The sequence below is a fragment of the Nitrospira sp. SG-bin1 genome, from assembly GCA_002083365.1.
Classification (GTDB): Bacteria; Nitrospirota; Nitrospiria; order Nitrospirales; family Nitrospiraceae; genus Nitrospira_D.
The window spans coordinates 1-48,524 of record LVWS01000021.1; the positions used below are offsets into that span (position 1 = coordinate 1).

41 protein-coding genes, 3 tRNA genes and 2 pseudogenes are annotated in these 48,524 nt (G+C 57.7%); 24 read left to right on the forward strand and 22 right to left on the reverse strand.

Translation table 11 applies throughout. From position 1 onward, the window contains the following. Positions 1–159 precede the first annotated feature (159 nt). The 6 genes from A4E19_16960 to A4E19_16985 form a co-directional block, all read right to left on the reverse strand. Positions 160–235, reverse strand: a tRNA-Thr gene (locus A4E19_16960). Between the two features lie 103 nt (positions 236–338). Further along, positions 339–413: transfer RNA gene (locus A4E19_16965), tRNA-Gly, on the reverse strand. Between the two features lie 98 nt (positions 414–511). Then, positions 512–597, reverse strand: a tRNA-Tyr gene (locus A4E19_16970). A 251-nt stretch (positions 598–848) separates the two neighbouring features. Next, positions 849–1,604: a hypothetical protein gene (locus A4E19_16975; protein ID OQW34901.1), complete on the reverse strand. Its 756-nt coding sequence runs from the start codon at positions 1,602–1,604 to the stop codon at positions 849–851. 196 nt (positions 1,605–1,800) lie between these two features. Then, positions 1,801–3,828, reverse strand: a complete 2,028-nt coding sequence (locus A4E19_16980; protein OQW34902.1) for an ATP-dependent DNA helicase — start codon at positions 3,826–3,828, stop codon at positions 1,801–1,803. 77 nt (positions 3,829–3,905) lie between these two features. Then, positions 3,906–4,445 carry a hypothetical protein gene (locus A4E19_16985; protein OQW34903.1) on the reverse strand — a complete coding sequence of 180 codons (540 nt, stop codon included), beginning with the start codon at positions 4,443–4,445 and terminating at the stop codon, positions 3,906–3,908. Between the two features lie 428 nt (positions 4,446–4,873). Between A4E19_16985 and A4E19_16990 the strand changes: the two genes are divergently transcribed. The 4 genes from A4E19_16990 (at position 4,874) to A4E19_17005 (ending at position 9,799) form a co-directional block, all read left to right on the forward strand. Beyond that, a complete protein-coding gene (locus A4E19_16990; protein ID OQW34904.1) occupies positions 4,874–5,710 on the forward strand; it encodes a hypothetical protein in 837 nt (278 codons plus the stop codon). A 64-nt stretch (positions 5,711–5,774) separates the two neighbouring features. Further along, positions 5,775–7,925, forward strand: a complete 2,151-nt coding sequence (locus tag A4E19_16995; GenBank protein OQW34939.1) for an alpha-glucan phosphorylase — start codon at positions 5,775–5,777, stop codon at positions 7,923–7,925. Beyond that, entirely contained in the window at positions 7,919–9,331 is a 1,413-nt protein-coding gene (locus A4E19_17000) for a hypothetical protein (GenBank protein OQW34905.1), read from the forward strand. The genes A4E19_16995 and A4E19_17000 overlap by 7 nt, the downstream gene beginning before the upstream one ends. Positions 9,332–9,343: 12 nt before the next feature. Continuing rightward, the gene (locus tag A4E19_17005; protein ID OQW34906.1) at positions 9,344–9,799 is read left to right on the forward strand and encodes a hypothetical protein; all 456 of its coding nucleotides are present in this window, start codon (positions 9,344–9,346) and stop codon (positions 9,797–9,799) included. Position 9,800: 1 nt separating this feature from the next. On the opposite strand, the gene A4E19_17010 is transcribed toward A4E19_17005, so the two are convergent. The 3 genes and pseudogenes from A4E19_17010 to A4E19_17020 form a co-directional block, all read right to left on the reverse strand. Then, a complete protein-coding gene (locus A4E19_17010; GenBank protein OQW34907.1) occupies positions 9,801–10,631 on the reverse strand; it encodes a hypothetical protein in 831 nt (276 codons plus the stop codon). A 35-nt stretch (positions 10,632–10,666) separates the two neighbouring features. After that, complete coding sequence (locus tag A4E19_17015; protein ID OQW34908.1) at positions 10,667–10,879, reverse strand: hypothetical protein; 213 nt, start codon at positions 10,877–10,879, stop codon at positions 10,667–10,669. Between the two features lie 434 nt (positions 10,880–11,313). Further along, positions 11,314–11,718: pseudogene (locus A4E19_17020) on the reverse strand (hypothetical protein). Between the two features lie 379 nt (positions 11,719–12,097). On the opposite strand from A4E19_17020, the gene A4E19_17025 reads away from it, so the two are divergent. From A4E19_17025 to A4E19_17065, 9 genes are all read left to right on the forward strand, one after another. Next, positions 12,098–13,084 carry an MFS transporter gene (locus A4E19_17025; protein OQW34909.1) on the forward strand — a complete coding sequence of 329 codons (987 nt, stop codon included), beginning with the start codon at positions 12,098–12,100 and terminating at the stop codon, positions 13,082–13,084. Between the two features lie 8 nt (positions 13,085–13,092). After that, entirely contained in the window at positions 13,093–13,863 is a 771-nt protein-coding gene (locus A4E19_17030) for a hypothetical protein (GenBank protein OQW34910.1), read from the forward strand. Further along, positions 13,860–15,383: a hypothetical protein gene (locus A4E19_17035; protein ID OQW34911.1), complete on the forward strand. Its 1,524-nt coding sequence runs from the start codon at positions 13,860–13,862 to the stop codon at positions 15,381–15,383. The genes A4E19_17030 and A4E19_17035 overlap by 4 nt, the downstream gene beginning before the upstream one ends. A 94-nt stretch (positions 15,384–15,477) precedes the next feature. Then, entirely contained in the window at positions 15,478–16,857 is a 1,380-nt protein-coding gene (locus A4E19_17040; GenBank protein OQW34912.1) for a hypothetical protein, read from the forward strand. A 142-nt stretch (positions 16,858–16,999) separates the two neighbouring features. Beyond that, a complete protein-coding gene (locus A4E19_17045) occupies positions 17,000–19,012 on the forward strand; it encodes a hypothetical protein (GenBank protein OQW34913.1) in 2,013 nt (670 codons plus the stop codon). Between the two features lie 290 nt (positions 19,013–19,302). Continuing rightward, complete coding sequence (locus A4E19_17050; protein OQW34914.1) at positions 19,303–20,649, forward strand: hypothetical protein; 1,347 nt, start codon at positions 19,303–19,305, stop codon at positions 20,647–20,649. A 293-nt stretch (positions 20,650–20,942) separates the two neighbouring features. Further along, a complete protein-coding gene (locus A4E19_17055; protein OQW34915.1) occupies positions 20,943–22,994 on the forward strand; it encodes a hypothetical protein in 2,052 nt (683 codons plus the stop codon). A gap of 382 nt (positions 22,995–23,376) precedes the next feature. Continuing rightward, positions 23,377–24,975, forward strand: coding sequence for a hypothetical protein (locus A4E19_17060; protein OQW34916.1), 1,599 nt, complete (start codon positions 23,377–23,379; stop codon positions 24,973–24,975). A gap of 186 nt (positions 24,976–25,161) precedes the next feature. Next, on the forward strand, positions 25,162–26,169 hold the full coding sequence (locus A4E19_17065) for a hypothetical protein (GenBank protein OQW34917.1): 1,008 nt from the start codon (positions 25,162–25,164) through the stop codon (positions 26,167–26,169). A 147-nt stretch (positions 26,170–26,316) separates the two neighbouring features. Here A4E19_17065 and A4E19_17070 read toward each other — a convergent pair whose 3' ends face one another. The 7 genes from A4E19_17070 to tdh form a co-directional block, all read right to left on the reverse strand. Next, entirely contained in the window at positions 26,317–26,988 is a 672-nt protein-coding gene (locus A4E19_17070; protein OQW34918.1) for a DNA-binding response regulator, read from the reverse strand. Continuing rightward, the gene (locus A4E19_17075; protein ID OQW34919.1) at positions 26,975–28,081 is read right to left on the reverse strand and encodes a hypothetical protein; all 1,107 of its coding nucleotides are present in this window, start codon (positions 28,079–28,081) and stop codon (positions 26,975–26,977) included. Before A4E19_17075 ends, A4E19_17070 begins: the two co-directional genes overlap by 14 nt. 113 nt (positions 28,082–28,194) lie before the next feature. Next, a complete protein-coding gene (locus A4E19_17080; protein ID OQW34920.1) occupies positions 28,195–28,659 on the reverse strand; it encodes an NrdR family transcriptional regulator in 465 nt (154 codons plus the stop codon). 33 nt (positions 28,660–28,692) lie between these two features. Further along, complete coding sequence (locus A4E19_17085) at positions 28,693–29,958, reverse strand: serine hydroxymethyltransferase (GenBank protein OQW34940.1); 1,266 nt, start codon at positions 29,956–29,958, stop codon at positions 28,693–28,695. A gap of 19 nt (positions 29,959–29,977) precedes the next feature. Next, the gene (locus tag A4E19_17090) at positions 29,978–30,445 is read right to left on the reverse strand and encodes a 50S ribosomal protein L9 (GenBank protein OQW34921.1); all 468 of its coding nucleotides are present in this window, start codon (positions 30,443–30,445) and stop codon (positions 29,978–29,980) included. A 513-nt stretch (positions 30,446–30,958) separates the two neighbouring features. Next, complete coding sequence (locus A4E19_17095; protein ID OQW34922.1) at positions 30,959–32,149, reverse strand: glycine C-acetyltransferase; 1,191 nt, start codon at positions 32,147–32,149, stop codon at positions 30,959–30,961. Positions 32,150–32,221: 72 nt separating this feature from the next. Beyond that, positions 32,222–33,256, reverse strand: coding sequence for an L-threonine 3-dehydrogenase (tdh, locus tag A4E19_17100; GenBank protein ID OQW34923.1), 1,035 nt, complete (start codon positions 33,254–33,256; stop codon positions 32,222–32,224). Positions 33,257–33,437: 181 nt separating this feature from the next. Between tdh and A4E19_17105 the strand changes: the two genes are divergently transcribed. Together A4E19_17105 and A4E19_17110 are read left to right on the forward strand one after the other, a co-directional pair. After that, positions 33,438–34,025 carry a hypothetical protein gene (locus tag A4E19_17105; GenBank protein ID OQW34941.1) on the forward strand — a complete coding sequence of 196 codons (588 nt, stop codon included), beginning with the start codon at positions 33,438–33,440 and terminating at the stop codon, positions 34,023–34,025. 114 nt (positions 34,026–34,139) lie between these two features. After that, the gene (locus tag A4E19_17110; GenBank protein ID OQW34924.1) at positions 34,140–35,138 is read left to right on the forward strand and encodes an alcohol dehydrogenase; all 999 of its coding nucleotides are present in this window, start codon (positions 34,140–34,142) and stop codon (positions 35,136–35,138) included. A 59-nt stretch (positions 35,139–35,197) separates the two neighbouring features. Here A4E19_17110 and A4E19_17115 read toward each other — a convergent pair whose 3' ends face one another. Continuing rightward, on the reverse strand, positions 35,198–36,025 hold the full coding sequence (locus A4E19_17115) for a hypothetical protein (GenBank protein OQW34925.1): 828 nt from the start codon (positions 36,023–36,025) through the stop codon (positions 35,198–35,200). Positions 36,026–36,145: 120 nt separating this feature from the next. Between A4E19_17115 and A4E19_17120 the strand changes: the two genes are divergently transcribed. The 3 genes from A4E19_17120 to A4E19_17130 are packed head-to-tail and all read left to right on the forward strand — an operon-like array spanning position 36,146 to position 39,257. Continuing rightward, entirely contained in the window at positions 36,146–36,583 is a 438-nt protein-coding gene (locus A4E19_17120; protein OQW34926.1) for a hypothetical protein, read from the forward strand. Continuing rightward, positions 36,580–38,211, forward strand: a complete 1,632-nt coding sequence (locus tag A4E19_17125) for a hypothetical protein (protein ID OQW34927.1) — start codon at positions 36,580–36,582, stop codon at positions 38,209–38,211. Before A4E19_17120 ends, A4E19_17125 begins: the two co-directional genes overlap by 4 nt. A gap of 23 nt (positions 38,212–38,234) precedes the next feature. Continuing rightward, entirely contained in the window at positions 38,235–39,257 is a 1,023-nt protein-coding gene (locus tag A4E19_17130; protein ID OQW34928.1) for a capsular biosynthesis protein CpsI, read from the forward strand. Positions 39,258–39,323: 66 nt separating this feature from the next. Here A4E19_17130 and A4E19_17135 read toward each other — a convergent pair whose 3' ends face one another. Continuing rightward, entirely contained in the window at positions 39,324–39,881 is a 558-nt protein-coding gene (locus A4E19_17135; GenBank protein OQW34929.1) for a hypothetical protein, read from the reverse strand. Between the two features lie 425 nt (positions 39,882–40,306). Here A4E19_17135 and A4E19_17140 point away from each other — a divergent pair, with 425 nt between their 5' ends. Further along, positions 40,307–42,316 carry a sodium:proton exchanger gene (locus A4E19_17140; protein OQW34930.1) on the forward strand — a complete coding sequence of 670 codons (2,010 nt, stop codon included), beginning with the start codon at positions 40,307–40,309 and terminating at the stop codon, positions 42,314–42,316. Here A4E19_17140 and A4E19_17145 read toward each other — a convergent pair. After that, positions 42,313–42,972 (reverse strand): hypothetical protein, encoded by a 660-nt coding sequence (locus A4E19_17145; GenBank protein ID OQW34931.1) that lies wholly within the window; start codon positions 42,970–42,972, stop codon positions 42,313–42,315. The genes A4E19_17140 and A4E19_17145 overlap by 4 nt on opposite strands. Then, positions 42,960–44,042, reverse strand: a complete 1,083-nt coding sequence (locus A4E19_17150) for a (2Fe-2S)-binding protein (GenBank protein ID OQW34932.1) — start codon at positions 44,040–44,042, stop codon at positions 42,960–42,962. The genes A4E19_17145 and A4E19_17150 overlap by 13 nt, the downstream gene beginning before the upstream one ends. Positions 44,043–44,240: 198 nt before the next feature. Between A4E19_17150 and A4E19_17155 the strand changes: the two genes are divergently transcribed. The 5 genes and pseudogenes from A4E19_17155 to A4E19_17175 all read left to right on the forward strand — a co-directional run bounded on the left by A4E19_17155 (position 44,241) and on the right by A4E19_17175 (position 47,587). Beyond that, the gene (locus tag A4E19_17155; GenBank protein ID OQW34933.1) at positions 44,241–44,771 is read left to right on the forward strand and encodes a hypothetical protein; all 531 of its coding nucleotides are present in this window, start codon (positions 44,241–44,243) and stop codon (positions 44,769–44,771) included. A gap of 27 nt (positions 44,772–44,798) precedes the next feature. Continuing rightward, entirely contained in the window at positions 44,799–45,044 is a 246-nt protein-coding gene (locus A4E19_17160) for a SirA family protein (GenBank protein ID OQW34934.1), read from the forward strand. A 91-nt stretch (positions 45,045–45,135) separates the two neighbouring features. Continuing rightward, positions 45,136–46,032, forward strand: a pseudogene (locus tag A4E19_17165) (hypothetical protein). 640 nt (positions 46,033–46,672) lie between these two features. After that, the gene (locus A4E19_17170; GenBank protein OQW34935.1) at positions 46,673–46,867 is read left to right on the forward strand and encodes a 30S ribosomal protein S21; all 195 of its coding nucleotides are present in this window, start codon (positions 46,673–46,675) and stop codon (positions 46,865–46,867) included. Positions 46,868–46,927: 60 nt separating this feature from the next. Then, the gene (locus tag A4E19_17175) at positions 46,928–47,587 is read left to right on the forward strand and encodes an endonuclease III (GenBank protein OQW34936.1); all 660 of its coding nucleotides are present in this window, start codon (positions 46,928–46,930) and stop codon (positions 47,585–47,587) included. Between the two features lie 60 nt (positions 47,588–47,647). On the opposite strand, the gene A4E19_17180 is transcribed toward A4E19_17175, so the two are convergent. Together A4E19_17180 and A4E19_17185 are read right to left on the reverse strand one after the other, a co-directional pair. Further along, complete coding sequence (locus A4E19_17180; GenBank protein OQW34937.1) at positions 47,648–48,067, reverse strand: hypothetical protein; 420 nt, start codon at positions 48,065–48,067, stop codon at positions 47,648–47,650. Positions 48,068–48,069: 2 nt separating this feature from the next. Continuing rightward, positions 48,070–48,429: a hypothetical protein gene (locus tag A4E19_17185; GenBank protein ID OQW34938.1), complete on the reverse strand. Its 360-nt coding sequence runs from the start codon at positions 48,427–48,429 to the stop codon at positions 48,070–48,072. Between the last annotated feature and the right edge of the window lie 95 nt (positions 48,430–48,524).

Genomic DNA, 48,524 nt, shown 5'->3' on the forward strand with positions numbered 1-48,524 from the left:
CCGCTCATACTTCGCCTTCGCCATACCCTACTCCTTTGTCTAAAACACAGAAGGTATTATCCCGTCACGCCCATCCATTGGCGTTTAGGATGGGCGAGCCTTTCCCCTCACTGAGGGGACCCATATCGATCGAATGGCTCGACCCAAGCCCTGCTTGACTGGAGCCCACGACGCGGATCGAACGCGTGACCTCGTCCTTACCAAGGACGTGCTCTGCCAACTGAGCTACGTGGGCATTCGACACGCCAAGAGCTGCTCGCGAAATTAGGCCGTCTCTTCCAAAATCGTTGTCCACCATGACACTCCATTCACTCTTACCGCCCTCGCGCCGTCTTTTTTGGAGCGGGCGATGGGATTTGAACCCACGACAGCCAGCTTGGAAGGCTGGAACTCTACCACTGAGCTACGCCCGCCCACTTGATCCGGGACTGAGTAATGAATGTGAGGACCGAGATAAATTCAGCCAGTTCCTCCACTCAGTCCTAAACCCATACTCCTTGCCTTTCCGATTTGGTGGGCAGGCAAGGATTCGAACCTTGGAAGACATAAGCCAGCAGATTTACAGTCTGCCCCCTTTGGCCACTTGGGTACCTGCCCGCGATGTTTCATTGTTCTATACAAACCAAATTGACAAACCAAATTGCAGTACAAGCAGAGGACGTTCTCACCAAACAACCGTCAACGTTCAACAAAGACAAGTAGGCCTCCCCGCGCACAGCTTTCTTCCTCAATCCTCACGAAGATTGATTCGCTGAAGTGCTCGGACAGGCTAGATCACGAAATGCTGGATTCTATTGATGAACTTCTTTTCTGTCAAGAGGAGAATTCGGCTCCAGGTCTTTTTTAATTTATCCCAGGCTAGCCGAACAGGCTGACGTGCTGGGCACCTTGAAGAGAGCTTGGAACCGCTCAATAAAATCTTGTTGAAATCCAAGGACTTGTTTCATCAAAACCACGGCTTCCTTCAACGTCAACTGCGAAGGCTTAGCCAAATATTTCTTTTGAGCGAGACGGCGTTCGTCGGGATTTTCCGGGACGTAATACCCGCGGAGATCGCCTTTCTCGAAGGCGATCATGAGTCGCCGCATCCATTCATGCGCCTGTCGCCGCCCTTGAAACATGGATTTCCCGGTTTTGTGTTGGACTTCAAGCTGATTCCATACGGCCCACCCGACAAAGACCGCCCAGGTTTCATTCAGTGCTTCCCACGACTCTGTGGGCGTCAAGTAATGCGATTCCGTTCCAGTCTGTCGCTGAACAATCGGAGCAATTTCCACCTCGCCATACCGACAGGCTTGCTGTTCTCTAGCGAAGTGCAGCAGCTCTTCTGAACGGTGTCCAGCGTCGTCGGAGTGCCCCTCAACGACTTGCAGGTAATCCATGTAGGCATGGAACAGCTCATGATAGAGCACTTCCAATTCCTTGTGCGTCATCTTGCCAAGCGGCTTGAGAGTCCTTCCCGCAGCGTTAAAGGACAACGAACGGTTCAGGACCATCCGATGTTCGTCGGAATGGTACTCGGCGGCATAGGTCCGAAGGTCATCGAACTCAAATTGAATAAAGTCCGGTGGAAGCACCTTCAGAAACGTCGTCGGCAGTTGCAAACGTTCCGCCTCTTTAAGAACGCCCCGCCATGTATGGCCTGCACTGCTCTCCTCATATTGGGATGTGGCAGCAGCCTCTACGAAAACAGCCGGCACCGACCAGCAGCACCACACCAGGAACAATCGAGTCGCGAGGTGGTTCATATACACAGGAAGGAAGGCCGATCGGCGGTTCTGCAGCGACAGAGAATTGTGATCAGTAATAGGGATCCCGTGCCATCCCCCAGTCCTCACGTCCACCTTCCTCCACTAAGGCAAGTGTTTCGAGAAGATCCGGAGACACATGGTCCAAAAACCTCGAGGGCTTCGACAACAACATCCCGCTGGTCTTATCGTACACGTTGATGGGGTAGGTCAAAAATAAATGCCGCTTCGCTCGCGTGACGGCCACGTAAAAGAGACGCCGCTCTTCTTCCAATTCGTCATCGGTGAGAAAGGAATAGGCGGACGGGAACCGTCCGTCGACCACCCAGATCACGAAGACACATTGCCACTCCAATCCCTTCGCGGAATGAATCGTCGAGAGCACCAGCCGTTCGTCATCGCGATCAGGCGCCTCCACATCCACGGCACTCCCGTCCGGCGGTTCCAGCGCCAAGTCGGCCAGAAATTCGTCGATGCCATGATAGCCCTCGGCGATCGTGTGGAGGTGATCCAAGTCTCTCGTGCGTTTCGGATAATCGTCGTATTGTTCCTTGAGGATCGGAAGGTAATACTCATAGATATGGTTGACCTGCTCCGCGGGCTGCCGATCTTCGGATCCGGCCAGACTCTCCAGCGTATTCGCTAGATTCTTGAGTCCCTGTCCGGAACGACCGCTCACTCCCCGCAGCACATCAAATGGCCGTTCGGTTTTCACGATCGCGGCGAGGAGATCCTGCGCTTTCTTCGGCCCCACTCCTTCCACCAACATCAACACGCGATGCCAGCTGACCGTATCAAGAGGATTCGCGACCACTCGGACATGGGCCAGCAAATCTTTGACATGAGCGGTCTCGATGAACTTCACGCCCCCACGCTTGATAAAGGGCAACCCCTTGCGGGAGAGCTCGATTTCCAGATCGAAGGAATGGAAACTCGAGCGAAACAGCACCGCGACTTCGCTGAGCGGCACCCCTTCTTCGCGAAGCTCCAGAATCTTCTGCGCGATGAATCGTGATTGCGCATTTTCCCCCGCCGCTTCCGCCAATGTCGGCAGCGGCCCGTCGATCTTTCTGGTAAAGAGGCGCTTTGTGTATTTCTCGGCCGCTTCCTCGATGATGCAGTTGGCGAGATTCAAAATCGGCTGGGTGCTGCGATAGTTTTCTTCAAGCTTATAGACGGTCGTGCCGGGAAACAGGACGGGAAATTCCATGATGTTTTTAAATGTGGCCCCCCGGAAGGCATAGATCGACTGCGAGTCATCGCCGACCACCATCACATTCTGATGGGTCGTCGCCAGCTGGCGAATGACTTCGGCCTGCAATCGGTTCGTGTCTTGATACTCATCCACGAGGACATGGCGGAATTGACGGGAAATATTCGCACGAGCCGTTTCGTCCAACACCAGCAGCTGCCGCAGCATGACCAGCAGATCATCGTAGTCCAGGAGTTGCTTCTGGCGTTTCGCCGCTTGATAGGCTTTTTGCAGACGCGCGAGATCCTCCGAGTGATCCGCAAAATGGCTGAACTCTTCCAGGATGATCTCGTCAAGACTTCGCAGGGTATTCTCGCTCTTGCTGATCATCTCCATGATCGTCCCCTTGCGGGGAAAGCGCTTGTCTTTCTCGTTCAGCCCAAGCTGTGACCGCACCAGGGCGATGAGGTCCTCGGCGTCGCCGCGGTCCAGGATCGTAAATCCCGGCTCGATGCCGATCGATCGGCCATAGCGTCGCAACAACAGATTGGCCACCGAATGAAATGTGCCTCCGCAGACTCGGTGGCTGCTCGTCCCGATCAGGTCGCCGGCCCGCTCCAACATTTCCTGCGCAGACTTGCGCGTGAACGTGAGCAGAAGAATATTCGACGGATCCACGCCGGAGTCGATGAGATAGGCCACGCGGTAGACCAACGTGCGTGTCTTGCCGCTTCCAGCACCCGCTATGACCAACGAAGGACCGTCACCCGCCGTCACCGCCGCCAGTTGCTGGGGATTCAATGCCGCCGCATAGTTGATGGACAACGTGCGCGGCACGGCCTCCTCAGTGGGCCGCTTCAACACGTAAGTTTTGACTTCTCGTTCCATGGAGATCAGCGAAGGAGGTAACTGCTAATTGCGTTACTTAGGAAGGTTCGTTGTATATCACACTCGACTTCCGTTTCCTATCCACCCGCTACCATCGTCCAGAGCTTGTAGACCACCCACACGATGAAGCTAATCGTGAGCAACAAAAGCGCCACCGTGCCGCCAAGGATTCCGACGACGTAGAACCAGTCGGCAGCCGTCTCTCGCTCCGGTTCCATTGCTGCCTTACGAAGCAATGCGGCATTTCTCGTATGACTTCGAAACCAGACCGAGAAGAGATCCCCCACAACCGGGACCGCGCCCACCGTCCCGTTGATCAACAGATTGAGACTCATGCGGGCCAGCACGATTCGCGGTATCTGAAGACGTGTCGCGATGCCAAGAATGACGGTGCCGATCAAATTGGCAATGACGTCGCCGATCCCTGGAATGAGCCCCAGCAGCGGATCCAATCCGATCGACCACGATGTCCCAGGAATTCTGATCGACGTATCCAGCACCTTGGCCAGCATATCCGCAATCGCAAGCAGATGCTCCCTCGCCTCATCTCGCCGCAACACCTCAATCGGCGACCTCTTCTCGCTTTCGCGAACTGTAAATGTTGAATCAGAATCCATCGCTGTTCCGTAGCGGTCAATGTATAGGAAGGACTAGAGAACGGCAACCAGTGTGGGATGATCAAGGGGTGGAACATTGGAATGAATAATATGTTAGTCCGCCCACGCAAGTACTTCGGAAAGCGGAAGAGTCCCAGACTAGAGCATCGGCCATGGCTTCCGCTTCTGTATCGAAGATGACCACCCTCCTCGGATCTCCAGCCTTTCAAGAAACCTTTCAGGTTTTTGTATGTTTGTATATTTTGTATATATGGACAGAAGCAAGCGCGATTAATTCTTGCTCGGTTTTCGGCGTCGTTTTTACCATTGAGTTAACTCTTCGTCAGAATCGTACTCGCACCGTCAAGCACGGACAACGAATTGCAGAATCACCTCTTTGCTCCCCTCTCCAGTCTCCGTTATAATCTCCGCTGCTCTTGAGCGCACCTATGGCCACTGCCAATACGGAATACAGGGAACAGCTTCGCCAGCTGGCTGAACTGATGCTCGCCGTGTCGGGCGAGTCGGTCACGATGATGAAGCGCAACGCCCCGGATCAGGCGTTGAAGCTCACGCGCCAGGGTGAGTGGGGCATCTACCTTGAATTCCTCAAGATCATGTTCAACCTCACGGACCGCCTGGTCGCTCTCCACATCCCGATGAAGGATCAAATGGAGTTCATGAACGGGCTCGAGGACGCCGTGGCGCAGCAGCTGAAACGCGTGCTGGAGCCGGCCTTCGGAAACAACGCGGATCAGATGGAGATCGTGCTGACGATCGGCACGACGGTGGCGGAGAGTCGCCGGACCTATGAGACGTACAAGTTCCTGATCTCCGAGGACTCCAAAACGAAAAGTGAAATGTTCCGTGACTTCGGGGAGAAAGTGGCCGAGGCGCTCGGTGCGCCGAGCAATGCCCAGCTCAGCTCCGCCGCATCGCTCTGTGCCAGCGCGGCCGTGCCGGCCCTCAGCGCAGTCCTCCAAGGACAGGCACCCTCCTCTCAGGAAGCGCCGCTGATTGTAGCTCCCACGGTCGCGGCTTTGACGGAAGAGAACAAGTCGACGGGCCAGGAGATCAAGCTCGTCAGCTTGATGTCGAGCGTGTCGGGCGAAGAAGTGGAAACCCGTTGGGGTCTCCATCCACGGTTCCGTGAGGACCTCACACCGTCCGAACTTCAACAACTCACCAAACTCTTGAACCGCGTCGCGAAAATTGTTGGCGAACGTTATGCCGTCGTGGCATTCTCCAAGGACTGGGCCTCGTGGCATAAGGCGGGGCATGCCTGAACCCGACCGGCCCTTCCCGTTCTTGCGCAATGCCGATCGCGCAATCTTGAGCAAAGGAGTGTTTGTGAATTCTCCGAATGTGGTGAATAATTCGCTTCCGCACAATCTGCGTCGCCTGCCCGAGCTGGCGCAGAATCTTTGGTGGAGTTGGACGTGGGAAGCGCGCCAGCTGTTCGAGGCGATTGATCCGACGCTGTGGTTTCTCACCAACCATAATCCGGTGAAGCTCTTGAGCGACGTCAGACCGGACCGGTTGACGCGCTTGGCCGAAGACCCGTCGTTTCTCCGCCAGTACTCCGCGGTGTTCCGTCTGTTCGACGAATATCTGGCCAACAAGAAAAGTTGGACCGGAACGCACCATGCCGATTTGACGAAAACCACGATTGCGTACTTCTCCGCCGAATTCGGACTCCATGCCTCGGTCCCGATTTATAGCGGAGGCCTCGGCATTTTGGCCGGGGACCATTGCAAAGAAGCGAGCGACCTCGGGTTGCCGCTTGTCGGCGTCGGGTTCATGTATCCGCAAGGCTATTTCCGCCAGCGGATCACACCGGAAGGATGGCAAGAGGCGGCGTACGCCCCGTTCAATCGTGATGAGTCTCCGGTTCACTTGGCTCAGACTTCGGCGGGAGAACCTTGCCGGTTTGCCGTCGACATGGGCGGGCGCCGTGTCACCGCCGCCGTCTGGAAAGTACTGGTCGGCCGTGTACCGTTGTTTCTGATCGATACCGATGTGCCGGAGAACAGTCCGGAGGATCGCGCGCTCTCCGCCCGTCTCTACGGCGGCGATCAAGAGATGCGCCTCTGTCAGGAAATCTTATTGGGGATCGGCGGCGTGCGCATGTTACGCTCGCTCGGCATCTCGCCCTCGGTCTGGCATGCCAACGAAGGGCACTCCGCCTTTCTCACCTTGGAGCGCGTCCGGGAGTTTGTTCAAAAGGGTTCATCTCACGCGGAAGCCAGCGAACTGGTCCGTCAGAGCACCGTGTTCACGACCCACACGCCCGTGCCGGCGGGGCACGACGTCTTCCCGCACCATTTGATGGATCGATACTTCGCCGGCTATTGGGAACAATTGGGCCTTTCACGCGACGAGTTTCTCCATCTCGGCGAAACTCCCGAATCCAGCGGGAACGGTTTCAACATGACGGCGCTGGTCATGCGTCTGTCGGCCCATGTCAACGGCGTCAGTCGTGAACATGGGCGCGTCAGCCGCGAGATGTGGCAGCACTTCTGGCCGGGATTATCGGCGGACCAGATTCCCATTCGCAGCGTGACCAACGGCATTCATGCGCCGACCTGGATTTCGCCCGAACTGCACCATCTGTATAGTAAATCGCTCAGCCCGACCTGGGCCCATACCTGCGATGATCCGGCCATGTGGCAGCGGGTGATGGATGTACCCGACCATGAACTTTGGGCGGTTCGACAGGCAATGAAGCGAAAATTGATGGGCTTTATCCGCGAGCGAGCCAGGGCCGGCTGGATGCACGGCCATCTGCAGCCGTCTCAGGTCCTCACACGCGGCACGCTCCTAGACCCCGAGGCATTGACCATCGGGTTCGCGCGTCGATTTGCGACGTACAAGCGTGCGACGCTGCTCTTCCGGGACCTGGAACGGCTGAAGACGCTCCTGCAGGACCGATGGCGCCCGGTCCAACTAATCTTCGCCGGCAAGGCCCATCCGGCCGATGAGCCGGGTCGGTACTTTATTCACGAAGTACTGAACTTCTGCCATGATCACAAGCTGGGCGGCCGCATCGCGTTCTTGGAAGACTACGAGATGCATATGGCGAAGTATCTCGTCCAAGGCGTCGACATTTGGTTGAACACCCCTCGCTTTCCGATGGAAGCCAGCGGTACCAGCGGCATGAAAGCCGCCCTGAACGGCGTGTTGAACCTCAGTGTCCTCGACGGCTGGTGGGTCGAGGGGTACAACGGAGCCAACGGGTGGGGCATCCAACCGTTGAGTGAACAGGCCGACGCGCAAGCCCAAGACCATCATGATGTGGAACAGCTCTATCGCGTGCTGGAACAGGAAGTCGTGCCGCTGTTCTATCAACGCGATCGCGACGGGATTCCCCGCGGCTGGCTTCAAATGGTCAAGGAATGTATCCGTACCATCGCGCCCCAGTTCTGCACCACGCGCATGCTGAAGGACTATGTCAGTCTCATGTACCGCGCCGCCACGGTGCGCCAGCCGACGACATGGTAGCTCGGTTCGACGCAGCGGCTCGCCACCTGATACGTGACCTGGTCTCCAATCCGGCTCAACACGCGTGCCTCATCGGCGCGCTCATTCTGACTCTTCTCACAACACCTCTCTTCACGGCATCGGCAGGAACCGCTTCCACCGTTGAATCGAAAGCCGCGGCCCTCTTCAAGGCGGGCGACTATCCCGAAGTGATCACTCTCTATCGAGATCTTCCGCCGGACACGATTCCCTCAAACGCATTCCTTCGTCTCTGCTTGCTCAGCTATGTCCGTCTGGGACGGACAGACGAGGCCCTGGCCATCTATGAAAAAACGAGCCGGCCGGGGCAGCCTCCTGATCCGTCCCTTCTCCGCCCCTTGGCGCTGAGCATAATCACCAGCCAGGTTCGGGATCGCAAGGAACATGTGCGCATCGCGGCCTACTCAGCCCTCGCGGAGTTGGGCCTGCCGGAAACCGCCGCGATTTTGGAAGATGGCTTGCTGGACCCGTCGGTGGTCGTACGCGCGCGCGCCGCCGAGGCGATCGGAAAAGCCGGACTTGCGTCGAAGTCCGGTGCCTTGCGCCGTGCGTTGCGAGACGACATGCCGACCGTCCGTATCGCGGCGATGACCGCGCTCGGTGAGGCTCACGCGACCGACGTTCAGCAACGGCTTCTGGATGTCGCGCGTACTGAAGACGGGCCGGAGGCCATCTTCGCCTACGCCGCCTTGGTTCGAATGGGCCGCTCCGAAAAGCTGGACGACATTACCAACGCGGCGACCCTGCCGGATGCTGAATCCAGGATGGCCGCGCTGGGTGCGTTGGGTCGCCTCAAACGTCCGACCAGCCTGGCGGTCCTGGCGCAAGCCGTGTATGATCCCGATCCATCGGTGCGCGCATTTGCCGCCGGAGCGCTGGGAGATTTTGGATCTCCCGGCGGGGTGGCCCCGCTCACGCATGCAATCGGAGACGAGATGGCGATGGTTCGCGGCGTCGCTGCCGCAAGTCTGGGAAGGCTGGGGATCAAAGAAAATCGACCGCTGCTGATGGCGCTTACCCGCGATCCCGATCCGCGCGTCCGAGCCCATGCGGCAGAAGGCTTGCTTCGTCTCGGCGATTCTTCAGCCATGATGCTGGCGACCGAGCTGGCTCGGCATGCCGACCCATCCATTCGTGCCGCCGCGGCGCAGGCGTTGAGTGCCTCGTCGGACAAACAGGCGCTGCCGCTGTTGCACACCCTGTTACAGGACCAACAGCCGCTTCCTCGCCTCATGGCCGCCAAGGCGTTGCGGAGGAGCGGCGAGAGCGCCATCCCCCTCCTCGTGAAGGGCCTTCACGATTCCGATGAAGCGGTGCGCATTGCCGCAGCCAACAGTGTACTGCACCGACTGATCAGAGAGACCTCGTCACCATCTCGACCTCGTTGAGCAAGGACCCGTATGGCTAAATTCGTCACCGTTCTGTTGCTGATCATCGGGGCGTTCGGCGCCGGCTACTATATCGGACAGCGGCCCGTCGGGTCGCTGCAGCGGACGGTGGCGGAACTTCAACAGTCGTTGAAGGACGTGTCCCGAAACGTGATGGACACGACACTCGAGATCGAGCGCGATCTTCGCCGGCGTCAGGGACTCGTGGAAGCCAAAGCTCGATTGATTCAGGCGAAGACGCACCTCGCCGATCGTGATTACGAGAAGGCCGCGAAAGAATTGACGGAGGCCATCACTTCTATGGATGGCACAACGAAGGGAGCCAATCCCGATCCCACCACGACTCCTCTACGGGAGATGGCCGGATCACTGCGCGAGGTGAAGGCTGACATCGCAGCGGGGAACTTCGTGCCGATGAAAAGGTTGGACGAACTCCAGCAGAGACTGGATCAATTGCTGAACAAATAACTCATGCGTTGGCCGGTTGGGAAATCGACGTCTTCTTCCACTTGGCCAGGATTCGCTCCACCCGCATCTTGACCACCATATCGGGGTCCTTGAGCAGCGGCGTGATTGCTTCGCGGCCCCGCTCATCGCCGATCGACTCCAAGGCGGCGGCGGCCGTCAGTCGCGTAAACCAGTCCTTATCGCCAAGCATCTGAATAAGAGGATCGATCGCCTCATCGCTCTTGATCCGCCCCAAGGCAAGGACCGCGCATTTGCGGACGTTTTCATCCTTATCACGAAGGGCGCCGATCAGCCGCTCGACGGACGGCTCACCCAGTGCGACCAAGGCGTCGACGGCATCGTCCTTGAATTCATCATTCCGAAGCTGAAGCATCAAGGGATCGAGCACCCGTTCGTCGCGGATCTTTCCAAGCGCGGCGATGGCGTATTTGCGAACTTCCCAATCGCGGAGCAGTTTGAGGAGCGTCTCGACGGCGGGAGACCCCACTTGCCCCATCGCTTCGATCGCGACCTCTCGAACCTGCCAGTCACCGTCGCGCAAGGCGCGGGCCAGCGGTTCGACACAGCGCTCATCACCCATTTCCCCCAGCGTAATGACCGCTTCGCGGCGCACCACCCAGTCGGGATCGTTCAGCAGATCGATTTGAATATCGATCTCATCCTTCACCCGTTCTTCTTCGAGCGCGACCGGATCTGGGCCGACCGCCGACATGTCGGCGGCGGGCGACTCTGTCTGCGCCTGATCCCCCGTACCGCCGGCGGTTAGTTGATCACCGGCTTCCTGGCTGAGAGGGTTCCCTCCCGGAGCGGTCGGTGTCGGTTCTTGTTCCATGGAATCAGTCCGTGACACGAGTGGGGCCATTCACACTACGCTGACGGAGAGGCCGCCGCACCTTGTTTTCCGGCCGCCCGCTTCTTTCGCAACGCCAGCGCTCTTCTCCTACGTTGTTCCCTCTTTAGACGTTTCCTCAAGGACCGGAGCGCCGCATCTCCCTCTGGATTGCTGTGGTTGGTCAACTTAACGGCGATCTTCTTTTTCAGCTTCACTTCATCCGGTTCCGCTGCTCGCTTTTTGGCCATCGATCCACGCCTCCCCTTCGATACACTCATGCATTTGTCCGCTGCTGACACGATCGGTGCAGTCTAGTGGAGAGCTTTACACACTGTCAACCTGGAGAGGAGTCACGAGGATGCGGTGCAGCGCGAACGAGGAAGGCCGCTGATGTCGACATAACAAAGCGGGCCAGGAAGACCCGCTCAATAGTCACCGCGCAAGATCGAACTCAGTTGAGGACCAGCGACGCAACTGGAGCGTCGGTCGGGTGAGCCACCGCGAGCATGGCAAGGGCCCAGCGATTCCGCCTCGCAATCCACAGGTCCCCGAGGAAATTTCGAGCCGGAGAGGCCATTCCCGCCGAGGTCCGATGGACGTGCTGGGGCGCATCAACCAGAAGCGCGGCACCCCGATCAGCAAATTTTTCCGACAACAACATCAGTTCCGGGCGGCGTTCGCCGACGATTTCGACCTGGACAAGCGCCAACCCCTTCTGCTCCATCCCCAACTGGACCGCCGCTCCATGGGACAAGTCGAGAATTCGCCCTTTTTCATAGGGTCCCCGGTCGGTAATTCGGACGTAGAGATGTTTGCCGTTGGTCAGATTGACGACGCGCACGACACTTCCCAGCGGCATGGTTCGATGGGCCGCCGTCAGGGCTTCCATATCGAACAACTCGCCGTTCGCGGCTTGCCTCCCATGAAACTGCCCGCCGTACCAGGAAGCGACTCCCCGATCCTTGATCCCTACATCGAGTTGCGCATCTCCTTTGGGAACCCACGAGCAGGCCCCCAACGACAGGGACAGGAGGATCGCGAAGGCTGTGGACGATACGGGTCGACCGTGCTGAAGCTCAGTATGCATGCTGGGCATCGCCTCCCTCTGTGGTCAATAATGGGATCTCTGGTCGATTCAGCGTATGAGAGGTATGCGAGTTCGACAATACCGACTGGAGTACCGGTTCCCCCACCTCCGTATGGAGAGTTCCGTTCCGGGATCAAGAGGGGGGCTACATGGGTTATACATAAGTACAGCTGCCTCGCGACCTTTATATAAATGAGATGGAAACTAAATTCAACACCCGCGGGTCGCGGGTGGCTTGTGTCGATCCCTCACGATACCGGTTATCGATATATTGACTGCCTCGGACGGAGTGAGTAAGATCCCGATCGAGTGAACAGGGTGTAGTGTCGAGAGCGGTACCGCTCCATTCTCCGCGGTTGTTCGCACCGATATCACTTTCGTGATCGACGTTCACAACATTACCAAGCGGTACGGCCATCATACGGCCATCGATCGCGTCACCTTCTCGGTGGCCAAGGGGGAGGTGTTGGCATTCCTTGGTCCCAACGGGGCCGGCAAAACGACCACGATGCGAATCCTCACCTGTTTCATGCCGGCGACGGAAGGTACCGCGCGAGTGGCCGGTTTTGATTGCACTGAGCAGCCGCTGGAAGTGAAACGGCAGATCGGATACCTGCCGGAAACGCCGCCGGTCTACCAAGAACTGACCGTCACGGAATATCTCACCTTCGTCGGCCGGCTTCGTGGAACTACCGGACCGAAACTCTCGTCGGCCCTCGATCAATCCATTGAACGACTTGAGCTGGGTTCGGTGCGGCACCGACTGATCGGCAACCTCTCCCGCGGCTACCGTCAGCGCGTGGGCCTGGCGCAAGCGCTGTTGCACGATCCCCCGGTTCTGATCCTCGATGAACCGACGGTCGGCCTTGATCCCAAGCAAATCATTGAAATCCGTGAGCTCATCAAGAGCCTGGCCGGCTCGCATTCCGTGATTCTCAGCACCCATATCCTTCCGGAAGCGACCGCCGTCTGCCAACGGGTCGTCATCATCAATAAAGGCCGCATCGTCGCGGAAGATACCCCTGAACAGTTGTCGACCCGATTGCGTCAATCGGAGAAAGTTTCGATCACCCTCAAGACATGTCCGGCCGACTGCGAGACGAAGCTTCGCGCGATTCCCGGCATTCTGAACGTGCTTCCCGGGCAGGCTGGAGGAAGTTTTTTAATCGAAAGCGAGCTCGGCCGCGATCTGCGCGACGAGATCGCCCGCGTGGCCGTGTCGAACCAGTGGGGATTGCTTGAACTCCGCACCGTGTCGATGACGTTGGAAGACGTCTTCCTCCAGCTCACGCGCCACGAGGACCAGACTCCGGATACGACGGAGGCCACCGTGAGCCTGGCCTCCGCAGAAAAGGTGGACACGTAGGAGCTGATATGACGCCGGTGCAAGCCGTTATTAGTAAAGAACTGCGAGTCTATTTCGTTTCCCCCATTGTGTACGTGGTCGGCGCGGTCTTTTTGTTGATCTTTGGGCTGCTCTCTTACCTCTACGTCGGGTTCGCCGGTGCGCAAGCCATCCAACTGATGCAGATGCAGGGAGGGATGGCTCAGATCAACTTGAACGATCTGGTCTTTCGGAATCTGTTCGCGAGCATGCGGATCGTGCTCGTGATTATTCTGCCCATCCTGACCATGCGCTTGTTCGCGGAGGAGCGGAAGCTCCGGACGTTTGAGTTCTTGATGACCTCGCCGATCCGGATCAATGAGATCGTCGTCGGCAAATTCGTCAGCGTGTTCACGATCTATCTCGGCCTCGTGGGGTTGACCGTACTGGTCCCGACGATGCTGATGCTCTTCAGCGACTTCGATTGGAATCCCATCTGGACCGGCTATTTGGGAATGGTGTTGCTGGGGGCGTTGTTTATCTCCGTCGGCCTGTTTGCGTCGGCGCTGACGGAAAACCAAATCGTGGCCGCCTTCGTCAGCTTCGGCATGCTGCTGACCATCTGGTTGATCGCCGGATTGGGAAGCCTGTTCGGGGACACCACCGCGGGCCGCGTCATCTCGTACGTTTCATACATGGAACACTATGAGCGCCTCGTACGGGGCCTGGTCGACACAAGCGACCTCGTCTACTTCGGAAGCGGACTGGCTCTCATGTTATTCCTCACACATCGCGTCGTGGAATCGACCAGCTGGAAATGAGTCTGAAATCCCTCCCCCTCGGCATTCTCGGAATGTTGCTCGGCATCGGCGGCATGGTCGCCTACAGCCTTCGACCAGACTGGCTCTGGGCCGTCACGGTCACGGAAGGCTTGGCGCTGGCCTGCTTAGCGGCGTTCTTCGTGTTGCACTTCGAGACCGTCAAAGCCTTCTCCAGCCGACGGTCGACCAGAATGGGACTCAATAGCCTGCTGATGGTCCTGCTCTTTACCGGCATTTTAGTCATCGTGAATTTCTTGGCCTCCCGTCATTCGATCCGTTGGGATCTCTCCGAGAATCAGAACTTCACCCTCGCGCCGCAAACCTATCGGGTTCTCAGAACCTTGCCGCACGACGTCAAGATCACCGTCTTCACCAGGGAAAAGGATCCCGGCTATCAAGCTTTCAAGGAGCGCCTGGAAAGCTATCGGCAAGCCTCGACCAAACTGAGCGTGGAATTCGTCGATCCGGAGAAACAGCCGAAGATGGCTCAAACCTACGGGATCTTCCGAACGGACACCGCGATTTTCGAGAGCAACGGCCAGACGATCCGCGTGATGTCCCCCTCGGAAGTCGAACTGACGGGCGCCTTACTTCGAATCTCCAAGGACGCGAAAAAGCGTGTCGTCTTTCTCGAAGGCCATGGCGAATTGAATGTCGAGGAGAAGGACCGCAACGGGCTCTCCATCGCGAAAGAGGCCCTGATCCGCCAAGGGTATGACGTCGGCACGGTCTCGCTCCTCAAGGAATCCGCCGTGCCGGACAATACGTCCGTCCTCGTCATCGCGGGCCCACGCCGTTCCGTCATTAAAGAAGAGCAGGATCGTATTCGCACCTATGTCGAGAAGGGTGGTCACCTGCTGGTGCTGGCCGATCCTGATACACAGACAGGGTTGGAATCCTTGCTCGCCCATTGGGGACTCGGCCTGGGGCCCGGGGTGTTGGTCGATTTGCAAGATCGGTTGGCACAGGGAGACCTCACGGCGCTGTTGGTCCGGACCTTCACCGAGCATGAGATCACGCAGGACCTGACCTCCGCCGTGCTGCTGCCCCTCTCGCGTCACGTCACCTTCGACGAACAGGTCGGTAAGGACTGGGACTTCGTGCCGCTGGCTCGTACCTCGCCGAACAGTTGGGCGGAGACGAACATGCAAGGTCGTGTGGTCAGCCTGAGCGAAAAGGAAGACGTGAAGGGGCCGCTGCCCATGGCGGCGGCGCTGGCTCCGAAAAAGGCCCCCGAAGAAGGCAAGCCGCGCCCGGCCATCGTGGTGATCGGCAACTCCACCTTTGTCTCCAATGCCTTTTTCAATTTTCCCGGCAACAGCGACTTTTTTCTCCATACGACCGGGTGGTTGGCCGAGGAACGGGACTTGATTTCCATCGCACCGAAAGAACCGGCATTGCGGCCGTTCACACCCAATCCCACCCAGGAACGGGCTCTGATTTACATACAAGTTGTTTTCCTCCCGCTCGTGACGTTGCTCACCGGCATCCTCGTGTGGAGAAAACGCCGACGCCTGTAACGGACATGAAAGAAGCGAGAAGGCTGAGGCTGAGGTTTAGGATTCAACCATTCGCATTCAACCTTCGTCTTAACCTTAACCTTTAAAAGACGTGATGCGTTACTGGCCCACACTCCTGTTGTTCGTCGTTCTCGCTGGTCTGGGGAGCTATCTCTACCTCGTGGAGTTTCCCGCCAAACAGCGGGAAGAGAAACAAGAAACGGAGCAGAAGCAACTCCTCCCTTTTCCGGAAACCGCCATTACCGGACTCTCGGTCACCACCGCTCAGGGCCCCATCGAGTTGAAACTGGCGGAGCCAGGCAAATGGTCTATCGTGGCTCCGCTTCAAACGGATGCCGATCATCGAGAGGTGCAGGCGCTTATCCGAGCGCTCGTGACGGGCCCCGTCACCAGAACCGTCGAGGAACAGCCGTCCCAGCTGGCGCCATACGGGCTTGAACAGCCGGTGACCACCCTCACCATCACTGCCGGAACACAACAGGAGACGATCTCCATCGGCGACAGCGGTCCCCTGTCCAACACCCTCTATGTGTTTCGCAAGTCGGATCGTCGCGTGTTGCTGACCAACTTGGCGCCGAAGGATTTCGTCAACAAGTCGTTGATGACCTTCCGTCGGAAGGAGCTCTTGCGTTTCGTCCAAAATGACATCGAACGGGTCCGCCTCACCTACCCGACGACGGAAATCGTGATCTACAACATGTCGAAGGACAAGCCCAGACCTTCTTGGAAAATCCGCTATCCGATCGAAGCAGAGGCGGACCAGAACGAAGTCCGCTCGTTGATGTTTCGGTTGGAGGATCTGAAGGCGCTCGGGGTCGTTGATCCTGGTCCTGAGCGAGACGCCGTCGCCAAAACCCTGACCGCGCCGAAAGTGAAAGTCACGCTGCATACCGTCGCGGGCGACCAAACAGTCCGGCTCTATCAGCCGAATCCTCAGAGCGGGGAGGCCATTGCGGAAACGACGGCCGATGGGCCGCTGTATTACATCAACCCCGCATTGATCAAAGACCTCACGAAAGAACTCTTCACGCTCCAGGACAAACGGCTGCTCGGCCTTGACTACACCGACATCGCGATGTTGTCGGTGAAGACGAGAGAGCACCAGTATGTCTTGATCAACCAGACCGGCGAGTGGGTGCTCGAAGACCAACCCACCGAGAAAGTCAGCCAGGAGGCGGCGTACCTCTTCGTCAGCCGCGTCGCCAACCTCCCCGCCGAGGAACGCGTCATGAAACAATCCGCGCCCCTGGCTCCCTATGGTCTATTGGCTCCCGCCGCGGAATTCGTGGCCACCGGCAAAGACGGCAAGACCACGGGAAAACTGACTCTCGGCAACCAATCCGGCAATCTGTTGTATGCAACCGGCCAACGTCTGCAAGGTGTCTTTCAAGTGCGCCCGGATCTGCTCAAGCAGATTCCCTCCAAGGCTGAACTGCTCGCCAATCCAAAAGACAAAGCCGCCACCAACCGCTGACGTCGGCCTTGCTCCGAAATACCCGTTCTGATCGGCACTCCCCTCTCTCTCACGGCTCGGGATCTCCCTAATTCCTACAGACCGCGGTTTTCATATGAAATGCTTTTCAGCCTGCTGATCGCTCTCGCGAAGAAAGGTGGCCATGCCGATCGGTCGAAACCGGGTACACGTGCCGCGACCCCTCGCCGTCGCTGAACAATACCTGCCCGCCGTTTTGATAATGGTGATGAGCGTGTGCCTCTTCGGCTGCGGCGACTCGGCGACCGTGAACCCCGTGGTGGAACTGGCCAGCCTGTCGGTTGACCCGGGAACGCTTCAGCCGGCCTTCAGCGGGGGGACCACTCAGTACAACGTCGATCTATCCAGCGATATCACGAGCGTGACGATCTCCGCTCAACCCGCGGTGGCCGGCGATACGGTCACGATCAATGGTCAGGCGACCACGAGCAGCGCGATCCCGCTGGGCGCCGCCGGTACGACGACGCCTGTCAGCATCGTCGTGTCCGAATCGGGCACCAACTCTCGAACCTACACCGTCCTTTTAGTTCGGGCCGGCCTCACCGGGAACAACTCGTTACAGAGCCTGACCCTGTCGCCCGGGACCCTGGTGCCTTCCTTCGATCCGAACGTGCAGGCCTATACCGTCGATGTGGCCAACAATGTCGGCAGGATCACCGTGATCCCCGCGTTGTCCGACCAGGCCGCGACGATGACGGTAAACGGGCAACCCACGAACTCCGGACAGGGTCAGACCATCACCCTCGGTCCCGCGGGCCAACCCACGGTCATCCCGATTGTCGTGATCGCTCAGAACGGAAGCCCAAAATCTTACCAGCTGACGGTGAGTCGCGGAGTTTCCAGTAACAACAACTTGCAGGGCCTGACTGTATCGCCGGGAACCCTGAACCCCGGCTTTAACGCGAACAGGACGAATTATACGGTGAATGTGGCGGGCGGCGTGACGACCGTCATAGTCACGCCCAGGCTGCAAGACTCCGCCGCGAGCATCACGCTGAACGGGCAGGCCACGACCTCCGGTCAGGGTCGGACCGTTCAATTAGGCGCACCAGGGTCGAGCATACCGGTCTTCATTGTCGTGACGGCGCAGAACGGCACTCAGAAAACCTACACGATGGGTGTCAACCGTGCCGCGCTTGGCGGGAATAATAATCTGTCGGGGTTGAGCCTGTCGCCGGGCACCCTCGATCCCACGTTTAGCCCGAATAGGACCAACTATACGGTGGGCGTGGCCAACAGCGTGACGAGCGTCACGGTCACGCCCAGGCTGCAAGACACCGCGGCGAGCATGACGGTGAACGGGCAGGCCACTGATTCCGGACAAGCGCGAACCGTGACGCTGAATGGAGCCGGGTCGAATACCCTGATTACAATCGTTGTGACCGGTCCCAATGGCAGTCAGAAGACCTACACCACCACCGTCGAACGAGCGGCAGAAGCCGGCAACAACAACTTGTCAGCCTTGACCATATCGCCCGGTGCCCTGTCTCCTTCATTCAACCGGAATAGACTCACCTATACGGTCGAAGTCGCCGAGGACGTCACCAGCGTGATAGTCTCCGCCACCAAATCCGACCCGAATGCCGTGATGTCCGGGTCGGTGAATGCCGGAGCAGGCACGGCGACCGGGCAAGCGACCATTTCGCTCGGCGGGCCTGGGACACGTGAGGTCGTCTCGATCACCGTCACCGCCCCGAACCAAAATTCCAAGACCTACGCCGTCACCGTCGAACGAAGGGCACAAGCAGGCGACAACAACCTGTCGGCCTTGACCATATCCCCCGGCGACTTGATCCCCTCATTCACCCCGGGCACAACGAGTTATAGGGTGAACGTCGGCGCCGACGTGACGAGCGTCAGCGTCACCGCGACGCTGCAAGACCCGAATGCCGGCCTGACGATCGATGGACAGGGAACCGGCTCAGGTCAGCCGCGTGAAATTGCCCTTGGCGCCGAGGGATCGAACACGAACATTTCGATCCGCGTCAACCCGCCGAATGGAAATGCCAAGACTTACCGCGTTACAATCAGGCGAGCGTCCAACGGAAACGACGGCGATGGAGGAAATAGAAACAACCGTGGCAACAGAAATAATAGGGGGGATGGCGATGACGAAGACGACGGAGATGATGATTAACCTCGGTACTTCGGCCCATCACTGATTCCGCCGCATCGCGAAGAACGGTCTTTCACTTCACATTTTTCTCCCGCACGTATCGATGTCATCAGCATACCGGTTCACCCCGCCGCAGATCCTAATCAAACCCCGCCCTGAGCATGGGGACACCGTCCCAAACCTCGATAGGCCCTTACACAAGTAGGGATAGACCGATCGGGACCCCTCTCGTAGTATCGGCATCCATGGTTCGTGTTCACAACCATGAGCGATCTCCTTACTTCTAACAACCAACGAAAGTGACTGGTTGTATGAGTCAGAATCTTATCCTCGCCAAACAATGGTGTATCGCCGCCCTTCTCCTGGCCATCGGCCTGAGTTCCCATGGCTGCACGGATTCGGCATCGGTTTCAGCGGACGTCGCGGTACCCCTCTCCAGCTTGACCGTTACCCCCGGGACCCTCCAGCCGGGGTTTTTCGCCAACACCACCAGCTATGCGGTCAATGCGCCGACATCCGCTGCCAGCGTCACCGTGACAGCCGTCCCCAAGGACATCACGACAATTGTCACGATCAACGGGACCGTCACCACGCAACGGTCCGTGAGCCTCGGCGCACCGGGATCGATCACCACAATTACCATCTTCTTGGAATCACAGACCGGAGGCGAAACGACCTATACCGTCAATGTCACCAGACTCTTATCCAGCGACAATAATCTGTCGGCCTTGACCGTCAAAGTAGGCACTACAAATCAGACTCTAGTTCCTGACTTCGATGTGGATATCCTCGACTACACTGTTAACGTTGATGATGCCAATGCTAGCAGCGTAACTGTCTCTGCAACCAAGTCGGATCCGAACGCCACTATCGTGATCAATGGACAGCTAACCAGTTCAGGTCAAGCAATCATCCCAATTGGTGGGCCAGGAGCAGTCACTCCTGTAACAATAGAAGTAATAGCACCAAATGGTAGCAAGAAGACCTACGGCATCACGGTGAACCATCTTTCCGATGACAACAACTTAAAGGACCTGAAGGTTGAGCCAGGCCCTTTAGATCCGCTCTTTGATAAGGGAACCCTATCCTATACGGTTAACGTAGCTACCAATATAGATAACGTGACCGTGACCGCAACGCTTCAGAATACGGCTGCCACGATGACGATCAATGGACAAGGAACTAGTTCTGACCAAGCACGTGACTTTCCCCTTGGCGCGGCCCCATCAAGTCTGGACATCAACATTCTCGTGATAGCTCCCAATGGCAGCCCAAATACTTACACTATCAAGGTCAACCGAGCGGCCCCGTCGAGTAATACCAATCTGTCGGCGTTGCTCGTAACGGCAGACCCCTTGAATATTCCCATAAATCATCCCGTTGATCTCAGCAACCCGCAACCCTACATAGTCAATGTAACAACTGACGTTCTAATCGTTACCGTAACCGCGACACTAGAGGACACGACTGCGACTATGACGGTCAATGGACAAGGAATTATCTCGGGTGCGCCAAGCCAGTTGATAACTCTTGGAGATCCAGGATCAGATACTCCTATTATCATCGAAGTGCGCGCCCAGAATTTGGTTGATACCAGGACCTACACCATCATGGTGCATCGAGAAGATCCACCTCCACCCCCGCCGCCACTGCCATAACGAATTGTCTACACGCCATCCTTTCCAGCCTGTTGTCTTGTCAGTCCAGGTGCCGAGCCCATCCTCAGGATATATTCACTGTCCCAACCCACATCGATACCAATTCCCCTGGTCTCGATCCCGAGAGCCTTGACTCCCACAGAATGGTTTGGTTAATACATAGCCCCTGTTTCCCTATACCTAAGTAGGGGTGGACCAGGCTTTCGCTCTTCCGTAGTATCCGTTAGCTTCTGTTGGGGTTCGCTGATGGACCTGCCCACTTCACGCCTCTTAACGAAAGAGACTAAATCCCCATGATACGCACCATGACCGTCATGAAACAGTATCTGAGTGCCACCTTTATGATCCTGATCGGCCTGATCACCTATGGCTGCGGTGACTCGGCGACCGTCAACCCCGCAGTGGAACTTGCGAGCCTGACGGTCAGTACCGAAACCACTACAGCAACACTCACACCACCCTTCAGCCCTGCAACAACTGACTACACTGTTGATCTCACCAACAACATTACAAGTGTGACTGTCAGTGCTCAACCCGCCGTATCCGGTGATACCGTCAGTATTGATGGCCAGACAACGACAAGCAGGGTTATCGATCTGGGTCAGCCAGTGCCATCGGAGTCCACGAAGCTTGTGCGTATCGTGGTATCAGAATCAGATACCAATTCAAGAACCTACACGGTCCAGATCAAGAGACCAGGTTTGGCGGGAAACAATTCTTTACAGAACCTGACCGTGTCGCCCGGGACTCCACCCCTCGTATTTAATGAGAACACTCTCAACTATGCAGTCAGTGTTGGTAATACAGTCAACTCGGTCACCGTTACACCTACCCTACAAGATCCTTCCGCAACGATGACTGTGAATGGACAACCAACTACCTCCGGGCAGGCTCGCACAATTACCCCTCTCAATCCTCCCGGCCAAAATACCACTATCACAATTCTCGTGAAGGCCCAGAACGGGGCGGAGAAGCCCTACACGATATCTGTGAGCCGTGGAGTATCAAACAATAATAACCTGCAGAACTTAACCATCTCACCGGGAACATTAAACTTCAGGGCCAATGTCACAAGTTACACCGTAAATGTGGGAAGCAATGTGACCAGCGTGACGGTTACGCCGACGCTGCAAGATCCCACTGCGACCCTGGCTGTTACGTCAAACGGGCCCGGGCCGATCACGACTTCCGGGCAGGCTCGAACCATTCCGTTGCGCGCTGCTGGTTTAAGCACCACTATCAATATCCTAGTAAGGGCACAGAATGGCAGCGAAAAGCCATACACCATCACCGTGGACCGAGCGGCCCCTCCCCCGCCCTCGGGCAATAACAATCTGTCGGCGTTGACGGTGAGGCTGAGTGCCTCAAGCCCTAACCTGATTAATTTTAGTTCGAATACCACGAGCTACACGGTGGATGTGGGGAGCGGCGTAAGCACCATTACGGTCACGCCGACACCGCAAGATCCCGCTGCGACCGTGACTGTTACGTCAAACGGGCCCGGGCCGATCACGACCTCCGGGCAGACTCGCACCATTCCGTTGCGCGCTGCTGGTTTAACCACTTCCATCAATATCGTGGTAAGGGCGGTGAATGGCAGCGAAAAGCCCTACGTCATCACCGTGGACCGAGCGGCACCTCCCCCACCCTCTGGAAATAGTAACCTCCAGAACCTGACCGTATCGCCGGGCACCCTGAGCCCCCCATTTAGTACAACGAGGACTAGGACCGACTACGTTGTAAACGACGTTCCCAGCAGCGCTACTTCCATTCTTGTGACCGCCACTCCCCAGGACTCAAGTGCAACCGTACTGATCAATACACAAGGGGGGAATTCTCGTTCCATCCCCCTCCCAACTGGCCCATCCACCACCGACATAGACGTTCTTGTGCGTGCACCGAACGGCAATGAGAAGGCGTACTCCATTACCGTCAACCAACCAGCGCCGGCAGAACCGCCGGCTCCGTCAAGCGCGCCGGACCTGATATCAGCGGATGACTCCTGTCTCCCTACATCTTCCACTGATCCTACCTGCGACCCACAGTCCGGCACGACTAGAGAGGACAACATCACCAACGTCACGTCGCCAAGGTTCAGCGTTGCCGCACCGCCCGCTGGGGCGACCCCGAACCTCTATGTGGGCCTAGTTCCCAACCCACCGCAAAAAGTCCCGGCGACCTTTGATGTAACAACCAATACCCTCAGGCCGAATACGCCATTAAGTGATGGGACCTACACCATTACCTACACCCTGTCGAACGCCGGGGGTGAGTCCAACCAGAGTCCAGCCATGCTCCCACAATTGCAGATCAACGGCGCACCGCCACCGCCCCCCGGGCCATGATGGGTAACTGATGCGCGATTGACTCGGCAGCCAAGTTAAAGGTTCCACCGCTCACGTGAGGTTCTCGCGTGAGCGGTTGCCTTTCCCGTACTTGATCACTGACGATCGTTCCACTCCCATAAGGTCTTTCAGTCGACAGACAGCTTCTCTCAGAAGCATTGTCACCAGAAATCTCCTCATCGCATGTCTCTGATTGCCTACACCTGTTCACCCGGTCGCAATTCCTAGTCTTGACCTCACGGGTCGGATTGGCTATACATTGAACTCCCGCTTCGCCTCTGTAGAGACTGGAACCCTCTCGTAGTTTCCACATGTAGCGTTTGGGTTCGCCAAAAACAAACAGATTCCTCGTTTTACGTATCAAGGGAAGGGACCGCCTCCAATGAAACGTATTTTTACCCTCGCTGGGCAATACCTCGTCGCCTTCATGATCTTGACGATGGGATGGAGTGAGTATGGCTGCTCGGACTCGGCCTCGGTCAATCCGGTCGTCGAACTGGCTAATCTGACCGTCACGTCCGGCAGTACCGCCGCATCGTTGCAACCGTCGTTCAATCCGGCAACGACGAGCTATACCGTCGATCTCTCCAGCAACACCGGAAGCGTGACGGTCGCCGCTCAACCGGCCGTGGCCGGCGACAGCGTGACGATCAACGGCGAGGCCACGACGAGCCGCACCATTCAACTCGGCGACCCTGGAACCACGACGCCGGTGAATATCGTCGTGTCGGAATCAGGGACCAATTCGCGCACCTATACCGTCCTTGTCACGAAAGCGAGCTTGACCGGGAATAATTCGTTACGAAGTTTGTCCATTTCGCCGGGCACCCTAGACCCCGGATTCCAGACCAATACCTTGAACTATGAGGTCTCCGTCGGGAGCAGCGTCGGCACGGTGCGCGTGACACCGACTCTGGACGATTCTGCCGCCACCATGACCGTGAACGGACAACCCGCCGCCTCCGGGCAAGCCCAAACCGTTCCCCTGCAAGGCCCTGGGCTGAGTACCATTGTCACCGTGGCCGTGACGGCGCAGAACGGCAGCCAGAAACCGTACACTTTGGTGGTCTCCCGCGCCGCGCTCGGCGGAAATAACAATCTTCAACGGCTGACCGTGTCGCCGGGTCGTTTGAATCCCTCGTTTAGCTCCGGCCGGACGAGTTACACGGTGAGCGTCGGTGGCCGGGTGAGCAGCATCACCGTGACCGCTGCGCCTGAGGATAGGGGTGCGAGCATGACGATCAATGAACAAGCCACCGATTCACGGTCCATTCCTCTGCCGGAAGGTCCGTCGAACACGGAAATTCAGGTGATCGTCACCGCCCCCAATGGCGCTCAAAAGCCGTATTTTATCACCGTGAACCGGCCGGCGCTTCCCGCCGACAACGATCTATCGGCATTGACCGTCACACCAGGAGCCTTGGTGCCTGCCTTTGATTCGGACCAGCTGACGTACACGGCGGAAGTGGCAACCGACATCGGTAGCGTGACCCTGTCCGCCACCAAGTCGGACCCGAATGCCGTGCTCTCCGGCGACGTCCCCAACCAAGGACAAGCGACGATTCCCTTGGATGGACCGGGAACGAGCAAGACCGTGTCGATTCGAGTCGCGGCACAGAACGGCGAGGTCAAGACCTACACCGTCGTCGTGACCCGGTTGGCTCCTTCGACCGACGCCAATCTATCGGACTTACGGGTGAGTGCCGGCACCTTGAATCCGAACTTTGCCGCCGGTACGCCGGTCTACATGGTTGATGTTCCAGGTTCCGTGGACAGGATCACCGTCACCGCCACCAAGTCCGATCCCAACGCCGTGATGTCCGTGTCGGGGACACCGATCGCCACGAAGGGAGATCCAAGCGGCAGCGTAACCGTTCCGCTCGCGCTGGGAGCAAGCACCTCAATCGCGATCTCCGTGACCGCGGAGGATCAGGTAAGCAGGAAAATTTACACGCTCACCGTGAACAGACCGTCCCGTTGATCCGGCGCGCCGGCTCGATCTGTTGACCCGACTGATGAGATCGGTTATAGAACGAACGGCAGTTCGGGCTTGTGAACATCGCGACGGCCGGCGTTGAACCCTTTCGTGGCTTCGGTTCCTACCGTTTGGGTTCATCTGGAGACAGATCATGTGCGATCTGGTGTACATCAGGAGATGGATTCTCATATGAAATCGGCGCGAGCCTCCGTATCGCACTCCTTCGTCGTTCTGTCTCTGTTGGCGATCGCTTTAGGCCCTTATGGTTGTTCAGATTCCGCAACCGTGAATCCCGAAGTGGAACTTGCCAGCCTGACGGTGACGTCCGTGGGCGGGCCGCTCGCGCTCGAACCGGCCTTTTCCAGCACCACCACCCAATACAGCGTCGAGCTGTCCAGCACTATCACCAGCGTGACCATCGCCGCGCAACCGCGCGTCTCGGGGGACACCGTGAGCATCGACGGCCAGACCACGACGAGCCGTTCCATTACACCCGGCCCTGCAGGAGTCCCCCCCACGATCGTCAGCATCGTGGTGTCGGAATCAAACACGAAGTCGAGAACCTACACGGTCGTTCTCAATAGGATATCGCTGGCGGGCAACAACGATTTGTCGGCATTGACGGTCACCCCTGGGGCCATGTCCCCGGCGTTCGCTCCAGGCCTGCAGAATTACACCGTGGACGTGGCGACCAACGTCGCCGCGGTGAGCCTGTCCGCGACCAAGTCCGATCCCAATGCGGTGATATCCGGTGATGTGCCGAACGACGGCCAAGCCGGGATTCCGCTCGGTGGACCGGGGACGACCAAAGACCTGTTGATTACCGTCACGGCGCAGAATGGCTCCGCAAAGACCTACCGCATCACCATCAAGCGTGCGGCGCCCATGGACGACAACAATCTGTCCGCGCTGAGCGTCAACGCGGGAGTTTTGTCTCCGCCCTTTTCCCCGGGGACCGTGATGTATTCGGTGGAAGTCCCCGCCGGTATCGATCGAATCATCGTCTCCGCCACCAAGTCCGATCCGAACGCCGTGATGTCGGCATTCGGTTCGGTGATCGCCGCGGCGGGAGTCGCGGCAGGCCAAGCGACCGCCCCGCTGGGGCTCGGAACAACGACATCTGTTGCGATGACCGTCACCGCACCGGATGGAAGTCAGAAGACGTACACGATAGAGGTGTTCCGACCGTCACGCTAGGCGGACCCGCATCGTACTGCTCGTGCGATCCGTGCTGCCTGGCAAGCGTGGCTCATCCCTCCCGGCCGACAAGACCTCGTCTCGCCGCGCGTGGAGCACCGGACACATGCTCATGCAGGAAGAACAGGCTTGTGCCGACGGCATGCCTTATCGTTTCGGGTCCAGCTCGATCAGTCCCTTGCGAATGGCGAGAATGGCCGCTTGCGTGCGGTCATAGACTTGCAGCTTGTGGAAGATGTTCCGGACGTGGTTCTTCACCGTCTTTTCGCTCAAATCAAGACTGTTCGCGATCTCCTTGTTGGTTTTTCCGTCGGCCACCAGCCGCAAGACCGTAATCTCCCGTTCGGTCAGATCATGCTCGGCCCACGCCGGCTTCTTGCCTTTCTTTTGCGCCATCAACGAGAATTCCGCCAAGATTTTGCTGGCGACGGACGGATGGATCAGTGATTCACCCCGATAGATGGCGCGGATGGCCGCCACGATTTGCGACGATTCGGAGTCTTTCAAGAGATACCCGGTTGCGCCTGCACGCACGAGGTCGAAGATGTATTGTTGCTCCTCGTACATCGTCAACGCGACGATGCCGATATGTGGAAACTCCCGCTTGATTTGCCTGGTCGCCTCGACGCCGCCCATCCGCGGCATGCTCACGTCCATGAGAATCACATCCGGCAGCAGGGCGCGGGCTTTCTCCACCGCTTCCATCCCATCCTGGGCTTCGCCGATGACGTGAATATCGTCCTTGGTCTTGAGAATGGCGGCCAAGCCTTCCCGGACCACCCGATGGTCGTCGGCGATCAACACCTTAATCTTCTCCATTCTCCCTCACCTCCTTATGGCCCAGCGGCACCTCGACCGTGATTTTCGTGCCTTTGCCCGGTTTGGATTGCACGTGTCCCTCACCGCCCACCAATCGCGCCCGTTCCAAAATACCTTTGATGCCGAAATGATCCCATTTCTCCGGATCGCGCAGGACGGCCTCCAGATCGAAGCCGATGCCGTTGTCGGCGATCGTCACGCGCAACAGATCCATATCGATATCCAGCTTGATCGAGACTCGATCGGCTTTGGCGTGTTTTTCGACGTTGCTCAACGCTTCCTGGATGATCCGAAACAAAAAGATCTTCGTTCGGGGAAAGAGAATCTGTTCATCTCCCGTCACCGCGAACTTCGTGGCGATATGGGTTTGGGTCTGGTACGACTTGAAATAATTCGTGAGAGCGGGGATCAATTCCATCTTGTCGTAGTGCAGAGGACGCAGGTTGAAGATGACTTGTCGCGCTTCTTGTATGGCCAACTTCAATTGCGCCTTGCTTTCCTTGATGGTGGCGAGGCTCGCTCGCGGGTTCTTTCGGATGAGTTGTTGGCACAGATCCAACTTGAAATTCACCCCGGCCAAGCTCTGCACAAGGCCGTCGTGGATCTCGCAGGCGATTCTGGTCCGCTCTTCCGTGACCGCGGCTCCGGTCTCTTTGACATACAGGCGATAGAGCGACTGATATTTGTTCAGCGTCTTCTCGATCTCCGCGGTCGCGCGAATGCGGGCTTCAATCAGTTCCCACATGAATTTCGCGCTGGCCCCGCCGATGACCGTGACGCCCATCCGATGAAACTCCTGGAGGAACTGCCCGACTTCTCCGTTCCCCGACACATCGATGATCAAATCGACGCGTTCCATGGCCAACAGCTGCCGATAGTCCCGCGTGACCGGAATGTTGAGCTGTTTGGCCAATCCTACTCCCGGCGCCTCCGGATTGAGTTCCGCGACACCGACGATCTGCACCAGCGGATCGTTCGCGAAGATCTCCATGAGCGCGGTGCCCCCGCGACCGGCCCCGATGATCGCGACGTTCGTCGCGCCGGAGCTCGGCGTGTTCCGTCGAGCGCGCTGCTGGGGAAGCGGTTTGTTCATCGGTCCTGTACTCTCCTACGCATAGCTCGGCGAGGGCCGCCACGAGCGAACGTCGAATCGGATGGGAAGGATGCGGTCGGGAAGAGAAATGATGGGGGTCGGGGAGTTGCGCCCTACCGCTCGCGACGGTGCTGCGCGAGCGTTTTCAGCTCGTCCATGAATTGGTCGATGTCCTTGAACTCTCGGTACACGGATGCGAAGCGGACATAGGCGACCTGGTCCAGCTGATGCAACTCCTTCATGACTTCTTCACCGACGACCCGACTCTCAATCTCCGTCTCGCCCATCTCCTGGATCCGTTTTTCAATTCGATCGGTGACGGCTTCGATCGTGCTGATGCTGATCGGCCGCTTTTCACAGGCTTTTTTCAGACCGACCAGAATCTTATTGCGGTCAAAGGACTCTCGGCGACCGTCTTTCTTCACCACCACGGGAAGAATTTCCTCGACCCGCTCGTAGGTGGTATAGCGGCGCTTGCAGCCCAGGCACTCACGGCGACGGCGAATGACTTCGCCCTCCTTGGCCATGCGGGAATCGACGACCTTGTCCTCGAGTTCATCGCAGAAGGGACATTTCACCGGTGGCGACCCTGCTCTCTCGCTATCGACCGCCTAGTAGGGATGAAAGATGGGAAACCTGGCACACAATGCTTTGGCCTGTTCGCGAACGTCTTCCAACGCGGCCGGCTCCTGTCGGTGCCGGAGGACACGATCCACCAACTCGACGATCTGCTTCATCTCGGGTTCCTTCATCCCGCGCGTGGAGACGATGGGCGACCCCAGACGGATTCCGCTGGCCACGGCCGGCGGTTTTTCATCATACGGCACGGCGTTCTTGTTGACGATTATCCCGGCCGTATCGAGCGCGGCATCCGCCTCTTTCCCGGTGATCCCCTTGTTCGTGAGGTTCAAGAGCATCAAGTGAGTATCGGTCCCGCCCGAGACGATCTTATAGCCGCGATCGACGAACCCTTGCGCCAAGGCCTTCGCGTTGGCGAGGACTTGCCGCTGATAGCATTTGAATTCCGGCGACAAGGCTTCTTTGAAGGCCACCGCCTTGGCCGCGATCACATGCATCAAGGGGCCGCCCTGTAATCCCGGAAATACGAGCTTGTCGACCGCCTTCGCGTGCTCGGCTTTGCACATCGTGACGCCGCCACGGGGACCGCGGAGCGTTTTATGCGTCGTCGTCGTGACGAAGTCGGCATAGGGCACGGGATTCGGATGGAGTCCGGCGGCGATGAGGCCGGCAATGTGCGCGATATCGACCAGCAGATAGGCCCCGACCGATTTGGCAATCTGCTGGAACCGGGGGAAATCCAGCACGCGGGCATAGGCGCTGGCGCCGACGACGATCATCCGCGGACGGCATTCCTCGGCAACCTTTTGAACGGCATCGTAGTCGATCCGTTCCGTCTCACGATCGACGCCATAGGAGAACACGCGGAAGAGGATGCCTGAGAAGTTGACTTTACTCCCATGCGTGAGATGGCCGCCTTGGGCAAGATCCATCCCGAGAATGGTGTCCCCCGCCTTCAGGACCGACAGATAGGCCGCCATGTTGGCTTGCGAACCGGAATGCGGCTGCACATTCACATGTTCGGCGCCGAAAATTTCTCGGCACCGCTGAATCGCCAGATCCTCGACGGCGTCCGCATGCTGGCATCCGCCGTAATACCGTTTGCCGGGATACCCTTCCGCATATTTATTGGTGAGCAAGGAGCCTTGTGCCGCCAAGACCGCCGGGCTGGCGAAATTTTCCGACGCGATGAGGAGCAATTTCTCCCGCTGCCGGACTTCTTCCGCCTCGATCGCGGCGTAGACTTCGGGATCGGCCGTTTTCAGGGCATCCCATGAACCAATCGCGTCACTGCTCATCGTCTCCATACTCCCCGCTTTACGCTGAAGGTTCTTCAGGCTCTTGCTTCTTCACCACGCGGACCGTCACGGTCGCCACCACGTCCCTCGGCATCTTGATCGGCACGGATACCGTGCCGAGTTCCTTGATCGGTTGCGCCAATTGGATTTTTCGCCGATCCACCGTGACACCTTGCGCGGCCAACCCTTCCGCGATGTCTTTCGCGGTGACGGACCCGAACATCTTGTCGTCTTTCCCGACCTGCGCTTCGATCGTCAGCGAGACCGCGGACACCTTCTTGGCATGGGCCTCGATTTCCAGTTTCTCTTTCTTGGCCTTTTCCGCCGCCACTCGTTTCACATGTTCGAAGGCCTTGATGCTCCGGCTGTCGGCTTGGACGGCCTTCCGGCGCGGCAACAGATAGTTCCTCGCAAATCCATCGGCGACGTTGATGAGATCGCCGAGATGCCCCACCCCTTCCAGGGTTTCTTGAAGAATGACTTTCATACCGCTACTCCTTGACTAAGAAAGGGGTGAAGGATACTGGGGTGACTGCGAAAAGTCAATTCAGACAAAGGCCACTGAACCGTACCCCAATACCTAAGCAGGCTCATCCATGAGCATGGCAGCCGTCAGATTCTACTAAGGATACACCTCTGTACTGGCACGGGGGAGAAAGCTTTTCACGTATCAGATGGAGGGAAACTCTCCAGACGAGTTTACAGCGCGTTGAATTCTTCGACGGTCAGCGCGCTTGGCGAATCAATTTACAAAGGAGTCCAGGTCCTTTCCCTGGGAGAGGCATCCTGGCAAAGCCGGAACCTCGGCAACAAAGCAACCTGCCTCATCCTGTTCCACCACAACATGGAGTTTCATTTCTAAAATCTCCCTTTTCCATCACATCGAGGGCTATTATCGAGAAGACCATCTTCATGGTCAAGCAATCAGGCCGATAGGAGAAACACTAAAGGTGAAAGGTCCGTTGCGTGCCAGTTTTCCGATCCGGCCCCTGAGGCCGTGTCACGAAATCACGCCGAGCGCCCGGCCCACCTTGGCAAACGCCGCCACGGCTTGCTGCAACTGAACCGTGGTATGGGCCGCCGACATTTGAGTCCGGATCCTCGCCTGCCCTTGCGGCACCACCGGATAGCTGAATCCGACGACGTAGATGCCTTCTTTCAGCAGAGCCTCCGCCATCGACGTGGCAAGCGCGGCCTCGCCCAACATCACGGGAATGATGGGATGCTCGCCCGGGACAAGCCGGAAGCCCAGTCCGGTCAACTCGGCACGGAAGAAGGCGGCATTGGCCCGAAGCCTTTCCCTGAGAGGGTCGCCCTGTTCGACGAGATCGATCGCGCACAGCGCACCGGCCGCGATGGGAGGAGGAAGGGAGTTGGAGAACAAGTAGGGGCGCGATCGTTGCCGCAACAACTCGATCACCTCGGCCTTGCCGGAGGTAAACCCGCCGGTCGCGCCACCCAGCGTTTTTCCCAAGGTGCTCGTGACGATCTCGATGCGGTCGGCGACGCCGAAACGAGCCGGGGTTCCCCTGCCCTTCGGACCCAACACCCCGGTCGCATGGCTGTCATCGACCACCACCGCTGCGTCGTACCGTTCCGCCAGCTGAACGATCCGATCCAGTTTGGCCAGATCGCCGTCCATCGAGAAGACTCCGTCCGTGACAATCAGCCGCAGGCGGCAGGGAGCGGCTTCGTGAAGCCGTGCTTCGAGCTCCGCCATGTCGGAATGGGCGTATCGGAATCGCTTCGCCTTGCAGAGTCTGATGCCGTCGATCAGGCTGGCATGATTCAACGCATCGCTGATGACGGCATCGTTCTCATCCAGCAAGACTTCGAACAGTCCCCCGTTCGCGTCGAAGCACGAACTGTAGAGGATGGTGTCCTCGGTCCCGAGAAACTGGCTGACGGTTTGCTCGAGTTGTTTATGCAGGTCTTGCGTACCGCAAATGAACCGCACCGAGGCCATGCCATAGCCATGCGTTTCGAGCCCTTTGCGAGCCGCCTGCACGATGGCCGGATGATTCGCGAGTCCCAAATAGTTGTTCGCACAGAGATTCAGCACCGAACCTTGCGCCACGAGGATGTCCGACCCTTGCGGACCAAGAATGCGTCGCTCGGATTTGTGGAGGCCTTTGGCGCGGATGTCGGCGAGCTGAGTATCGAAAACTTTCTTGAAGGACGAGTAGGCCATGGTTAGAACATAATTGAGAGATGAGGACTGAGGGCCGAGGGCTGTTCTCTCAGTCCTCGTACCTCAGCCTGACTACGGGTACAACACCACTTTCCCGCACTGTCCGGACTGGATCAAGTCAAAGCCGGTGGCAAACTCCTTCATCGGGAAAGAGTGAGTGATGACCGGCCGGATATCGAGACCGGCCTTAAAGAGGCCGGCCAGTCGGTACCAAGTTTCAAACAAGCGCCGGCCGGTGATGCCATAGACGCGAATTCCCTTGAAAATCATTTCGTTCGGCAAATCGAAGCACACAGGGCCGGTTGGAATCCCGAACAGAGTGACCCGGCCGCCGTTCTTTACGGCACGAAACGCCTGATGCATGGCCGCGGGGTCTCCTGACATCTCCAGCGCGGCATCGACCCCTTCACCGGCGGTCATGTCGAGGATCGCCGACGTCATGTGCTCGGATGATTCGGACTTCGCATTGAGAACATGATCCGCCCCCACCTGCTTGGCCAAACCAAGCCGATAGTCGCTGATATCGGACGCGATAATGGTCGCCGCACCGGCGGTTCGTGCGACAGCCGCGGCAAATAAACCGGTCGGCCCACACCCCGTGATCAAGACCGTATGGCCGGTGAGATCTTCAGCGAGGGCGGCATCCACCGCATTGCCAAGCGGCTCTTGCACGCAGGCTAACTCGGGTGGAATGTTCGGAGCCGTGTGCCACAAGACCCCCTCCGGCAATGCGACGTACTGCGCGTAGGAGCCGTCTCGATCGATCCCGAGAATCTTGTAATTCTTGCACACGTGCGCCTGCCCGGTGCGGCACTGGAAGCAGGCGCCGCAGGTCAGATGCGATTCGGCGGCGACATAGTCACCGACCTTGACCAGAGACACCTCCCGCCCCACCGCCACGACGTGACCGCACAATTCGTGACCGATGATTCGCGGAGGATGAATTCGGCGTTGTGCCCACTCGTCCCACCGATAGATATGGGCGTCGGTTCCGCATAACGAAGTCGCGGCCACCTTCACCACGGCGTCGTGTGGCCCAGGGGTTGGGTCAGCCCATTGGGTCAGGGCCAACCCCGGTCCCGCAGTCGTTTTGACGAGCGCTTGCATGAGCCTATTCTATACCAACCCATCGGTTGACACCCATGTTTCTGCGAAAGAATCGAGTTGCAGGGAGTTCACGGCGATAGGTAGGATGCCGGACTACCTGAGCATCACGCAAAGGGTACGGGCCGTTCACATAGGCCGGTCTAGAGACGCGAAAGGCGGAGGCATGAAAACACGACAAAATATGGTACGGGGAGTCGTCATAGCCGGCCTATTGGGATGCTTCCCGCTGGGCGCCCAGGCGGAAACGGCTCGGTGGGACATCGATCCGGACCACTCTCTGATCGAATTTCGCGTGACGCACATGGTGATCTCCAAGACGTCGGGGCGGTTCACGGACTATCATGGGTTCGTTGAGATGGATGCGACCGCGAAAACCTTGAAGAGGATTGAAGCCACGATCAATGCCGAGTCCATCAACACGAATCAAGAAAAACGCGACACGCATCTGCGGAACGCCGACTTCTTGGATGTCCAACAGTTTCCGACGATCACTTACAAGATGAAGACCTATCGGAAACAGGGAACCACCTACAAGGTCATCGGGAACTTCACCCTGCGCGGCGTGACCAAAGAAATCACGCTCGTCGGGACATTCAACGGCGTCACCAAGGATCCCTGGGGCAATACCCGAGCCGGATTCACCGCCGATGGAACAGTGAATCGTAAGGACTTCGGCATGATTTGGAACAAAACGCTCGATAACGGCGGACTGGTCGTCGGGGACGAAGTCTACATTCATCTGGATATCGAGTGCGTAAAGGCAAAATAGCCGAGGACAACTTTATGGCGTGGCGGGTTTCCGGTTGTGAGTTTCTGGTGTTGTCATTCTAACCGACCTCACGAACCCGCGATTCTCAACCCGAAACTCTGCATCCTAACCAATATGAAAGCAATGGTGCTCGAACATACGAGCGACGTCTCCGACAGTCCTTTACAGCTTCAAGAGCGCCCCATCCCTCTTCCACAACCCGGCCAGATCCTCGTCAAGCTTCACGTCTGCGGCGTCTGTCGGACGGATCTTCATGTGGTGGAGGGAGAACTCCCCGATATCCCATTTCCATTGATCCCGGGCCATCAAGCAGTCGGCACGGTGGTGCAGGTCGGATCCAAGGTCTCGGAGGCGCAGGAAGCGGACAGGGTCGGTATTGCTTGGCTTCAAGGAACGTGCGGACAGTGCGAATTCTGTACAAGCGGGCGTGAAAATCTTTGCTTACGGGCAAAGTTCACCGGCTATCAGGTTGATGGTGGCTATGCGGAATACGCCGTCGTACCCGCACGATTTGCCTATCCCATCCCACCAATCTTTTCTGACGAAGAAGCCGCTCCCCTGTTATGTGCCGGCATTATCGGCTATCGAGCCTTAAGGCTCAGTGGGGTCAAACCAGGTCAGCGTCTTGGACTCTACGGCTTCGGGGCTTCCGCACACATTGCAATTCAAATCGCACGGCATTGGGGCTGTCAGGTCTATGTCAGCTCGCTCAAACCGGAACATCAAGCGTTGGCTAGACAGCTCGGAGCGGTCTGGGTCGGCGGGGCAATGGATATGCCGCCGGACAAGCTGCATGGGTCGATTATTTTTGCACCGGCCGGTGATCTCGTCCCTCCGGCACTGCGCGCACTCGACCGAGGCGGCACGCTTGCCCTGGCCGGCATCCACATGTCTCCCATTCCATCCCTCGACTACGATCGCGACCTGTTCGGCGAGCGCGTCATTCGCAGCGTGACGGCCAACACCAGACAGGACGGGATCGATTTGCTGCGCGAAGCGGCGGCTATTCCCATCAAACCACATACGGCCCGTTTTCCTCTGGAAGAGGCGAACCGCGCGCTGCGGGAACTCAAAGCGGGTACCTTTCAAGGGGCGGCGGTCCTGACAATGTGATCGAACGGAATTTCAACCTCAATTGCTGAAACTGCAAATGGATTCGCAGCGGGCAAACCCTATCGCTTCCGGTTGAGAATGCTCGAAGCCCGTTCGGACGCTTCCTTCACCAAGATTCCCATCTTCGGATGTGACGGCTCAAGATCAATCGGCCAACCGTGATGACGCAGCCGCTCGCTTGCGGTGGGACCGATTGATGCGACCACCATCGTCTTCAGCGCCGCTCGAAATGGTTCCACCCTTCCATCCTGCTCCAACAGCTTCATGACATGATCCACTTGCGCAGCGTTGGTGATCAGGATCATGTTGACGCGACCGGCGATGATTTCATCGAGGGCGTGGCGAATCGGTCCAAGGTTCTCCGGCAGGGCCCATTTATAGATCGGAACCGAGAATACCTCCGCACCTCGCTGCTCCAAGGCTTGCGACAGATCGAGGTTTGAGACTCCGTACTCCTGCACGGCCACTCGCAATCCATTCACAGGGCGGTGCTCATCCAGGACGGCTATTAGATCGACCCAGGTATTGGGTTCCGGCACCGTGATGGTCGGTTGAAGACCGACGGCCTTGAGGGCCGCAACCGGCTTCGGCCCTCGTGCGACGATGGTCGTCTGTTGCAGCGCTGTCAGGATTGATGACCAGGCGTAGCGAGCTTTCAGGAGGTCAAACAAGATGGTTGCGCCTATACCCGTGAGTAGGACGAGCAGATCAATCCGCCCGGCCATGAGCCGGCTCCCGAACTCATGCGCCGCCTGATTGTCTTCCAGCGGGATCTCTCGCAAAACAGGTGCAACAAGTGGACGCCCACCATAGCGCTCGATCAACCGCGTGATCTCGGTCGCCATCCGGCTTTCCAACGCGGCAACTGTTATTCCATTGAATGCCATTGGGACTCTGATCCTATCACAGCCGACTGGACTGGGAACCTGAGCGGATTTTCCGTTGACGGCTTGCGGCCGCCTCCCTACTATACAACCTTCGATCTAGTTGGATCATTGAAGGTTTGCATGCCCACTCCACTGCATCAAGGTCTCCGCCATTTGGCTCTGCGCGTGCTCGATCTTCCTCGCTCCCGTCGATTCTACGAAGAGTTGCTCGGGATGCAGGTCGTCTGGGAACCGGACCCGGACAACGTCTATTTCAGCTCCGGGGTCGACAACCTGGCGCTCCATCAGATCTCGAAGAACGAATTGGATTCCTATGACTCCTCAAGAACCCAACTGCTCGATCATATGGGCGTGATACTCGCGAGTCCTGATGCCGTCGATGTGATGTACCGTACGATCGTGCCGAAGATCGAATCTCTGGGCGGGCGTATCACAAAACCACCCAAACAACACCGAGACGGCAGCTACTCATTCTATTTTGCCGATCCCGATGGCAACCTGATCCAGGCTCTGTATGAACCGGCGATCAGCAAATTAAGGTTCAGCGCCCACTCATGAGCCAGGTTTGGACCAACCTTCCCCACAATCGTTACCTGACCCTTGCCCCCTGGTGCTGGATCCAACTGGAGAGTGCGGAGCCGCCAGGACCCTTCCCTTTCGTCGGCGGGGTGGCCCCGGAAGTCGTCGCCAGTCTCCAGGAGGCTCACAGTCTTCTGTCCAGCGCGATCGATACGGCGATCAGCGATGTCTTTTCAAAACGCGCGCCGCTTGATGATCCCGACCGCCAGCGGCGCCTGGAAGATGCCTATGCCGAGCTGGTGAACGCGCGGCCTTACCTGAAACAACACATTCGCTGCGGCCGCCGACCGGATGGAACGTTCCAGTGGGAATTTCCGACTGACCCGAGCACATCCGCCACCGTGACCAACGGCGGGCTTCGCATCTTCCATGCGATCAATCACCAAGCGATTCCCATAGGATTCAACGGACGACCGCTGGGTCCGCTGATAGGAAAACTGTTCGGTCTGCTCGACGGAACCCATACCACGGCCGAACTCCATTCCGTGATATCCGCCATGCCGCTCGAGTCGCAGATGATGCTGACCAAGGTGATGGAATCGCTCCATCAATATGACTGTCTGGTAACCTCCGCGACGAGTTCTATCCAAGGGCGTTGGTTCGACATCGTTCAGGATCAAGATGTCGTGCACCTCGGACATGCCGCGCTCCTCTACCGGCAACGGGACACCGTTCTTCTCTTCGACCCGTGGCTTCTGCCGTGGTTTGCCGAATCTCCGCTGCCATCCATCTGGAACGGACTGTTCCCGAAACCGGCCGCCGTGTTTTTGACTCATGATCATGACGATCACGTCGATCCACGCACCTTGCTTCATTTACCGAAAGACACGCCGATCATCGTGCCCAGTCGCCGGAATCGAACGGGGCTGTTCTTTGACTATCGATCCCTCCTCGCTGAACTGGGCTTTGACCGAGTCATCGAGCTGGCTCATGGAGAGACGTGGCCGTTTGAAGGAGGAACCGTCGTGTCCGTCCCCTTCTACGGAGAGGACCCCTGCGACTTGAGGATGCCCAGAAACTGCTATTTGATTTCGGATCGTGGGCACAACGTGTTGATCCACGCGGACAGCGGCCCGACGAACGATGGTGGATCCGCGCTCAAGGACAATGTCATCCGGCAATTGGTCGGACAATATGGGCGGATTCCGTTGGTGTTCGCTTCCCAACAACAGTTGCTGGAGATCCGTAGCCATGCCGCCCACGCCGCCCTTTCCCACCCGGGAAAGTGGCTTGATATCGGCGAAAATGGGTACCTCACGAATGCCTACTTGGCCCAATTGTGCACCGATGCTCAGGCCGATCTGTTTGTGTCATACGCAACCGGCGGAGCCGACTGGTATCCCGATCACCTGTCGTTCATGTTCAGCCGGCGAAACCCGGCCAGAACGGCGCTTTTGACCGCTCATTGGGAACCGGCTGAAAAACTGAAAGCTCTTCTTGCCCCACAAGGGTGTCGCTATCATGGTGCCCGGGCCTTCGATCTCTATCGAATGACGGGTGGAGGCGCGGTGGAAGTGATGTCTGCAGGAGAATCCCTTGCCCCATTGACACTCTACCGGCTGGATCATGGCAATCCGCCGTTCATGAGGCCAGGCAAGGGTCGATAGACTATTTTCTTTGAGGGGTAATCATGGCCGGGACACAGTCGCCCATTCTTGTCACAGGAACAGCGGGATTCATCGGATTTCACGTGGCTATGCGTCTTCTGGACCGTGGCGACCAGGTGATCGGCCTGGACAATCTCAACGATTATTATGACCTACGATTGAAACAGGCCCGGCTCGCTCAATTGACGCCGCGCGACCGATTCAGTTTCATTAAGCTCGATCTCTCGAATCGACAAGGCATGCGCGATCTCTTTGCCGGTGAACCGATCCGGCGCGTGGTTCATCTCGCGGCTCAAGCCGGGGTGCGTTACTCACTGGTCAATCCTCACGCCTACACCGAAAGCAACATCGAGGGATTTCTCAATATTCTCGAAGGCTGTCGGCATAGTCGCATCGAACACCTCGTCTATGCTTCCTCCAGTTCTGTCTATGGCGGCAATACCCACATGCCGTTTTCCATCCATGACAATGTCGATCATCCGGTCTCGCTCTATGCCGCCAGTAAAAAAGCCAACGAGCTGATGGCTCACTGCTATGCGCATCTGTATCGACTGCCATGCACGGGTCTTCGCTTCTTTACCGTCTATGGACCTTGGGGGCGTCCCGATATGGCTCTGTTCATCTTTACAAAGGCCATCTTGGAGGGCAAACCCATCGAAGTCTTCAATCAGGGCAAGATGAGGCGCGATTTTACCTATATCGATGACATCGTCGAAGGTGTCATCCGAACACTCGACCATCCGGCCGCAGCCAATCCGACCTGGTCAGGGGACAAGCCTGACCCCGGCACCAGTTCCGCCCCGGCGCGCATTTATAATATCGGCAACCACCAACCGGTGGAACTGCTGCACTTCATCGAGGTGTTGGAACAAGCACTGGGAAAGAAAGCCGAGAAGAAACTGATGCCCTTACAACCCGGAGATGTCCCTGCGACGTACGCCGATATCGATGATCTCACGCACGATGTCGGCTTCAAACCTACCACGCCGATTGAGGTGGGAATTCCTCGATTTGTGAAGTGGTATCGCGAGTTCTATAAGCTCTGACAAATCCTCTGCAAGAGAGAACAGGTCGAATTACGGAGGACGTCAGCCAACTGTGGCTCGACGCCCTTACGGACACCCGATCGGCACGAACCCCGCCCCAAAGATTCTCGACAGCGTGACGTAGCGCGTGTTGTCGTAAAACGAGTAACTAGCCCCACGCTGATTGCGCCCTGAGAGATCGCCGCCATAAGACGGGTCGGTGCCGTAAAACATTCCACCACGGGTTTTTTGAACCAAGTGAAGCCATTCAGAATAGAGCGTGCAGACTTCCTCTTGCACGGAACCGCCCGGCGCTACGCTTGCATGCCAGTCTCTAGCCCAGTCTGGGACATTCCGACCTCCCATGCCTGAACCACGATCTTGATAGGAAGGAATTTGGTAATGGGGTGCGGCGACTGTCGAAGGTTGAGGAAGAATCGTCGGCATGTTCTCCAAATTGGGCACGACAGAAAGCGGCTTAAGTTCCATGGCTTGGCAACCTGCTTTCTCCTTGTTGGTGTAGATTGCACTGCCATCCGCTTGAGGGCATTTCCAGGTCGGCTCCGATCCTGACTGGGTATCCGCGAAGACCGGATGAGTTGACAAAACCGCCAGCATCGCCGCGAAGAAAGGAAACAGCCGCATGGGACACCTCCCGGTCATATGCAGGCACACAGTGCCTCCATCCACGTGATCATTCCTATGAAACGATATCCACACCCTACGCAATACGTTATTCTTGGGTCTATGCCTCTTTCGGTGGGGGAATCTTCAATGCTGATGCGGCTGGAAGAGAATTAGTGATCGAGATCTCCCTCAACCGCCCGGTTCTCGAGACTGCCGGCCACGACCTCCGAGGATTGACCGGGATGGGACGGATGCCGGATGACCAATAGGAAAAACTCCGCCGACATCCTACGTTACTTGTCCCCGCCCTGGTCCTCAGGTATCCTGCGCATCTCCCTCTTTGGGCAGCGGTGGACGGGAGATGGCAGGGAGACGCGCCATCGGTTGCCAAGACACTCATTCGCGTGATGGACATCAGCGAGGAATCGAGTTGAAGACTCGACATGACTGACTACAGCGTGCTCGGCAATCTGCTGCTCATTTACACCGTCTCCATCGCCGTGGTGTTTCTATTCCATCAATTCCGGTTGCCGTCTATCGCCGGATTTCTCGTCGCCGGAGCGTTGATCGGTCCTCACGGGCTCAATCTGATTTCCGATATCGCGACGGTGCAAGTGCTGGCGGAAATCGGGATTGTGCTGCTGCTGTTCACCATCGGCATCGAATTCTCGCTGGTACAACTCACCTCGCTTCGTCGGCTGCTCCTGATCGCGGCCCCGATCCAAGTCGGTGGCGTCATCGCGATTACATGGCTCGGCGGCACCCTGGCGGGCTTACCCGCGTCCCAGGCGATCTTTTGGGGGTTTCTGCTCTCACTCAGCAGCACCGCGATCGTGCTGAAAGCGCTCGCGGCCAGCGGAGACAGCGACTCACCCCACGGGCGAGCCACCATTGGGATCTTGATTTTTCAGGACCTGGCTGTCGTTCCCATGATCTTGTTGACCCCCATTCTTGCCAGCCACGGCGAAGGAACGTTGCCCCTGGTTCTGTTGTCGTTGGGGAAATCCATCGTGGTGGTCGCCTGTATCGTCGCTGCGGCCTGGTATGTGGTACCGAAAGTGCTCGACCATATCGTTCGCAGCCGAAGCCGGGAGCTGTTCCTGCTGACGATCATCGTCATGTGCCTCGGCATCGCCTGGTTGACATCGCTCGGCGGCCTCTCACTGGCGTTGGGGGCCTTCATCGCCGGACTCGTCATTTCTGAATCGGAGTACAGCCATCAAGCCATCGCAGAAGTGCTGCCGTTTCGAGACAGTTTCAACAGCTTGTTCTTCGTCTCCATCGGCATCCTGATGGACTGGCGTATCTTGTTGGAGTATCCGATCGTCGTGACCGGCGTCTTGCTCATCGTCCTGCTCGTGAAGTTCTTCGCCGGCACCGGGGCCGCCCTCGCCGCGTCCGTACCTCCACGATCGGCCGTCATGACCGGTATTGCTCTCGCCCAGGTCGGCGAGTTCAGCTTCATCTTGGCGCAGGTCGGCCTGGAGGATCAGCTTTTGTCCGGACCGCCGTACCAGATTTTTCTGGCGGTCTCGGTCTGTTCCATGATCATCACGCCGTTTCTCATGCAGGTATCCCCGCATCTCGCTCGGCGCGTCGAGGCCATGCAACGGCTTTACCACTGGCTTCCCGGTCAGACCATCGCCCACGTGCTGGAAGCGGAAGGACGGCACCTGCGCATCAAGGACCATGTGATCATCGTGGGATATGGGCTCAACGGGCGCAATCTGGCTCGCGTATTGGGAGAGACGGAAGTGCCCTACATTGCCTTGGATTTGGACGGAGACACCGTGCGCCGGGAAGCGTCCCACGGCTTGCCGCTCTACTATGGGGATGCGACCAATCCCAATGTACTGCGGCATGTCAAGATCGAAGACGCGCGGGTCCTGGTCGTCGCGATCTCCGATCCGTTCATGGCCCGCCGAGCCGTGCAGGTGGCGCGAGGCTTGAACCCGAAAATTCACATCGTGGTGCGGACCCGGTATTTGCGTGAGTTGGAGGAATTGCACCAGCTGGGTGTGGACGACGTCGTGCCGGAGGAATTTGAAACGTCGATCGAAATATTTGCGCTCGTCCTCCGCACCTACAACATGCCGCAAGATTTCATCATGCGAAAGGCCGAGCAGGTTCGTCGCGAAGGATACGCACTCTTACGGCGCAGCGAGCTTCCCGAACTGGCACACCATCTGCGGGGCGGCACCCTCGCCGATGTCGAAGTGGAGACGTGCCGAATCGAGGAAGATTCGCCGGCGGCCGGAAAGACCATCGCCCAACTGGCATTGCGCCCGCGAATCGGGGCGTCCATCATCGCCTTGACCAGAAGCGGCGTCACGGAATCCAACCCGCCGGATAAAACCACGCTTCTTGCCGGCGACATCGTGGTTCTGCTGGGCACACGCGATCAGATCCGACGAGCCATGGGGTTCATATTGGCGAATGGGCGCGGCGGCTAGCGTCCCGTCATGGCTTGGTAGGCCTCATCCAATGTGCCGACCTGAATGAGTTGAACGCGCCGTCGTGCCGCGACCTCCGTCGCACTGATCCAGTCGGACGTGAGCGGCTGGTCACGCGCGACGATGACCGATCGGTAATGCGCATTGGCGGCGGCCTCGATCTTCACGGGTAACCCCCCGACCACATCGAGGCGGCCATCCGGTGTGATCTGGCCGGAGAGGGCGACATCCGGTCGGATCGTATCTCCTCGATAGACCGCCATGATCGCGACCGCGACCGCGGCGCTCGCGCTCATCCCGTCGGTCATCGACGTCACGGAACGATTCTTGATTGTGATCAACCAATCGTTCCCGCTGTCACCCACGGCAGAGGTGACGGCTCGCACGGCGCGACGGGCTCCCTCCTTCCATTCCGCACCGACGATCGATCCTCCTCCGAGATTGACTTCGTTGAACTGAATGGTAGGACCGTCTTGCCCGGCGGCACGATCGAACTGAATCAAGATGTAGTTCACGACACCGGGTAGGCCCTCGCCCTGTATACCCAATGCCGGGACGGTGACGAGGTTGGGACTTCCGGCATGCGACGACATCGCGGGCATGACCGCCAACATGAACGTGCATCCCAGCCCAACTATCGCGATCAGCTTCGCCACCGGAGTGTCACTCGTTCTTTCAGAGGATGATCAAACGGCCGGCCTGTTTGCACGGATACCAGATGAGCCGCCTTGAGCTTGTAATACCATTTCGCCGGCATATCGGCGTCGCCGAGAAACATCGACGAGGGCTTGTGGCGAAGCCCCACCGCCAGGCGTTTCATTGCCCGCTCATCTTGGCTGAGAAACATTTTCGTGAGCGTGCGAAAAATCAGATTGCTGAATGGAAGCCAATGTAGTCCGCGCCAATAGGCGGAAAAATCGATTCGGCATTCCATATCGGACACCGGTGTGGCCATCAACCGATTGGCGACCCAGGCGTTCCCGCATTGCATGAGTTCCACACGCTGGTTCGGCAGCAGAAAGTCGATGGTCGTCGATAACGGCCCCCCATAGATGCGCTCCACCCAGTGAAATGGACCGCTGTTCTTCGCCGGTCGGTGGGCGGTCATCCGGAAGCCGTTCGAGATCGGTTCGAAAATCTTGGTCTTTTCGTGCATCCGTACGTCACTGCGCCACCAGGAGTGGACGTACGGTCCATGGACCGGGTCGATGAGACCGATGATGCCGTCGTCAGGAGTACAGGTGTAGGTCAAGGAAATGTGGAACGACTGCCGAGGTTCCGAGGGTAACGGCATGCGGGGCGCCGAAGGTAATGGGTCGAGAAGACCTCGTTCGTCGGGCAGATACAGCCAAATCATGCCGTCCGTCTCTTCAGCCGGATAGGGCGTCACGCCGATCTTGTCTGTTTGTAGATTACTCTGTTCAGGGAGCGCGGGGATGCGCTGACAGCGCCCCTTCATGTCGAACTGCCACCCATGATACGGACATTCCACCCGTTCACCGTCGAATCGGCCGAAGGACAGCGGCATACCCCGGTGCGGACAGATATCGCGCATCGCTGCAAGATGTCCGGCTCGATCGCGGCAGAGGACGATCGGCAAACCCAACATCTGCAGTCCCTTCATCGTGCCGGGACGCAGGGTATGACTGGGCACGGCTGGGTACCAGAACCCGAAGAGTGGGGCGCTCCTGGAAGCTGCGACTTCAGGTGACGGCTGTTCGATCATGCGGGTCTATCGATTGGGAGGACTCTTGTAGGATAGGTGGCGCGCAACGGTCCAGACTATAACGAGGGTCCGGAGAGAGGTCAAGCAATACGCAGCACCGTAGCGGGGATGTCCGCTTTCTTGACACCCCGAAGGATCACATACTATTCTGTTCATACGCGGAATGCGCGTTGACGATGCGATGTCAGGAGTAAGAACATGATCTCCACACACATAGAGCCGACCGCCACGTTGGTACAGCTGCAAGAATCCAAACCGGAACGGGTCACGATCGTGTTGTTGAGCGGTGATCTCGATCGGGCGATGGCGGCTTTCATTATCGCCACCGGGGCCGCCGCGATGGGGATGCAGGTGACCATGTTTTTTACGTTTTGGGGGTTGAATACGATCCGAAGAAGGGGCGCCACAAGTTCGGCAAAAGATTGGCTGCGAAGGATGTTCGGGCTGCTCAATAGAGGCGGCGCCGATACCTTGCCCTTGTCCCGATTCCACTTCGGCGGGTTGGGAACGAAGATGATGCAGACGGTGATGAAGCAAAATCGGATGCCGGGCGTGCCGGAGTTGATGCAAACCGCCTTGGATCTGGGCGTACGGTTCATCGCCTGCACGACCACGATGGGACTCATGGGCATCACCAAGGATACGTTGATCGACGGCATCGATCAGTTTGCCGGCGTGACCACGTATCTGGCGGAAGCCAAGCAGGGTAGCGTCAACCTGTTCATTTGAACCGTCCACTGCCACAAGGGTGTCTTCATGATGCAAGCCGATGTCAAACTCGATACATTGGGATACTTCTGTCCGATGCCGATTATTCTCACCTCCAAGAAAATCAAGGAATTGGCATTAGGTCAGGTCCTGGAAGTTCTGTCCGATGATGAGGGAATCAAGAAAGACATGCCGGCTTGGTGTGAAACCACGGGCCATCAAATGATGGGCCTGGAAGAGGAACAAGCCAAGTCGGGACGAATCTATAAAGCCTTCGTCAAGAAAGCGAAATAGCCGGCCTCCTGTACGGGAGGCAGCTCAGTCAGAAGCCGGAAGGACGATCGTCAGTCCTCCGGCTTTTTCATGTGCACTCACAATAACACCTATGGATCGGATCGTGGAATGTGTCCCCAACTTCAGTGAAGGTCGGGATCCGTCGACGATGCAGGCGCTGATCGATGCCGTCACGTCGAGACCCGGTGTGGTGGTTCTAGACCACTCGATGGATACCGATCACCATCGGTCGGTGTTGACCTTCTGCGGGACCCCGGACGCGATCGTCGAGGCGGCCTTCCATGCCGTTCGGATCGCAACAGAACTCATCGACCTGCGCGCGCACGTCGGAGTACACCCCCGCATAGGGGCGACGGATGTCGTGCCATTCATCCCGATCAGGGGTACGACGATGCAGGACTGCATCCAGCTCGCCAAGCGACTGGGAGAACGGGTCGGACGTGAATTGGGCATCCCTGTGTTCCTCTATGAACGCGCCGCAAGCCATGCGGACCATGTTCCATTGGAAGCAGTCAGACGAGGAGGGCTTGAAGGCCTGGCTTTCCGGATGGAGTCAGATCCCCATTGGATCCCCGACTTTGGTCCTCCTCGACTGCATGACAGTGCGGGAGCCATTGCGATCGGCGCCCGACCTCCGCTGATCGCCTACAATGTCAACCTCCGCTCGACCGACGTGGACCAGGCACGCTCCATCGCCCGAGCCGTCCGCCATTCAAGCGGCGGGTTGCCATCCGTGAAAGCCATCGGGGTGGAACTATCCAGCCGGGGCATGGTGCAAGTCGCCATGAATTTGACCGACTCCCTCGCGACACCCCTTCTGGCCGCGTTTCAGCTGGTGAAGACCGAGGCCACGAAACGTGGAATAGAGGTGGCTGGAAGTGAACTGGTCGGATTAGTCCCCCAAGCGGCATTGGACCAGGCGGCGGCGGCTTCGCTGCAGATCGATCGATTCGATGCACGCCAGGTCCTCGAGACAAGGCTCGCTGAGGCCATGTCCGGCAGCACTGAGCGGGAATATACCCTTCCAGGTTTTCTTGCCGCGGTCGCTGACGCCAAACCGACACCAGCCGGCGGCAGTGTCGCGGCATTCGTAGGCGCCTTGGCGGCTTCTCTAGGCGTATTAGGCGCACGTCTCGGCGGACAATCGGAGAAAGAGCAACGACTACTTGAACTGAGTCGCCGGCTCCATCGGCTAGTTCAAGCCGATACGGAGGCCTACAACGGGCTAATGGAGGCTTACAAGAGGTCCAAACAACATCCTGATCGTCCTGAGGCGATTTCCGTTGCACTCCAACGGGCTACGGAAATACCGATGGAAATGGCGGATCTCACCTGCAAGGTTGCGAGATTGCTCCACACATTGCGTGAGACAGCCAAACCGGCGGTCCGGTCTGATCTCACGGTGGGCTTAACCCTCGCAATTGCCGCCGCGCACGCAGGTCTTGTGACGGTGCATACCAATGTACTCTCTCAGAAAAATCATGAGTTTATAGACACTATGCGACTGAGAATCGCCAAGCTCACCGAAAGCCTTGAGGAACTCAAGGTGTTGTGCTAGACTCCGGCGCCGGATCACTGGAAACCATAAGCAGCAGGCTTGTTGCCTGAGAAAGTCGAAAAGCAATCGGATGGAAATCAAGGTCTTCAACAACAACGTTGAAAAAGCTCTGAAAGTTGCCAAGAAAAAGCTCGCCGGCGAAGGTCTGTTCCGCGAACTCAAGCGCCGCCGTTTCTACGAGAAACCCAGCGTACGGAAGAAGGCCAAGCAACGCGAAGCTCAACGGCGCCGACAGAAGTGGTTGTCAAAACGGAAGCCTGACTAGTTCGTCGTCGGGGTCTGCCGCTCATCTCACCAGCCTCCTCCTCGTTCGTGACCTATCTCCATGCGTCAGGAGCAACTCCATGCCGCCATCCGTATCGTCAAGCGGGAAATTCGTCGTTGGCAAGAGCCGGTCGTCGGGGTCGTAGCCAAGGAATCGGACCGGGATCCCTTTCTCATTCTGATTTCCACTCTCCTCAGTTTGCGGACTAAAGACAGAACGACCAGAGAAGCCGGCGACCGACTGTTTGCCTTGGCTCGCACACCGGCAACGATGTTGATGTTACCGTTGAGGAAGTTGGAAAAGGCGATCTATCCTGTAGGATTCTATCGGACGAAAGCCAAGGCGATTCACCAAATCTGCCGCCGGTTGATCGATCAGTATGGCGGCAAGGTACCGGACTCCATCGATGACCTACTCACCTTACCGGGGGTCGGACGGAAAACAGCCAATCTGGTTGTGACGATTGGATACGGCAAGCCAGGAATCTGCGTGGACATTCATGTTCACCGGATCAGCAATCGCTGGGGCTATATCAACACGAAGACCCCGGAGGAGTCTGAACAGGCCCTCCGACGGAAGCTGCCGAAACAATACTGGATCATCTACAACGATCTTCTCGTCCCCTATGGGCAGAACCTATGCCTTCCGGTGTCACCATTATGCAGCAGGTGCAAGTTGATTGAATTATGCGATCGAGTGGGGGTTACAAGGTCGCGCTAGAAGCGGACGTTAAACGTGAGTCGTTCATCGCAAAGACCTCAAAAGATTCACGGACAACGTTCAGATGAACAGTTTGGTTTCCGCCTCAGCGGTCATCGAAAGGATCGCCGGCAGGCCCAGCACCTCATCGACATGCTTTTCGACCGCCGTACTATCGACCCCCATATACTCTAATCCGGCGCTGCAGGCGATCAGCCGCAGTTTTCCGACGTGCTTGGCATCTTGCAGCATTTCCGAGATCTTCGGTACCTTTTTCTCTTGAAGCAGCCGGGCCACCTCCTCGGCCGACCCCGCATATTCCGGCGGGAAATCGATCTGATCGATCTTCCCTTCCGCGAGTTTTTTGATCGTCCAGAACAACAAAACGATGATCACGTCCTTGCCCATCGCGGCCGCCGTCATGCCGAGCGTCGCAACCTGATGCAGCTTATCGTACGTGGCGTTGTGGGCGAAAATGACGAACTTCGGTTGAGTGGGCATACCTACTTCTTCCGCGCGCGGGCTTTCACGCTGTTGACATAGTCCGCAATCGTGGCCTCCACTTCATCGGCTGTCATCGGCCGATCATGCGTTTCGCTTTCATCAATCAGATATTGATCGTGTTCTTTTTCCTGCTTCAGAACGACCGCGTTTTCAGGAGTGACGTCGACCAGCATGAACCATTCTTTCGCGCCCTGTGAAATGATGACCTGTTTACCGGCCCCTTTCTTGGTGACCTCGATCTGAAGGTCATCTCCCGTATCAGCGTCCGCCCGTGCCGACCATACAAGCGACGTGCACCAGGACAGCGAGATCATGATCAGGAGCCGCGAGGCCGTGGAAGCGAACCCGTTCCGATCCATACCGAGGCTCCATGTTCGGTGATTATAACGATCAGGTACGACGGCGTAAACATCGAGGAGCCTCGGTGATGTAATCTTCTCTGTGTAAAAGACGA

Bases quoted from the DNA above. Each gene is read 5' to 3' on its own strand.
- A4E19_16980 (OQW34902.1), bottom strand. From the start codon at position 3,828: ATGGAACGAGAAGTCAAAACTTACGTGTTGAAGCGGCCCACTGAGGAG.
- A4E19_16985 (OQW34903.1), bottom strand. From the start codon at position 4,445: ATGGATTCTGATTCAACATTTACAGTTCGCGAAAGCGAGAAGAGGTCG.
- A4E19_16990 (OQW34904.1), top strand. From the start codon at position 4,874: ATGGCCACTGCCAATACGGAATACAGGGAACAGCTTCGCCAGCTGGCT.
- A4E19_17000 (OQW34905.1), top strand. From the start codon at position 7,919: ATGGTAGCTCGGTTCGACGCAGCGGCTCGCCACCTGATACGTGACCTG.
- A4E19_17005 (OQW34906.1), top strand. From the start codon at position 9,344: ATGGCTAAATTCGTCACCGTTCTGTTGCTGATCATCGGGGCGTTCGGC.
- A4E19_17010 (OQW34907.1), bottom strand. From the start codon at position 10,631: ATGGAACAAGAACCGACACCGACCGCTCCGGGAGGGAACCCTCTCAGC.
- A4E19_17015 (OQW34908.1), bottom strand. From the start codon at position 10,879: ATGGCCAAAAAGCGAGCAGCGGAACCGGATGAAGTGAAGCTGAAAAAG.
- A4E19_17030 (OQW34910.1), top strand. From the start codon at position 13,093: ATGACGCCGGTGCAAGCCGTTATTAGTAAAGAACTGCGAGTCTATTTC.
- A4E19_17035 (OQW34911.1), top strand. From the start codon at position 13,860: ATGAGTCTGAAATCCCTCCCCCTCGGCATTCTCGGAATGTTGCTCGGC.
- A4E19_17040 (OQW34912.1), top strand. From the start codon at position 15,478: ATGCGTTACTGGCCCACACTCCTGTTGTTCGTCGTTCTCGCTGGTCTG.
- A4E19_17045 (OQW34913.1), top strand. From the start codon at position 17,000: ATGCCGATCGGTCGAAACCGGGTACACGTGCCGCGACCCCTCGCCGTC.
- A4E19_17050 (OQW34914.1), top strand. From the start codon at position 19,303: ATGAGTCAGAATCTTATCCTCGCCAAACAATGGTGTATCGCCGCCCTT.
- A4E19_17055 (OQW34915.1), top strand. From the start codon at position 20,943: ATGATACGCACCATGACCGTCATGAAACAGTATCTGAGTGCCACCTTT.
- A4E19_17060 (OQW34916.1), top strand. From the start codon at position 23,377: ATGAAACGTATTTTTACCCTCGCTGGGCAATACCTCGTCGCCTTCATG.
- A4E19_17065 (OQW34917.1), top strand. From the start codon at position 25,162: ATGAAATCGGCGCGAGCCTCCGTATCGCACTCCTTCGTCGTTCTGTCT.
- A4E19_17070 (OQW34918.1), bottom strand. From the start codon at position 26,988: ATGGAGAAGATTAAGGTGTTGATCGCCGACGACCATCGGGTGGTCCGG.
- A4E19_17075 (OQW34919.1), bottom strand. From the start codon at position 28,081: ATGAACAAACCGCTTCCCCAGCAGCGCGCTCGACGGAACACGCCGAGC.
- A4E19_17085 (OQW34940.1), bottom strand. From the start codon at position 29,958: ATGAGCAGTGACGCGATTGGTTCATGGGATGCCCTGAAAACGGCCGAT.
- A4E19_17090 (OQW34921.1), bottom strand. From the start codon at position 30,445: ATGAAAGTCATTCTTCAAGAAACCCTGGAAGGGGTGGGGCATCTCGGC.
- A4E19_17095 (OQW34922.1), bottom strand. From the start codon at position 32,149: ATGGCCTACTCGTCCTTCAAGAAAGTTTTCGATACTCAGCTCGCCGAC.
- tdh (OQW34923.1), bottom strand. From the start codon at position 33,256: ATGCAAGCGCTCGTCAAAACGACTGCGGGACCGGGGTTGGCCCTGACC.
- A4E19_17105 (OQW34941.1), top strand. From the start codon at position 33,438: ATGGTACGGGGAGTCGTCATAGCCGGCCTATTGGGATGCTTCCCGCTG.
- A4E19_17110 (OQW34924.1), top strand. From the start codon at position 34,140: ATGAAAGCAATGGTGCTCGAACATACGAGCGACGTCTCCGACAGTCCT.
- A4E19_17115 (OQW34925.1), bottom strand. From the start codon at position 36,025: ATGGCATTCAATGGAATAACAGTTGCCGCGTTGGAAAGCCGGATGGCG.
- A4E19_17120 (OQW34926.1), top strand. From the start codon at position 36,146: ATGCCCACTCCACTGCATCAAGGTCTCCGCCATTTGGCTCTGCGCGTG.
- A4E19_17125 (OQW34927.1), top strand. From the start codon at position 36,580: ATGAGCCAGGTTTGGACCAACCTTCCCCACAATCGTTACCTGACCCTT.
- A4E19_17130 (OQW34928.1), top strand. From the start codon at position 38,235: ATGGCCGGGACACAGTCGCCCATTCTTGTCACAGGAACAGCGGGATTC.
- A4E19_17135 (OQW34929.1), bottom strand. From the start codon at position 39,881: ATGCGGCTGTTTCCTTTCTTCGCGGCGATGCTGGCGGTTTTGTCAACT.
- A4E19_17140 (OQW34930.1), top strand. From the start codon at position 40,307: ATGACTGACTACAGCGTGCTCGGCAATCTGCTGCTCATTTACACCGTC.
- A4E19_17150 (OQW34932.1), bottom strand. From the start codon at position 44,042: ATGATCGAACAGCCGTCACCTGAAGTCGCAGCTTCCAGGAGCGCCCCA.
- A4E19_17155 (OQW34933.1), top strand. From the start codon at position 44,241: ATGATCTCCACACACATAGAGCCGACCGCCACGTTGGTACAGCTGCAA.
- A4E19_17160 (OQW34934.1), top strand. From the start codon at position 44,799: ATGATGCAAGCCGATGTCAAACTCGATACATTGGGATACTTCTGTCCG.
- A4E19_17170 (OQW34935.1), top strand. From the start codon at position 46,673: ATGGAAATCAAGGTCTTCAACAACAACGTTGAAAAAGCTCTGAAAGTT.
- A4E19_17175 (OQW34936.1), top strand. From the start codon at position 46,928: ATGCGTCAGGAGCAACTCCATGCCGCCATCCGTATCGTCAAGCGGGAA.
- A4E19_17180 (OQW34937.1), bottom strand. From the start codon at position 48,067: ATGCCCACTCAACCGAAGTTCGTCATTTTCGCCCACAACGCCACGTAC.
- A4E19_17185 (OQW34938.1), bottom strand. From the start codon at position 48,429: ATGGATCGGAACGGGTTCGCTTCCACGGCCTCGCGGCTCCTGATCATG.